General features: G+C 67.3%; 46 protein-coding genes and 1 pseudogene (2 of these 47 cut by a window edge). 27 read left to right on the top strand and 20 right to left on the bottom strand.

Annotation, left to right across the window (positions count from 1 at the left end; genetic code table 11):
* The 3 genes in view from V7787_RS09100 to V7787_RS09090 are tightly spaced (at most 59 nt apart) and all read right to left on the bottom strand, a layout consistent with a single transcriptional unit that may run on beyond the window.
* Positions 1–599, bottom strand: partial view of an NAD-glutamate dehydrogenase gene (locus V7787_RS09100; RefSeq protein WP_336087438.1) — the beginning only. The gene continues 4462 nt to the left of window position 1, outside the view; only the first 599 of its 5061 coding nucleotides appear in the window; its start codon is at positions 597–599; its stop codon lies beyond the left edge, outside the window.
* 59 nt (positions 600–658) lie between these two features.
* Positions 659–856 carry a hypothetical protein gene (locus tag V7787_RS09095; RefSeq protein ID WP_336087436.1) on the bottom strand — a complete coding sequence of 66 codons (198 nt, stop codon included), beginning with the start codon at positions 854–856 and terminating at the stop codon, positions 659–661.
* A gap of 7 nt (positions 857–863) precedes the next feature.
* Positions 864–2024, bottom strand: a complete 1161-nt coding sequence (locus tag V7787_RS09090) for an acyl-CoA dehydrogenase family protein (protein WP_336087434.1) — start codon at positions 2022–2024, stop codon at positions 864–866.
* Between the two features lie 517 nt (positions 2025–2541).
* Between V7787_RS09090 and V7787_RS09085 the strand changes: the two genes are divergently transcribed.
* From V7787_RS09085 to V7787_RS09070, 3 genes and pseudogenes are all read left to right on the top strand, one after another.
* Positions 2542–3504 (top strand): ArsR/SmtB family transcription factor, encoded by a 963-nt coding sequence (locus V7787_RS09085; protein ID WP_336087432.1) that lies wholly within the window; start codon positions 2542–2544, stop codon positions 3502–3504.
* Positions 3505–3514: 10 nt separating this feature from the next.
* Positions 3515–7543, top strand: a pseudogene (gene metH / locus V7787_RS09075) (methionine synthase).
* 70 nt (positions 7544–7613) lie between these two features.
* Entirely contained in the window at positions 7614–8336 is a 723-nt protein-coding gene (locus tag V7787_RS09070) for a hypothetical protein (RefSeq protein ID WP_336087430.1), read from the top strand.
* A gap of 105 nt (positions 8337–8441) precedes the next feature.
* Here the strand turns inward: V7787_RS09070 and V7787_RS09065 are convergent, their stop codons facing one another.
* Positions 8442–9281, bottom strand: a complete 840-nt coding sequence (locus tag V7787_RS09065) for a right-handed parallel beta-helix repeat-containing protein (protein ID WP_336087428.1) — start codon at positions 9279–9281, stop codon at positions 8442–8444.
* Positions 9282–9545: 264 nt separating this feature from the next.
* On the opposite strand from V7787_RS09065, the gene V7787_RS09060 reads away from it, so the two are divergent.
* A complete protein-coding gene (locus V7787_RS09060) occupies positions 9546–10412 on the top strand; it encodes an alpha/beta fold hydrolase (protein WP_336087426.1) in 867 nt (288 codons plus the stop codon).
* Positions 10413–10461: 49 nt separating this feature from the next.
* Here V7787_RS09060 and V7787_RS09055 read toward each other — a convergent pair whose 3' ends face one another.
* The 6 genes from V7787_RS09055 to V7787_RS09030 all read right to left on the bottom strand — a co-directional run bounded on the left by V7787_RS09055 (position 10462) and on the right by V7787_RS09030 (position 15862).
* Positions 10462–11205 (bottom strand): DUF2058 domain-containing protein, encoded by a 744-nt coding sequence (locus V7787_RS09055; RefSeq protein WP_336087423.1) that lies wholly within the window; start codon positions 11203–11205, stop codon positions 10462–10464.
* A 10-nt stretch (positions 11206–11215) separates the two neighbouring features.
* Positions 11216–11449: a SlyX family protein gene (locus V7787_RS09050; protein ID WP_336087420.1), complete on the bottom strand. Its 234-nt coding sequence runs from the start codon at positions 11447–11449 to the stop codon at positions 11216–11218.
* A 57-nt stretch (positions 11450–11506) separates the two neighbouring features.
* Positions 11507–12853 (bottom strand): UDP-glucose dehydrogenase family protein, encoded by a 1347-nt coding sequence (locus V7787_RS09045; protein ID WP_336087418.1) that lies wholly within the window; start codon positions 12851–12853, stop codon positions 11507–11509.
* A gap of 236 nt (positions 12854–13089) precedes the next feature.
* Positions 13090–13938, bottom strand: coding sequence for an FKBP-type peptidyl-prolyl cis-trans isomerase (locus V7787_RS09040; protein WP_336087416.1), 849 nt, complete (start codon positions 13936–13938; stop codon positions 13090–13092).
* Positions 13939–14077: 139 nt separating this feature from the next.
* The gene (locus tag V7787_RS09035) at positions 14078–15022 is read right to left on the bottom strand and encodes an FKBP-type peptidyl-prolyl cis-trans isomerase (RefSeq protein WP_336087414.1); all 945 of its coding nucleotides are present in this window, start codon (positions 15020–15022) and stop codon (positions 14078–14080) included.
* A 216-nt stretch (positions 15023–15238) separates the two neighbouring features.
* The gene (locus V7787_RS09030; RefSeq protein ID WP_336087412.1) at positions 15239–15862 is read right to left on the bottom strand and encodes a glutathione peroxidase; all 624 of its coding nucleotides are present in this window, start codon (positions 15860–15862) and stop codon (positions 15239–15241) included.
* 180 nt (positions 15863–16042) lie between these two features.
* Between V7787_RS09030 and V7787_RS09025 the strand changes: the two genes are divergently transcribed.
* The 6 genes from V7787_RS09025 to V7787_RS09000 all read left to right on the top strand — a co-directional run bounded on the left by V7787_RS09025 (position 16043) and on the right by V7787_RS09000 (position 20352).
* On the top strand, positions 16043–16537 hold the full coding sequence (locus V7787_RS09025; protein ID WP_336087410.1) for a hypothetical protein: 495 nt from the start codon (positions 16043–16045) through the stop codon (positions 16535–16537).
* A 3-nt stretch (positions 16538–16540) separates the two neighbouring features.
* Entirely contained in the window at positions 16541–16939 is a 399-nt protein-coding gene (locus tag V7787_RS09020; protein WP_336087408.1) for a GntR family transcriptional regulator, read from the top strand.
* The gene (locus tag V7787_RS09015; protein ID WP_336087406.1) at positions 16936–17820 is read left to right on the top strand and encodes an ABC transporter ATP-binding protein; all 885 of its coding nucleotides are present in this window, start codon (positions 16936–16938) and stop codon (positions 17818–17820) included. The genes V7787_RS09020 and V7787_RS09015 overlap by 4 nt, the downstream gene beginning before the upstream one ends.
* A complete protein-coding gene (locus V7787_RS09010; RefSeq protein ID WP_336087404.1) occupies positions 17817–18842 on the top strand; it encodes a hypothetical protein in 1026 nt (341 codons plus the stop codon). Before V7787_RS09015 ends, V7787_RS09010 begins: the two co-directional genes overlap by 4 nt.
* Before the next feature lie 111 nt (positions 18843–18953).
* Entirely contained in the window at positions 18954–19721 is a 768-nt protein-coding gene (locus tag V7787_RS09005; protein ID WP_336087402.1) for a GIN domain-containing protein, read from the top strand.
* 82 nt (positions 19722–19803) lie between these two features.
* Positions 19804–20352: a hypothetical protein gene (locus V7787_RS09000; protein WP_336087400.1), complete on the top strand. Its 549-nt coding sequence runs from the start codon at positions 19804–19806 to the stop codon at positions 20350–20352.
* Positions 20353–20443: 91 nt separating this feature from the next.
* On the opposite strand, the gene yiaA is transcribed toward V7787_RS09000, so the two are convergent.
* The 3 genes from yiaA to V7787_RS08985 all read right to left on the bottom strand — a co-directional run bounded on the left by yiaA (position 20444) and on the right by V7787_RS08985 (position 23528).
* Positions 20444–20857, bottom strand: a complete 414-nt coding sequence (gene yiaA, locus V7787_RS08995; RefSeq protein WP_336087398.1) for an inner membrane protein YiaA — start codon at positions 20855–20857, stop codon at positions 20444–20446.
* Positions 20858–21315: 458 nt separating this feature from the next.
* Positions 21316–21501 (bottom strand): hypothetical protein, encoded by a 186-nt coding sequence (locus V7787_RS08990; RefSeq protein WP_336087396.1) that lies wholly within the window; start codon positions 21499–21501, stop codon positions 21316–21318.
* A gap of 554 nt (positions 21502–22055) precedes the next feature.
* Positions 22056–23528 carry a class II fumarate hydratase gene (locus tag V7787_RS08985; RefSeq protein ID WP_336087394.1) on the bottom strand — a complete coding sequence of 491 codons (1473 nt, stop codon included), beginning with the start codon at positions 23526–23528 and terminating at the stop codon, positions 22056–22058.
* Positions 23529–23818: 290 nt separating this feature from the next.
* Here V7787_RS08985 and purB point away from each other — a divergent pair, with 290 nt between their 5' ends.
* The 5 genes from purB to V7787_RS08960 all read left to right on the top strand — a co-directional run bounded on the left by purB (position 23819) and on the right by V7787_RS08960 (position 29436).
* Positions 23819–25195 carry an adenylosuccinate lyase gene (gene purB, locus V7787_RS08980; RefSeq protein ID WP_336087392.1) on the top strand — a complete coding sequence of 459 codons (1377 nt, stop codon included), beginning with the start codon at positions 23819–23821 and terminating at the stop codon, positions 25193–25195.
* Between the two features lie 336 nt (positions 25196–25531).
* Entirely contained in the window at positions 25532–26482 is a 951-nt protein-coding gene (gene bla, locus V7787_RS08975; protein WP_336087390.1) for a subclass B3 metallo-beta-lactamase, read from the top strand.
* 184 nt (positions 26483–26666) lie between these two features.
* Entirely contained in the window at positions 26667–27065 is a 399-nt protein-coding gene (locus V7787_RS08970; RefSeq protein WP_336087388.1) for a VOC family protein, read from the top strand.
* 103 nt (positions 27066–27168) lie between these two features.
* Complete coding sequence (locus tag V7787_RS08965; protein WP_336087386.1) at positions 27169–28443, top strand: cupin domain-containing protein; 1275 nt, start codon at positions 27169–27171, stop codon at positions 28441–28443.
* Positions 28444–28515: 72 nt separating this feature from the next.
* Complete coding sequence (locus V7787_RS08960; RefSeq protein WP_336087384.1) at positions 28516–29436, top strand: GNAT family N-acetyltransferase; 921 nt, start codon at positions 28516–28518, stop codon at positions 29434–29436.
* Between the two features lie 24 nt (positions 29437–29460).
* On the opposite strand, the gene V7787_RS08955 is transcribed toward V7787_RS08960, so the two are convergent.
* A complete protein-coding gene (locus tag V7787_RS08955) occupies positions 29461–29898 on the bottom strand; it encodes a hypothetical protein (RefSeq protein ID WP_336087382.1) in 438 nt (145 codons plus the stop codon).
* 430 nt (positions 29899–30328) lie between these two features.
* Between V7787_RS08955 and V7787_RS08950 the strand changes: the two genes are divergently transcribed.
* The 4 genes from V7787_RS08950 to V7787_RS08935 all read left to right on the top strand — a co-directional run bounded on the left by V7787_RS08950 (position 30329) and on the right by V7787_RS08935 (position 36660).
* Positions 30329–33163, top strand: a complete 2835-nt coding sequence (locus V7787_RS08950) for a 2-oxoglutarate dehydrogenase E1 component (RefSeq protein WP_336087488.1) — start codon at positions 30329–30331, stop codon at positions 33161–33163.
* A 67-nt stretch (positions 33164–33230) separates the two neighbouring features.
* On the top strand, positions 33231–34424 hold the full coding sequence (gene sucB, locus V7787_RS08945; RefSeq protein WP_336087379.1) for a dihydrolipoyllysine-residue succinyltransferase: 1194 nt from the start codon (positions 33231–33233) through the stop codon (positions 34422–34424).
* Between the two features lie 111 nt (positions 34425–34535).
* On the top strand, positions 34536–35960 hold the full coding sequence (gene lpdA / locus V7787_RS08940) for a dihydrolipoyl dehydrogenase (RefSeq protein WP_336087377.1): 1425 nt from the start codon (positions 34536–34538) through the stop codon (positions 35958–35960).
* A 106-nt stretch (positions 35961–36066) separates the two neighbouring features.
* A complete protein-coding gene (locus V7787_RS08935) occupies positions 36067–36660 on the top strand; it encodes a TIGR00730 family Rossman fold protein (protein WP_336087375.1) in 594 nt (197 codons plus the stop codon).
* Between the two features lie 129 nt (positions 36661–36789).
* On the opposite strand, the gene V7787_RS08930 is transcribed toward V7787_RS08935, so the two are convergent.
* A complete protein-coding gene (locus V7787_RS08930; protein WP_336087373.1) occupies positions 36790–39285 on the bottom strand; it encodes an autotransporter outer membrane beta-barrel domain-containing protein in 2496 nt (831 codons plus the stop codon).
* A gap of 261 nt (positions 39286–39546) precedes the next feature.
* Between V7787_RS08930 and V7787_RS08925 the strand changes: the two genes are divergently transcribed.
* Positions 39547–40539: a YhdH/YhfP family quinone oxidoreductase gene (locus V7787_RS08925; protein WP_336087371.1), complete on the top strand. Its 993-nt coding sequence runs from the start codon at positions 39547–39549 to the stop codon at positions 40537–40539.
* A 60-nt stretch (positions 40540–40599) separates the two neighbouring features.
* Positions 40600–40971: a response regulator gene (locus tag V7787_RS08920; RefSeq protein ID WP_336087369.1), complete on the top strand. Its 372-nt coding sequence runs from the start codon at positions 40600–40602 to the stop codon at positions 40969–40971.
* Positions 40972–41166: 195 nt separating this feature from the next.
* Here the strand turns inward: V7787_RS08920 and V7787_RS08915 are convergent, their stop codons facing one another.
* Positions 41167–42066: a DnaJ C-terminal domain-containing protein gene (locus V7787_RS08915; protein WP_336087367.1), complete on the bottom strand. Its 900-nt coding sequence runs from the start codon at positions 42064–42066 to the stop codon at positions 41167–41169.
* Between the two features lie 168 nt (positions 42067–42234).
* Between V7787_RS08915 and V7787_RS08910 the strand changes: the two genes are divergently transcribed.
* The 3 genes from V7787_RS08910 (at position 42235) to V7787_RS08900 (ending at position 44338) form a co-directional block, all read left to right on the top strand.
* On the top strand, positions 42235–42711 hold the full coding sequence (locus tag V7787_RS08910) for a peroxiredoxin (RefSeq protein ID WP_336087364.1): 477 nt from the start codon (positions 42235–42237) through the stop codon (positions 42709–42711).
* Between the two features lie 88 nt (positions 42712–42799).
* Positions 42800–43390, top strand: a complete 591-nt coding sequence (locus V7787_RS08905) for a ferritin-like domain-containing protein (RefSeq protein ID WP_336087362.1) — start codon at positions 42800–42802, stop codon at positions 43388–43390.
* A gap of 165 nt (positions 43391–43555) precedes the next feature.
* Positions 43556–44338, top strand: a complete 783-nt coding sequence (locus V7787_RS08900; RefSeq protein ID WP_336087360.1) for a hypothetical protein — start codon at positions 43556–43558, stop codon at positions 44336–44338.
* Between the two features lie 22 nt (positions 44339–44360).
* On the opposite strand, the gene pbpC is transcribed toward V7787_RS08900, so the two are convergent.
* The 4 genes from pbpC to V7787_RS08880 form a co-directional block, all read right to left on the bottom strand.
* Complete coding sequence (gene pbpC / locus V7787_RS08895) at positions 44361–46652, bottom strand: penicillin-binding protein 1C (protein WP_442965309.1); 2292 nt, start codon at positions 46650–46652, stop codon at positions 44361–44363.
* Positions 46653–46832: 180 nt separating this feature from the next.
* The gene (locus V7787_RS08890) at positions 46833–47837 is read right to left on the bottom strand and encodes an adenosine deaminase (protein WP_336087486.1); all 1005 of its coding nucleotides are present in this window, start codon (positions 47835–47837) and stop codon (positions 46833–46835) included.
* Positions 47838–47937: 100 nt separating this feature from the next.
* The gene (locus V7787_RS08885; protein WP_336087356.1) at positions 47938–49014 is read right to left on the bottom strand and encodes a hypothetical protein; all 1077 of its coding nucleotides are present in this window, start codon (positions 49012–49014) and stop codon (positions 47938–47940) included.
* A gap of 179 nt (positions 49015–49193) precedes the next feature.
* The gene (locus V7787_RS08880; RefSeq protein ID WP_336087353.1) at positions 49194–54155 is read right to left on the bottom strand and encodes an alpha-2-macroglobulin family protein; all 4962 of its coding nucleotides are present in this window, start codon (positions 54153–54155) and stop codon (positions 49194–49196) included.
* A gap of 362 nt (positions 54156–54517) precedes the next feature.
* Here V7787_RS08880 and V7787_RS08875 point away from each other — a divergent pair, with 362 nt between their 5' ends.
* The 3 genes from V7787_RS08875 to V7787_RS08865 all read left to right on the top strand — a co-directional run.
* Complete coding sequence (locus tag V7787_RS08875; protein WP_336087351.1) at positions 54518–54802, top strand: hypothetical protein; 285 nt, start codon at positions 54518–54520, stop codon at positions 54800–54802.
* Positions 54803–55013: 211 nt separating this feature from the next.
* Entirely contained in the window at positions 55014–56564 is a 1551-nt protein-coding gene (locus V7787_RS08870) for a M4 family metallopeptidase (RefSeq protein ID WP_336087349.1), read from the top strand.
* A 756-nt stretch (positions 56565–57320) separates the two neighbouring features.
* Positions 57321–57671, top strand: partial view of a M4 family metallopeptidase gene (locus tag V7787_RS08865; protein WP_336087347.1) — the 5' portion only. The gene runs 1560 nt beyond the window's last position; 351 of the gene's 1911 nt are visible here — the first part of the coding sequence; it begins with the start codon at positions 57321–57323; its stop codon lies beyond the right edge, outside the window.

Raw genomic sequence — 57671 nt, 5'->3', positions numbered from 1 at the left:
TGCATCAGCGATTCGGCCACGCCCTGCCCGACCGCCAGCAGCTTGCCGGCCTTGTCGCGCTGGAAGGTCACCACCGGATGGCCGAGCACGTGCACGCCGATGCCCTGGTCGGCCAGCGCCATGGTCACCGAATCGACCAGGAACGGCATGTCGTCGTTGGCGATCTGCAGCACGGTGTGCGGCGATTCCCAGCCATGCGACTTCAGGGTCGGGTTGAACAAGCGCACCAGCGCGTTGCCCGGCTTGCGGTCGCGCGCGTAGTCGAGGAAGTCCGCCGCCAGCGCGGCCCAGCCTTCGGGCTGGTGCTGCGGCAATTCGTCGATGCTCATGCGCTTGTAGAACGCGTGGGCGAAGGCTTCGGCCTCGGCGTGGCGCGCCTTGGGCAGGCGCTTGCGCATCGCCGCGATGATCGGCTCCAGGTTCACCGCCTGCGCGTCGACCGGCGGCGCCGACTTGGCGCGCTTGGCCGCGGCCGGCGCGGGTTCGGATTTGGCCGTCTTCTTGACCGGGGCTTGCTTGGCCGAAGCCGACTTCACGGCCGGTTTGGCGGCGTTGCGTTTGGTCGGTTCGGACTTGGAAGCTTTGGGTTTAGTGCTCATGGGAACGTTTTGAGATCCGGATGGAATGAGGCCCACGCGTTTGCGTGGGCCAGAAAGGGTTACAGCTTGGGAGCGGAGCCTTGAACGATACGTTTACCGCTGGCGGCAATCAGGGCGGCGCCGTAATCGAGCGATGCGCCGACGCGGCCGCGCGCGCTCTGGCGCGGGCCGTGTACGACAGCAAGCTTCGAACCGCGCGCACCCTGGCCGCCGTCCTCAGGACAGGCGGTGGGCCTGGAAGAACCGAAGCGTTTCATCGCGGGCTTAGCGCAAACCGGTTTCGTTGCGGGCGATGACCAGACGCTGGATCTCGCTGGTGCCTTCGTAGATTTCGGTGATCTTGGCGTCGCGGAAGTAGCGCTCCAGCGGCATTTCCTTGGAGTAGCCCATGCCGCCGTGAATCTGCACGGCCTGGTGGGCGATCCACATCGCCGCTTCGGAAGCGGTGAGCTTGGCGATCGCCGCCTCGTTGCTGAAACGCCCGCCGTGCTTCTCGGTCTGGCCCTTCTGCCAGGCCGCGCGCAAGGTCAGCAGCAGGGCCGCGTCGAGCTTGCACTTCATGTCGGCGATCTTGGCCTGGGTCATCTGGAACGCGCCGATCGGCTGGCCGAAAGCCTTGCGTTCGCGCACGTATTCCAGGGTCTTCTCGTACGCGGCGCGGGCGATGCCGATGGCCTGGCTGGCGATGCCGATGCGGCCGGCGTCGAGCACGCCCATGGCGATCTTGAAGCCGTGGCCCTCATCGCCGAGCACGTCTTCGGCGGCGGCCACGTAGTTCTCGAACTCGATTTCGCAGGTGGCCGAGGCGCGGATGCCGAGCTTGGGCTCGGTCTTGCCGCGGTGGAAACCGGGCTTGGCGGTGTCGATCATGAACGCGGTGATGCCGCGCGCGCCCTTGTCCGGGTCGGTCATCGCGAACAGCACGATGTACTTGGCCACCGGGCCGGAGGTGATCCAGCTCTTCTTGCCGTTGATGACGAAGCTGCCGTCGGCCTGCTTGACCGCCTTGCAGCGCATCGCGGTGGCGTCGGAACCGGACTGCGGCTCGGTCAGCGCGAACGCGCCGATTTCGCGGCCTTCGGCGATCGCGCGCACGTACAGCTGCTTCTGCGCTTCGGTGCCGAACTTGAGAATGCCGTTGCAGAACAGCGAATTGTTCACCGACACGATGGTCGAGTGGGCGGCGTCGCCGGCGGCGATCTCGACCATCGCCAGCACGTAGGAAATCGGGTCCATCCCGGCGCCGCCGTACTCGGCCGGCACTTCGATGCCCATCAGGCCGTTCTCGCCGAGGGTGCGGATGTTCTCCAGCGGGAACTCGCCGGTCTGATCGTGGTGCTCGGCGCTGGGAGCAATCTTCTCCTGGGCGATACGGCGCGCCACGTCCTGGATCATCAACTGCTCTTCGGTAAAGCCAAAATCCACGTCGGCACCTCTTCGTGTGGTGATTGCTGGTGGTGATTGCGTCTTCGGCGGCCCGGGCCGCGCCGTCGCCGCGGGGGCGCCAGAGCGGTACTTCCGGCCCGCGTCAGGGCCCGCGACCCATTCGGCGAGTCGCGAATGCGAATTGTAGCCGTGCGCGCCGAATAACCCCACCCATCGGGCTGCCCGGATCTGGCGTTCGGGCGGGGCGCTTTCAGTCGGGTTTCAGACGGTGTCCGGATCGCGGCGATATTTGCTGCGGCGCATCACGACTTGACCTTGGGGGCTTGGGACACCACACTTATCGCTATATCGCGATACGTTGATGGAAGGCAGTGTCGGCGGGCTGGGTGGCGGTCGGGGCTGGGTGTCAGCCATTGGGTCGCGGTTCGAGCTGTTGGCCCCGCTGCGATGTTGATTCGGCGGCTCGTGTTCGCCGCTTCGATGGCGATTCGTCGTGGTTTTGAATTCCTAGTCCCCTCTCCTGCTTTCGTCTCTTTCAAACGGTTACGTAACTCTCATGGATCTAGAAGGCTGGTCGTCCCGCTTGAAAGTATTCGCCGACGCCACCCGTGTGCGTCTGCTGACCCTGCTCGAACGCGAGGAGCTGACCGTGGCCGAGCTGTCGGCGATCACCCGCCTGGCCCAGCCGCGCGTCTCCACCCACCTGTCCAAGCTCAAGGAAGCCGGGCTGGTGCGCGACCGCCGCGCCGGGGTGTCGGCCTATTACCGTTTCGATGAGGGCGCGCTGGACCAGGCCCAGCATGCGCTGTGGCAGACCCTGAGCACCGGCAGCGACGATCCGCTGCTGCGCCAGGACGCCGAACGGGTGCCGGCGGTGCTGGCGATGCGCGCCTCCGACCAGAACTGGGCCGATTCGGTGGCCGGCGACATGGAGCGCCACTACTCGCCCGGCCGCACCTGGGAAGCGCTGGCGCGCTCGGCCCTGCCCTTGCTGCAACCCGGCGACGTGCTCGACATCGCCTCCGGCGACGGCGTGCTGGCCGAGCTGCTGGCCCCGCATTCGCACCGCTATATCTGCCTGGACGCCAGCACCAAGGTCGTCGCCGCCGCCTCCGAGCGTCTGCGCAAGCTCAAGAACGTGGAAGTGCGCGAGGGCGACATGCACGCGCTGCCGTTCGACAGCGAGACCTTCGATCTGGTGGTGCTGATGCACGCGCTCACCTACGCCGAGCACCCGGGCCAGGCCGTGGCCGAGGCCGCGCGGGTGCTGCGTCCGGGCGGGCGGGTGTTGCTGACCAGCCTGGCCAAGCACGAACACCGCGGCGCGGTCGAAGCCTTCGGCCACGTCAATCTGGGCTTCGCCGAGAAAGACCTGCAGAAGTTCGCGACCAAGGCCGGCTTCGACATCGTCAGCTGCCAGACCGTCACCCGCGAACGCCGGCCGCCGCATTTCGAAGTGATCGCGCTGATGGCGCGCAAGCCTGGCGGCGAACCTGCGCGCAAGCCGGCCAAGAAGTAAGGAGCCGCCGATGAAACCGTTACCGTGGATCAATCCCGAACGCGCCCAGGCCCTGCTGGACGGGCTGGCGCGGCGCATCCTGATCATGGACGGCGCGATGGGCACGATGATCCAGCAGTATTCGCTGGAAGAAGCCGACTACCGCGGCGAGCGCTTCGCCGAAGGCTACGACCGCCTGTACGCGCCGCGCGACGAGCACGGCGGCGAGCACGCCCACGGCGAGGGCTGCGGCTGCGCGCACGACCAGCGCGGCAACAACGACCTGCTGACCCTGACCCGGCCCGACATCATCGGCGGCATCCACGCCGAGTACCTCGCCGCCGGCGCGGATCTGATCGAAACCAATACCTTCAACTCGACCACCATCTCGCTGGCCGACTACGGGCTGGAACATCTGGCGCGCGAGCTCAACGAGCAAGGCGCGCGCCTGGCCCGCAAGGCCTGCGACGAGGCCGAGGCGCGCGACGCCGCCGCCGGCATCGCCAAGCCGCGCTACGTGATCGGCGTGCTCGGCCCGACCAGCCGCACCGCTTCGCTGAGCCCGGACGTCAACCGTCCCGGCTATCGCGCGATCACCTTCGACGAATTGCGCATCGCCTATCGCGAAGCCACCGACGGTCTGATCGACGGCGGCGCCGACGTAATCATGGTCGAGACCATCTTCGACACGCTCAACGCCAAGGCCGCGTTGTTCGCGATCGAGGAAGCCTTCGACGCGCGCGGCGCGCGCTTGCCGGTGATGATCTCCGGCACCATCACCGACGCGTCGGGCCGCACCTTGTCGGGCCAGACCGCGGAAGCGTTCTGGTATTCGGTGCGCCACACCCAGCCGGTCGCGATCGGCCTGAACTGCGCGCTCGGCGCCAAGGACCTGCGCGTGCACATCGACGTGCTGGCGCAGATCGCCGACGCCAACATCAGCACCCACCCCAATGCCGGTCTGCCCAACGCGTTCGGCGGTTACGACGAAACCCCGGAGGACATGGCCGCGGTGCTGGGCGAATTCGCCCGCGCCGGGTTGTTGAACCTGGTCGGCGGTTGCTGCGGGACGACGCCGGCGCATATCGCGGCGATCGCGGCGGTGGTCGAGGGGGTGGAGCCGCGCAAGCCGTTGCAGTTGGTCGATGTGGCGGCGTGAGTTAATCCGATCCGCCGCGCACCTTGCCTACCGTCATTCCCGCCTGCGCGGGAATGACGAGCAAAAACAGCGAAGAACCACGAAGAACGCCAAGCAATGACCTCAGCCCTTCCCCGCCAAACCCGCCTCAGCGGCCTGGAGCCGTTGCAGATCACCCCGGAAAGCAACTTCGTCAACGTCGGCGAACGCACCAACGTCACCGGCAGCGCGCAGTTCAAGAAGCTGATCCTGGAAGGCCGCTTCGATGAGGCCATCGTGGTCGCGCGCCAGCAGGTCGAGAACGGCGCGCAGGTGCTCGACGTCAATATGGACGAGGGCCTGCTCGATTCGGAAGCGGCGATGGTCGCCTACCTCAACCTGATCGCCGCCGAGCCCGACATCGCCCGCATTCCGGTGATGGTCGACAGCTCCAAGTGGACGGTGATCGAAGCCGGGTTGAAGTGCCTTCAGGGCAAAGGCATCGTCAACTCGATCTCGATGAAGGAAGGCGAAGCCGAATTCCTGCGTCAGGCGCGGCTGGTGCGGCGTTACGGCGCGGCGGTGGTGGTGATGGCCTTCGATGAGGTCGGCCAGGCCGACAGCATCGACCGCAAGGTCGAGATCTGCTCGCGCGCCTACAAGCTGCTGACCGAACAGATCGGTTTTCCGCCCGAAGACATCATCTTCGACCCGAACGTGTTCGCCATCGCCACCGGCATCGAAGAACACAACAACTACGCGGTCGACTTCATCGAGGCCACCCGCGAGCTAAAGCGGCGCTTTCCCTTCAGCCATATCTCCGGCGGCGTCTCCAACGTTTCGTTCTCCTTCCGCGGCAACGAAGTGGTGCGTCAGGCGATCCACGTGGTGTTTCTGTACCACGCGATCAAGGCCGGCATGGACATGGGCATCGTCAACGCCGGCGGCCTGCCGCTGTACGACGATCTGGACGCGGAGCTGCGCGAGCGGGTCGAGGACGTGGTGCTCAATCGCCGCGCCGACGGCACCGAGCGGCTGCTGGAGATCGCCGACCGCTTCAAGGGCAAGAAGGGCGAGAAAAAGGTCGAAGACCTGCGCTGGCGCGACAAGCCGGTGCGCGATCGCCTGAGCCACGCGCTGGTCCACGGCATCGACCAATGGATCGAAGAAGACACCGAGGCGGCGCGGATCGAATCCGCGCGCCCGCTGGACGTGATCGAAGGCCCGCTGATGTCGGGCATGAACGTGGTCGGCGACTTGTTCGGCGCGGGCAAGATGTTCCTGCCGCAGGTGGTCAAGTCCGCGCGGGTGATGAAGAAAGCGGTCGCCTACCTGCTGCCGTATATCGAGGCCGAGAAGCTGCGCACCGGCGATGTCGGCAAGTCCAACGGCAAGATCGTCATGGCCACGGTCAAGGGCGACGTGCACGACATCGGCAAGAACATCGTCGGCGTGGTGCTGGCCTGCAACAACTTCGAGGTGGTCGACCTGGGCGTGATGGTGCCGGCGCAGACCATCCTGGATCGGGCCAAGGCCGAGAACGCCGACCTGATCGGCCTGTCGGGCCTGATCACGCCTTCGCTGGAAGAGATGAGCCACGTCGCCCGCGAAATGCAGCGCCAGGGCTTCACCATGCCGTTGCTGATCGGCGGCGCGACCACCTCGCGCGCGCACACCGCGCTGAAGATCGACCCGCATTACAAGTCGCCGACGATCTGGGTCAAGGACGCGTCGCGCGCGGTCGGCGTGGCCCAGTCGCTGATCTCGATCGAACTGCGCGAACCCTTCGTCGCCGCCAACGCCTCGGACTACGCGGAAATCCGCGAGCGCCACAAGAACCGCGGCGACGGCAAGCGGCTGGTGTCGCTGGAGAAGGCGCGCGGCCAGCGTTTCGACGGCGGCTGGAACGAGTACGTCCCGCCCGCGCCCAAGCGCTTGGGCGTGCACGTGTTCGACGACTATCCGCTGGAGGAACTGGTCGAGTACATCGACTGGACGCCGTTCTTCAACACCTGGGAACTGGCCGGGCGTTACCCCGCCATCCTGACCGACGAGATCGTCGGCACCCAGGCCAGCGAGCTGTACCGCGACGCGCGCAAGATGCTCAAGCAACTGGTTGCGGAGAAGTGGATCAAGGCCAAGGCCGTGTTCGGCATCTGGCCGGCGAACTCCGTCGGCGACGATGTCGACGTGGACCTATCCGTCGCCAACGCTGAGCTACCGCTCGCGGGCGAGGGCTCGCACGACGCAACCAATGGCACGCCCCCATCCCAACCTTCTCCCGCAAGCGGAAGGAGCCAAGGCAGCCAGGAACTGGGCGCAACCACTCGCCTCCACTTCCTGCGCCAACAAGCCGACAAACCCGTCGACCGCCCCGATTTCTGCCTGGCCGACTTCATCGCCCCCAAGGACAGCGGCCGCCAGGACTGGATCGGCGCCTTCGCCGTCACCGCCGGCATCGGCATCGAGCCGCATGTGGCGCGCTTCGAGGCCGATCACGACGACTACAACGCGATCATGGTCAAGGCCCTGGCCGACCGTTTCGCCGAGGCGCTGGCCGAGCGGCTGCACCAGCGCGTGCGCAAGGAATTCTGGGGTTACGTCAGCGACGAAACCCTCGACAACGAAGCGCTGATCGACGAAGGCTACCGCGGCATCCGCCCCGCCCCGGGCTATCCGGCCTGCCCGGAGCACAGCGAGAAGGCGCGCCTGTTCCAGATGCTCGACGCCACCGCCCACACCACTCTGGAACTGACCGAAAGCTTCGCCATGTACCCGGCCGCGGCGGTCTCGGGCTATTACTTCAGCCATCCGGGCAGCCAGTACTTCGTGGTCGGCCGGGTCAACAAGGAACAGGTCGAGGACTACGCCCGCCGCAAGGGCGTGAGCCTGGCCCAGGCCGAGCGCTGGTTGGCCTCGAATCTGGATTACGATCCGGAATGACGGCCGCCGCCCGCGCCCGACCGGGCGCGGCGCCGCCCGATTCCACCGGACCGATACGAGAGCTGCACGGATGAGCGAAATCCTCCTGCCTGAAGACGTCGCCGACGACGAATCTTCCGATCCGCGCGGCAACGCCGCCTTCATCGAGAAACACGCCGGCCCCGGCCGCATCGGCCTGTGCGGCGGACGCGACTTCATCAACAAGCTGATCCGCAAGGCGCAGTCGCCGCTGACCGAGGACGGCCACCGCAGCCTGTGGTCGCACGCCTTCATGTTCAGCGAGCGGCGCATCGACGGCCACTGGTGGGTGATCGAGTCCGACCTGGACCTGCGCTACAAGCAGATCCGCCTGGGCGTGCAGGAGAACCGGGTCGAGCGCTACTACGACGCCGAAGCGTTCCCGAACATCGCGATCCTGGATTTCGGCCTGAGCGATGAGCAACTGCGCAAGGTGCAGATCGCCGGGCTGGACCTGCTGGCCGGTCTGTCGAGTTATTCGATCAGCGAGTTGGTCGGCACCTTGATGGCAATGCACAGCCGCCGCCTGCGCAAGCGCAGCAACCTGCTGGCCAAGGAAGGCGCGTTGTACTGCTCGGCCCTGGTCCAGCACTGCTATCACGCCGCCGGCATCGAGTTTTTGCCGGGCGTTCCGGGCAAGAACATCGCCCCGCACGACATCGACGAATCGCCGCTGCCGCATCGCACCCAGCGCATCATCCGCGACTTGGGCGTGTCGACGGTGCGCGAGCTGGGCCATCGCTCGCGGCAACTGCTGAGCGAAACCTTCGACTGAGCGCGCCGTCGCGCGGCAAGCCCCAGCCCTACACCGCCGACAACGCCGCGGCATGCGCCGCGACGTTGCCGATGCGCCAGCGGCCAACCGCGCCGCCGGACGCGATTACGGCCCGGTCGGCGGCTGCGGCCGCTCGATGTTGTAGCGGGTGACCGCGCAGTCGGAGAAGCCCGAACGCACCGTGTTGACGAACACGTTCTCCACGCAGGTGGCATCCACCGCGCCGCTGAGACCGTGGATCACCCCGCCCTGGCGCGACATGATGGTGTTGTGCACCACCCGCACCCGCGGCGATTGATTCAAGCGGATCATGTGGCTGGAATCGAAGTCCAGGAACTGATTGCCGATCAGTTGCGCATCGGCCGAATCCCACAACTCCAGGCCGACGTTGCCGTTGTAACCGGCGACCACGTTGTTGCTGATGACCGCGCGCGGCAGCCCCAGCAGACGCAGCGCCGGCCCCGGCGGCGAAGGCTGCATGCCGTCGCTGGGGAAGCCGATCACGCGATTGCCGACCACCCGGTTGGGCTCGGCGCTGGGGTCATGATTGTCGCCGCGGACCACGATCGGCGTGTCCTGGGCGCGCAGCACGGTGTTGTTCAACAGTTGGCCGCCGGCCTGCGTGTTCATGTCGATGCCGATCGGGAAACCGTCGACACGGCAGTTGCGCACCGTGACCTTGGTGCCCGGGCTGACCCGGATGCCGAATACCGCGCCTGCGGGGCCGCCGTTGGCCGGCCGGTTGGTGAGGGTGCGGCCGCGGCAATCGAGTTCGACGTCCGAGCCGGAGATGTCGATGGGCACGCTGCGGTTAGCGCTGAGGCAGAACTTGCCCGGGCCGAAAATCGTCACTCGCTGCGGATCGAGGATGGTGTCGCAGGCCAACGCGTTGGCGCTCAGCAGCAGACCGGTCAGTGCCAGGCCCGCCATCGGGATCAGTCGCATGAAATTCCTTTTCGTTGATGAAGTCGAGCGGCTTGCACGCCGTCCATGGCCGCGGTCCGAGCCGGCCGCGACTGCCGGCGGCGTGCAGTGAATGCTAGGCGGCGCGGGTCTCCCAGGCCGCGACGGGGCGCGCCGGCGACCGCCGGCGGCGCGGATCGCCGGATCTGCGCGCGGCGCGCTATCGCCAAACAGTACGCAATGGTATGTTTCGCCCGTCCCCGTGCGGCGGGCCGATCCGGCCGCCCTTCCCCAGACCCGGCGCGCATGTCCGATCTCCTGCTGTTTTCCCACGCCAACGGCTTCCCCGCCCCGGTTTACGGGGTGATGCTCGACGCCCTGGCCGCGCGCTTCCGGATCGAACGGCCGGAGCGGATCGGCCACGACCCGCGCTATCCGGTGACCCTGGACTGGCCGCACCTGGTCGAGGAACTGGCCGCGCGGGTGCAGGCCGCGGCCGGCAACGCGCGGCGGATCTGGCTGGTCGGCCATTCGCTGGGCGGGTATCTGAGCCTGCTCGCCGCCCATCGCCTGGCCGAGAGCGCGATCGCGCCGCGGCTGGCGGGCGTGGTGATGCTCGACTCGCCGCTGATCGCCGGCTGGCGCGCGCACCTGGTTTCGCTCGGTCGCCGCACCGGCCTGGACAATCTGGTGATGCCGACCCGCGCGACCTTGCAGCGGCGCAAGCATTGGCCCGACCGCGCCGCGGTGCGCGAGCATTTTCTGGCCAAGCCGACCTTCGCGCGCTGGGACACGCGGGTGCTCAACGACTATGTCGAACACGGCACCCGCGCGGCCGCCGACGGCGCGCGCGAGTTGGCGTTCGACCGCGACATCGAATATCGGATCTACCGCAGCCTGCCGACTACCTCACTGAGCGGGCTGACGCCGAAGCTGCGGTTCCCGGTGGGTTTTCTCGCCGGCACCCGTTCGCGCGAACTGCGCAACGCCGGCTCGGCGGCGACCCGGCGGCTGGTCGGCCCGCGTTGGGCCTGGGTCGAGGGCGGGCATTTGTTCCCGATGGAACGCCCGCTGGACACCGCCCAGGCGATCGCGGCGATGATCGATACGATCGCGCCGGAGCAGCGCGAGGGCGACGCGCCGTCGACGTTGGCGCGCGCGGTCGGCGCCTGAAACGACAGCCCAGCGCCGCCGCGCACGAGCGCGGCGACGGCCGCGGCGTTTACCAGACCAGATCGTCGGGCACGCGGTACTGCGGATCGGCGTAAGGATCTTCCTCGGCCGTGGCGTTGGGATCGACCTTCAGCGCCACCGCCGGCGCGAACACCGCTTCGGCCTGCTCCAGCATCGCCGCGGTCACCAGCACGTAGCGGCCTTCCAGCTGCAGCACGCCGAGCTCGCCCGCGTTGAGCTGCTTGAGTTGTTCGGCGGTGACGTAGACGCGCTTGATCTTGCCGCCGTAAGGGAAATGCCGGGCGATGTCGGCATCGGCCACGTTCAGGCCCTGATCCTTCACCAGTTCGGCCAGCTTGGCGCGCGCCTCGCGGCGCAGCCGCGCTTCTTCCTGCTTGGCCTGTTCGGCGGCGATGCGCTCGTCTTTCTCGCGCTGGGCGCGGATCGCATAGGCCTTGGCCAGATCGATGTCTTCGCGGCTGCCGGGCTTGCCCGAATGGCCCGAACGGCCCTGCCCCGGCTTGCCGGGGCGGCGGGCGTCCGCGGGTTTTTGCCCCGGGCGGCCGCCCGGACGCTGTTCGCCCGGCTTGCGCGCATCCTCGCGGCGCGCGCCGTCGGCGCGCTGCTGCGGCTTGCCGGCGCCGCGATTGTCGCCGCGACGGCCTTCGCCGGGCTTGTTTTCGCCGGGTTTGTTGCCGCCGCGGCGATCGTCGGCGCGGCGTTCGGTACGTTCGGGCTTGGGCGCGGGCTTGAAGCCCAGACCCAGCAATTGGTCGCGGAGAGTGTCGCTCATTGCTCGGTAATCAGTAATGCGGCGGGGGTGGTTCGCTGGCGGCGTCGCCGGTCAGCGGGCTGGCCGCCATGGCGGCGCGCAGGTGCTTGATCTCATCGAGCGCGCGAAACAGCAGCAACGAGTTGCGCGCCTCTTCGCTGCGCGCGGCGGCCAGGGCATCGCTGAGTTCGGTCAGCGCATGCTCCTGGAACGCGACGCGCGTTTCCAGATCGATCAGGCGCTGCTGGAGTTCGGTATCGGACAAAACGATGGATCCGTGATCGGCGTGAAATGAACTGACGGGCGGAACTGAAAGGAAGGCTCAATCGCCGTCGATCAGGATCGAACGGCCGCGACCGATGCCGTAATAGGCCAGATCGGCCGCTTCGACCTCATCGGGATGGTACAGGTTGCGTCCGTCGAAGATCACGCCGTCGGCCAGGGCCTGGCGCACGCGGACGAAATCGGGGCTGCGGAACTGCTTCCATTCGGTCACCACCACCAGCGCGTCGGCGTCGGCCAGCGCGGCGCGGGCCGAGTCGCACAGGACCAGATCCTCGCGCTCGCCGAAGATCCGCTCGGCCTCTTCGCTGGCCTCCGGGTCGTAGGCGCGCACGCGCGCGCCGGCCGCCCACAGTTGCGCCAGCAGTTTGCGGCTGGACGCCTCGCGCATGTCGTCGGTGTTGGGCTTGAACGCCAGGCCCCACACGGCGAAGGTCTTGCCGCTGATGTCGCCGCCGTAATGACGCTGGATCAGCTCGAACAGATGGCCCTTCTGGCTGTCGTTGACCGCCTCGACCGCATCGAGCAGGCGCGCCTGATAGCCGTGCTGCTGAGCGGTGCGCGCCAGCGCCTGCACGTCCTTGGGAAAGCACGAGCCGCCGTAACCGGCGCCGGGGTAGATGAAGTGCCAGCCGATGCGCGGGTCCGAACCGATGCCCTGGCGGACCATCTCGACGTCGGCGCCGACTTTCTCGGCGATGTTGGCGATCTCGTTCATGAAACTGATCTTGGTCGCGAGCATGGCGTTGGCTGCGTACTTGGTCAGCTCGGCCGAGCGCAGATCCATGATCACGATGCGCTCGTGATTGCGGTTGAACGGCGCGTACAAGCGCTTGAGCTTTTCCACCGCGACCAGATTGGACGCGCCGATGACGATGCGGTCCGGGCGCATGCAATCGTTGACCGCATCGCCTTCCTTGAGGAATTCGGGATTGGAGGCGACGTCGAAAGTCACCTGCACGCCACGGGTTTCCAGCTCGCGCGCGATGGTCGCCTGGACCTTGTCGGCGGTGCCGACCGGCACGGTGGACTTGTTGACCACCACCACCGGGCGATCGATGTGCCGGCCGATGGTCGAGGCCACCGCCAGCACGTAACGCAGGTCCGCGCTGCCGTCTTCGTCGGGCGGCGTGCCGACCGCGATGAAGATCAGATCGCCGTGGGCGATCGCGCCGGCGGCGTCGGTGGTGAAGTGCAGACGGCCGGCGGCGTGATTGGCCTTGACCATCGCCTCCAGCCCCGGCTCGTAAATCGGGATCACGCCTTGGTTCAAGCCCTCGACCTTGGCCTGGTCGATATCGACGCAGACCACGTCGTGCCCGACATCGGCCAGGCAAGTGCCGGTAACCAGGCCCACATAACCGGTGCCGAAGATGGTGACGCGCATTCGTTGACTCTCTGTGCGGGTGGAAGCGGGCTTGCTAGCGAGGATGCAACCGGGAACTCATTACCTGGAGCGGAACCGTTCGAAAACCAAGCGCCGGAAACCAAAACGGGAGTGGCCCGCGGACCGGATCCGGGCCGGGGCACTGTAGCTGCGCCGCGTGTAGAACGCGACGCACGCCACGGCCCCTGCCCTTCGGTCCCGCGATGCCACTCCCGCCTTACCGATGCCTCAACCCATTAATGCGTCTTGGGACCGGTGCCCATCGCCGCCGATTCCGGGCCGCCGGCCGGGGCGTCGGCCTTGACGATATCGAGCAGCTCCACGTCGAACACCAGGGTCGCGTTCGGACCGATCGGGCCGCCCGGGGTGCCCTGCTCGCCGTAGCCGAGCTTGCTGGGGATCCACAGCTTGAACTTGCTGCCGACCGGCATCAGCGCGATGCCTTCCTGCCAGCCCGGGACCACCGCGCCGAGCGGGAACGTCGCCGGCTCGTTGCGATCGTAGGAGCTGTCGAAGGTCTTGCCGTCGAGCAGAGCGCCCTTGTAGTGCACGCGCACGGTGTCGCTGGCCTTGGGCTTGGCGCCCTTGCCTTCGGTCACCATCTGGTACTGCAGGCCCGAAGCGGTGGTCACCACGCCCGGCTTCTTGCCGTTGGCGGCGAGGAATTTCTCGCCCTCTTCCTGGTTCTTCTTGGCCATCGCGACCATCTTCTCGACCTGCTTGTTGCGCACTTTCTCCTGCAGGCGCTGACGGATCTGCTGGGCTTCCTCATCGCTCAACAGCGGCTTGTCGCCCTTCATGTTGGCCTGCATCGACTTCTGCAGCACGGCCATATCCAGATCGTCCTTGAGCAGTTCCAGCGAGCGGCCCATGTCCATGCCGATCAGGTAGCTGTCTTGTTCCTTCTCGGTCTTCATGCCGCCCAGCGCCTTGACTTCGGCGGCCTTGGGGTCGGCCTTGTCGCCGCTCTTGGCGTCGGCGGCCTTGTCGGCGGCCGGCTTGTCGGCCTGGTTGCAACCGGCGGCGAACAGCGCCATCGAGGCCACGGCGATCGCGAGGGCGGTGTTGCGCATGAAAGGCTTCATCAAACTGCACTCCTGAGAGACTGGATAACTGGAAGGTGGGAATCGCAAGGCCATCAGCCGGGGCCGGTCGGACAAACTGCCGCAAACCGGCTGAACGCCACGCTAGGACGGCCCGCGTCGGCGACGCGGGCCGCGCGGATCACAGAATGTCGAGCAGTTCGACTTCGAAGGTCAGAGTCGAGTTGGGACCGATGCTCGGCGGCGCGCCGTTGGGGCCGTAGGCCAGTTCCGAGGGGATCCAGAACTTGAACTTGCTGCCCACCGGCATCATCGCCAGGCCTTCCTGCCAGCCCTGGATCACGCCGTTGACCGGGAATTCGGCCGGCTGGCCGCGATCGTAGGAGCTGTCGAAGGTCTTGCCGTCGAGCAGCGTGCCCTTGTAGTTCACGCTGACCTTGTCGGTCGGCTTGGGACGCTCGCCCGAACCCTGGCGCAGGATCATGTACTGCAGGCCCGAGCCGGTGGTGAACACGCCCTTGACCTTCTTGTTGTTCTCCAGGAACGCCTTGCCGTCGGTGAGGTTCTTCTCCCCCGCCGCGGCCGCTTCGGCCTTGAGCTTGGTCTGCATCTTCTCGCTGAAGTTGGTCAGCACCGTGCGCGCGTCGCCTTCGGCCAGCAGCGCCTTGCCGCCGCTGAGCGAGGTGCGCACGGCCTGCACCAGCACCGGCAACTCGATCTCGTTTTTGATCTGCTTCAGCGCCGGTCCGACCATGTAGGTGCCGATCAGCAGGCCGACCTTGTCCTTGGCCACCGCCGGCGGCGCCGCGCCCGGGGCGGCGCCCGGAACCGGCTTGCCTTCGCGCGAGGCGATGCGCGCGCGCAGGGCGGTGTCGACGGTGCGCGCCTCATCCTGGGTGATCAGCGGCTTGCCGTCGTCGAAGACGTTCTTGAGCGCGCGTTCGAACGCGGCCGAATCCAGGTCCGGGCCGACCGGCTTGAGCGAGGACGCCACGTCCAGGCCGATGGCGTAACTGATTTTTTCGCGTTCGTTGGCGAGCACGGTTTTGTCCTGAGCAGAAGCGGCGCCGCCGTACAGCGCTGCAGTGGTGATCAACACGGCTGCGCCGCGCACGAAAGCCTTCATCGGGGTCCAGCTCCTGGTTGCTTGTCCTGATAGCCAATGGTCCGCCGCGGCGCGGCGCCAGCCCACCATTGTCGCGGGCATGGGCGCAAGCGGCAATGTTCCAGTGTGACGGCGGACAAGCGCCGAAGTTCCGTCGGTCGGCGCGACCGGCGGCGGCGAAACCCGACCGCGCGCGCAAATCGGCGCGCGGCGGGCGCCGCGGGGGCCGCCGCGGGCTTATTTTCCGACCGCGCCGGACTTGGCCGCCGGTTTGGCCGAGGGCACCGCCAGGGCGCGCTCGATCGCAGCGACCACGCTGGGATCGTCGGGCGTGACCTTGCTGCCGTAACTGGCGATCAGCTTGCCGTCGCGGCCGATCAGATACTTGTGGAAGTTCCATTTCGGCGCTTCGCCGGCGGCCTTGCTCAGATCCTTGTACAGCGGCGTGGCCTGATCGCCGATCACATGCACCTTCTCGAACATCGGGAACTTGACCCCGTAGGTCAGCGTGCAGAACTGCTGGATCTGCTTTTCGTCCTCGTATTCCTGGGCCTTGAAGTCGCCCGAGGGGAAGCCGAGCACGGCGAAGCCCTTGGCCTTGTACTTGGCGTGCAGCCCTTCCAGGGCCTCGAATTGCGGGGTGAAGCCGCATTTGCTGGCGGTGTTGACCACCAATACGACATCGCCGCCGTAGGTGCGGGCCAGATCGACCGGCTGCTTGCCCGCCAGCGGGCGGTAGCTGCGGTCGAGCAGGCCGGAACCGGCCGCGAACGCGACCCCGGCGGTCGCGGCCAGGGCCAACAGCAGGACGGAAGCGGCGGCGCGGCGGGCGCGCGGGCGCGGGAGCAGGGTCGAGGTCATGGGGGGCGGGCTCGGTTGGGCGGTGAAAGGCGGCCGCGGCGCGGCCGGACACCGTTAGCAATGGGGATTCGGCGGAACCGGGCCAAGTATGACTTCAGTTGGGTACGCGGCGGTTGACTCGGCGTGTTTAGGTGTTATAGTTGCATACAACACCGGCCCACTAACGAGCAGGATGACCCCATGAACCGCAAGCTTCACAACTCGATATCGGGCCTGATGGCCGCCGGTGGCGCCTTGGTTCTTGGCCTGGTCATCATGCTTCCGTTGCCGGCGCCGGTCGCGGCTCCGGCCCAGGGCCTGGTCCAGTTCGCCGGCGACGCCCCGGCGACCCGCCCGATCGAACTCGACCTCGGCGCGGTCAAGGCCCGGATCAGCTTCAACCGCGACTACCTGGAACGCGCCCGCAGCCGTTCCGGCGACCTCAGCGGCGCCGCGCGCCGGATCGAATCCAGCGCCAGTCAACTCGAACGCGCCACCAGCGCCAGCGAACTGGCGGATTTCGCCGGCCTGCTGGCCCGCGACGTGGCCGATCTCAGCGCGATGGCCAGCGCCATCGAACCCCAAGCCGCCGCGGAGCCGGCGCGCACCGAAATCAAGCGCAAGGCCGGGAACGCCTCGCGCCGCAACCGAAGCAATCTCGTTATGCCCTATTTCTCCTTCCTGTCGCGGGGCTGAGCCATGACCGCAATCCAATGGAGCGACGGCGCTCCGATCTATCGCCAGCTCAAGGAGCGCGTCGTCGCGATGATGCTCGACGGCGTGCTCAAGCCCGGCGATGCCCTGCCCTCCGTGCGGCAGGTCGCAGCCGAATACCAACTCAACCCCATCACCGTCTCGCGCGCCTACCAGGAATTGGCCGACGAGGCGCTGGTCGAAAAACGCCGAGGCCTGGGCATGTACGTGACCGAAGAAGCCGCAAGGAAACTGCTCCTCAACGAGCGCGACCGCTTCCTGCGCGAGGAATGGCCGCTGGTGCTCGAACGCATCGCCCGGCTGGGCCTGAACACCCAGGAATTGCTCGGCGGCGGCGCTGCCGGCAACCACAGCGGCAACGACGACAAGGCAGGCGCGCCATGACCAACGCCGTCCACATCGATCCGGGCCACATCGTCACCGCGCGCGGCCTGCGCAAGGCCTACAAGAACAAGCTCGCGCTCAACGACACCAGCTTCGACATCCCCGCCGGCCGCATCGTCGGCCTGATCGGCCCCAACGGCGCCGGCAAGACCACCGCGCTCAAGGCGATCCTGGGCCTGACCGCGTTCGAAGGCCAGCTCTCGGTGCTCGGCCGCGATCCGCGCAGCCAGCGCGATGAGCTGATGCGCGATGTGTGCTTCATCGCCGACGTCGCGGTGCTGCCGCGCTGGCTGAAGGTGCGCGAGGCGATCGAGTTCGTCGCCGGCACCCACCCGCGCTTCGACCGCGCCAAGTGCGAGCGTTTCCTGCACGGCACCCAGCTCAAGCCGGAAATGCGGGTCCGCGAAATGTCCAAGGGCATGATCGTGCAACTGCACCTGGCCCTGGTGATGGCCATCGACGCGCGCCTGCTGGTGCTGGACGAGCCGACCCTGGGCCTGGACATCCTCTACCGCAAGCAGTTCTACCAGCGCCTGCTGGAGGACTACTTCGACGAGAACAAGACCATCGTCATCACCACCCATCAGGTCGAGGAGATCGAACACATCCTCACCGATGTGATGTTCATCCGCGACGGCAAGATCGTGCTGGATTGTCCGATGGAAAACCTCGGCGAGCGTTTCACCGAAGTGCTGGTCGACCGCGAAAAGGCCGAACACGCCCGCACCCTGGGCCCGCTGGACGAACGCGCGCTGCCGTTCGGCAAGACCGTGATGTTGTTCGACGGCGTCAGCGCCACGCAACTGGAAGACCTCGGCGAAATCCGCACTCCCGGACTGGCCGATCTGTTCGTCGCAACCATGAAGGGGACCTACGCATGAATGCCGGCGCAGACGAAATGACCGATCGCACCGCTCCGCGCGCGGTGGCCGCTTTCCCGCCCCAGCAGATCTTCAAGATGCTGCTCAAGCGCGAGTTCTGGGAGCATCGCGGCGGCTTCCTGTGGGGCCCGCTGATCGCCGGCGCGATCGCGATCTGTTTCGCCGTGGTCGGCGTGATCGCGGGTTCGGTGTTGTTCCACAAGGTCGCCGCCGACAGTACCGACGGCGTCAACGTCGACATGTCCGGCAGCGGCGAGAAGATCGGCGGAATCGGCGACATGGCCCTGGCCGGCGGCCTGGGCCTGGTGTTCACGGTGTTCGTGTTCGTGGTGTTCTTCTACGCCCTGGGCTCGATCTACGACGAACGCAAGGACCGCAGCATCCTGTTCTGGAAGTCGCTGCCGGTCTCCGACACCCAGGCGGTGCTGTCCAAGCTGCTGTGGGCGCTGGTGCTGGCGCCGGTGCTGGCGGCGGTGATCGGCTTGGCGGTCGGTCTGGTGATGTGGGTGCTGGCGTGGCTGGCCGCGTTGCTCAACGGCGTGGACGGCGCATCGGCGATCTTCACCCAGGCCCATCCGCTGCAACTGATCGCCGAGATCGTCCTGGCCATCCCGGTGTACGCGCTGTGGGCGCTGCCGACGGTGGGCTGGCTGATGCTGTGCTCGGCCTGGGCGCGCAGCGTGCCCTTCGTCTGGGCGGTGGTGATCCCGCTGCTGGCCTGCGTGTTCGTGAGCTTTCTGGACATCATGCCGGGCATCGAGATCCCGCACGGCGCGATCTGGTACACGGTCGGTCTGCGCGGCCTGCTCAGCGTAGTCCCGGGCACCTGGTTCCTCAACGAACACGTCGCCGCCAGCGCCAAGGACGCGGCGATGAGCGGCCCCGGCGCGCTGACCCAGTCCATCGACGTCACCAGCAGCCTGCACGCTCTGACCACGGTCGACTTGTGGATCGGCGCGGCGATCGGCGCGGCGATGGTGTACGGCGCGATCCGCCTGCGCCGCTGGCGCGACGAAGGCTGAGTCCGCGTCCTCGCGCCGGCCGATGCCGGCGCGAGGATTCATCGCACCAGCGCTTCAACCGTTTGCGTCCTGCCTGCATCCATCCAGCACCTTCCCGATTCGGAGCGCCCGATGCGCCTGTCCCTCGCCCTCCTCTCCGCCGCCCTGCTGCTGCCGCTGGCCGCTCAAGCCCAAGACCGCTGCGACAACGCCCAGCCGCGCAATCTGCAACTCGATCTGGCCGGGGTGAAAGCCGTGGTGTTCCAGATCGGTTCCGACGATCTGGACATCAAGGGCGCGGCCGGCGCCCGCGGCGAGGTCAAAGGCCGGGCCTGCGCCAGCAACCCCGCCGATCTGGCCGGCCTGACCCTGAGCCAGCGCCGGGTCGGCGACAAACTCTTCGTCACCGCCGAACACCGCGACAAGATCGGCTTCAACTTCAACGGCCAGCGCCACATGCAGTTGCACGCGACGGTGCCGGAAAATCTGCTGGTCCAGCTCGAAGTCGGCTCCGGCGACGCGTCGGTGGAGAACGTCGCCGCGCTCAGCGCCGACGTCAATTCCGGCGACATCAAGATCGGCCGCGTGCGCGGCCTGGTGACCGCCTCGGTGGGTTCGGGCGACATCGACATGGATCAGGTCGGCGCGCTGCAGCTGATCAAGCTCGGTTCGGGCGATCTGAAGGCGCGCGGCATCGCCCGCGACGCCAAGATCGGCTCGGTCGGTTCGGGCGATGTCGAACTGCGCGGCGTCGGCGGTTCGGTCGAACTCGAACGCCTCGGCTCGGGCGATCTGGACGTCAGCGACGTGCGCGGCAACCTGCGCGTGGCCCGGGTCGGCAGCGGCTCGGTGCATCACCGCGGCGTCGCCGGCCGGGTCGACGTGCCGCAGGACGATTGATCGCAAGCGCCGCCGCCCGGCGGCGCTGTTCCACCTACCTTCTTTGCATCGCTACAGGCGCGTCGCGCCGAGGATCCAGATCATGAAGCTTTCGCTTTCCGCGCTGACTCCGGTCGCGGTCGCGGCCACCCTGTTGCTGGCGTCCACCACCGGCTGCGCCAAGACCGCCGACAGCGGCCTGCGCGTGGCGGTGCTCGACCACATGCGCATCGACGGCGACCGCGTGGTGTTGCGCGGCGACGGCGGCGGCGAGGCGGAAATCCGCGCCGACGGCGCGTTGCGGATCGACGGCCAGCCGGTCGCGCTGACTTCGGCCCAGCAAGCGGTCAGCAAGCGCTACTACCTGGAAGCCACCGGCATCGGCCGCGACGGCGCGGAAATGGGCAAGGCCGGCAGCGCGATCGCCGGCCACGCGGTCAGCGCGGCCCTGGAAGGCATGCGCACCGGCAACACCGACGACATCGGCAAGAAAGTCGAGGCCGAAGCCTCCAAGCTGGAAGCTCAGGCCAAGCAGATGTGCGGACGCGTGGCGAATCTGCGCAGCGCGCAGGAACAGCTCAGCGCTTCGCTGCCGGCATTCAAGCCGTTCGCCGGCATCGACGCGGACGCGGCGACCGACTGCAAGAGCTGACCGACCGCGGCCGCGGCGCGACGATCAGCCCCGTAGTCCGCTTGCCCGCTCCGTCACGGGCGCCCGCCAGCGAGCGCCCGCGGCCGACGGCTTACTCGTAGTCGGTTTCGCTACCGAGGCTGTCGCGGGTGTTCTTCTGCACCGCGATCGCGGCGAACAGACTCAACGCGTAGGCCATGCCGTAGAAGCCTTTCTCGCTGAAATTCATCTCCGCGTTCCACAAGCCGATGAACAACAGCAGCAGCGCGCTGGCCAGCGAAAACCAGGCCAGGCCGTAGTAGATATTGGTCACCGCGATCCCTTCCAGGCGGTCGCGCACCGACTTTTGCACCGACACGGCCGCGAACAGGCCGTACAGCAGCAAGGTCAGGTAATAGCCCTTTTCGTTGAGCTGCATCTGCGCGTTCCACAGGCCGATCAGATAGGCCAGCGCGCCCAACATCAGCGCCGTCCACGAAGCGCCGACGAAAGCCGCTGAGGGCTTACGGGAAATGGCAGGGTTCATCATCGATTCCTTGATCGTTGGTAGCGGCTGGGCAATCGCCGAGTCTGCGCCGCCCTGGCCGGGCGGCTTGCCGTGCGGGCGCTCCTAGCCCGCGTCGGCACTATGCCTGCAAGCGCGGCGGCTGTCATCGGCGCAGGCCTCGCCGGGCCGCGGGAATCGCACGCGGCCGACCCGAGGGTGGCTGGATCTCAAGAATCGATCGGATCGGCCGGAAGGAAATGGCCTAAGCAATCGCGGCGCCAGGATCGCGCCCTAACCGGCGGCGCTCAATCCGCGCCCGGCGCATCGCCGCGACGCTGGCCGATTCCGGCGCCTCGGCGGAATCGGCGGCCGGGCCATTGCGGCCCGTGCATCGCAGGCGCGAACGCGCCCGCGTGTGGCGATGCGCGCACGGCCATCGCCGCAACCTGCCGGCGCTGGCCGCGCACCGACGATGCGTCGGCGCGCGGCGAACAGGTTCACAGCCCCGCGGTCATCGCCTGCTTCGGCACCGAGGCGCGCAGCGCCGCATCGGCCGCCGCCACCGCTTGCTTCGCGGCCTTTGCGCGGACGAGCTGGTCCACAGGCGCGATGGTCGGATCGCAACCGGCGCACAGCGTGGCAGCGAGGGCGATGGCGAGAACGAAGTACCGGTTGGATTTCATGGCTGGGCTCCAAAAACTTTCTGATTGTGGCTGCCGGAGCCGAAGGCCCGGCGGGGCGAAAAACGTTACGACGCGCCAAGTCCTGAGGCCGCCGTACCGGTGCAGCAAGAATCTTTCGTTATCGCGGGCATTACCGGGTAAAAACATCGCGAACCGCGGACTGTAACCAGTTCGTCGCGACTTTGCGCCCACGCCAGGTCATCGAACCGGACGACGACTTTACCCAATCAGGGCTTTCGCCCACCTGTCGTCGCGTTCCGAGCCAGCGCGCCGCGCGCGGGTCGCTCCCCCAAAAAAACATCAATCGAAGGCTTCGGCGCGAAAACTCCACATGCCGCGTTCCCCGCGCGGCCGGCGCTGTGTTTGCGTCCGCGATTACCGCCCCAATACCGCCGATTATCGTTTCGTTGCGCCGGCAGGATATCCAATCGTCCCGCCGCCAGAATCCAACCGCGTTCGCAAATCAAATTCCCGGAACATTTACTTCACACCTCGTATACACAAACCTTACGCACCGGCGGCATTTAGTACGCAGCCGGTGCGTAAAACGCCGATCAACCTCCGCCGCTGCCGCCGCCGGCCTGGATACCGCCGCGGGTAAGCGCGGCCGGGTCGAGCAGGCGGCGCAGTTGTTTCTCGCTCAAACCACTGGTTTCCAACGCCACTTCCAGCACCGGCCGGCCTTCTTTATAGGCCTGCTTGGCGATCGCCGCGGCTTTCTCGTAACCGATGATCGGATTGAGCGCGGTCACCAGGATCGGATTGCGGTCGAGCGCTTCGCGCACATGCGCCTGGCGCACCTTGAGCCCGGCGATGGCGCTGTCGGCCAGCAACGGCATGGCCCGGGCCAGCAGCCGGATCGAATCGAGCAGATCGAACGCGATCAGCGGCAGCATCACGTTGAGCTGGAAATTGCCGCTCTGCCCGGCCACGGTGATCGCCGCGTGGTGGCCGATCACTTGCGCGCAGACCATCGCCAAGGCTTCGGGAATCACCGGGTTGACCTTGCCCGGCATGATCGAGCTGCCCGGCTGCAGTGCCGGCAATTCGATCTCGCCCAGGCCGGCCAGCGGGCCGGAATTCATCCAGCGCAGGTCGTTGGCGATTTTCATCAACGCCACCGCCAGGGCATTGAGCTGCCCGGACAGCTCGACCGCGTCGTCCTGCGCGGCCAGGCCCTCGAACTTGTCCGCGGCCGATTCGAAGCGCGCGCCGGTGGCGGCCGACAAGGCCTTGGCCACGGCCTTGCCGAAGCGCGGATCGGCGTTGATGCCGGTGCCGATGGCGGTGCCGCCGATCGGCAGGCGGCGCAGCCGCTTGAGGCTGTCCCCGATGCGCTGTTCGGCCGAATCCAGCTGCGCGGCCCAGGCGCCGAATTCCTGGCCGAAGGTCAGCGGCATCGCGTCCATCAGATGGGTGCGGCCGGTCTTGGTGACCTTGGCCAGTTCGGCGGCGCGCTTGCCGATGGTCTTGCGCAGGTGCTTGAGCGCCGGCAGCAACGATTCGACCACCGCCAGTTGCGCCGACACCCGGATCGCGGTCGGGATCACGTCGTTGGAGCTTTGGCCCAGGTTGACGTGATCGTTCGGGTGGATCTTGTGCTTGCCGCTGCGCGAGGCCAGCGTGGCGATGACCTCGTTGGCGTTCATGTTGCTGGAGGTGCCCGAACCGGTCTGGTACACATCGATCGGGAAATGCGCATCGTGGCGGCCGTCGGCCACCTCGGCCGCGGCAGCGCGAATCGCCTTGGCCGCGGCGGCGTCGAGCAGGCCGAAGCCGCCGTTGACCTCGGCCGCGGCGGCCTTGACCAAGGCCAGGGCGCGGATGAATTCGCGCGGCATCGGCTGGCCGGAAATCGGGAAGTTCTGCACCGCGCGCTGGGTCTGCGCGCCCCACAGCGCATCGGCGGGAACGCTGAGTTCGCCCATGCTGTCGTGTTCGAGACGGAAACCCGCGGCGGCGGTCTTGCCCGCCGATGCTGCGGGCTGGCCGGAGGTCCGGGCCGGGGTCTTGCGTTTGCTCGCCATTGCCAACTCCATTGAGTCGAGGGGGAGACGCGCGGCGCGGATCGAGGCCGCCGGTCGCGTCCATTTAGTCTGGCCGGCATCCGCGGATCGCAAATGCGCGCCGTGCTGGCACCGTCTTCGCTGGCGGGCGCCATCATGGCCGCAGGCGTCAAATGCGTCGAGTGCAGGGCGGGTTTTCGCCCGATCCCGCAGGGTCGCGGGCCGGGGCGCCCGGCGCGGCCATAACCGCAGGCCCGGCACGCAGCGGGGGCTGGGGTAGAATGACGGACTGTTTCCTGCCCTTGCGTGCCATGTCCGCCGACTCCCAGACCACCCTGCTCGCCCTGTCCCCGCTCGATGGCCGCTACGCCGGCAAGGTCGATGCGCTGCGACCGATCTTCTCCGAATTCGGCCTGATCAAGGCCCGGGTCAAGGTCGAGGTGGAGTGGCTGCTGGCGCTGGCCGCCGAGCCGGGCATCGTCGAACTCAAGCCGTTCTCCGCCGCCGCCGCCGAACGCCTGCGCAAGCTCGCCGATGAGTTGTCGGTGGACGACGCCGCCCGGGTCAAGGAAATCGAGCGCACCACCAATCACGACGTCAAGGCGGTCGAGTACCTGATCAAGGAGCGCCTGAAAGACGACGCCGAACTCGGCCCGGCCCTGGAATTCGTCCACTTCGCCTGCACCAGCGAAGACATCAACAACCTCAGCTACGCGCTGATGCTCAATCAGGCCCGCCAGCAAGTGCTGCTGCCGCGGCTGGACGATCTGATCCAGAAGCTGCGCGCGATGGCCCACGAACACGCCGCGCTGCCGATGCTCTCGCGCACCCACGGCCAGACCGCCTCGCCGACCACGGTCGGCAAGGAAATCGCCAACGTGGTCGCGCGCCTGCAACGCCAGGGCGAAACCCTGGCCGGCGCGCAGATGCCGGGCAAGATCAACGGCGCGGTCGGCAACTACAACGCCCACCTGGCCTCGTATCCGGATATCGACTGGGCCGCGTTCTCGCAGCGCTTCGTCGCCTCGCTCGGCCTGGACTGGCAGCCCTACACCACCCAGATCGAACCGCACGACGGCATCGCCGAAATGTGCGACGCGCAGCGCCGCATCGACACCATCTGCATCGACCTGTGCCGCGACGTGTGGGGCTATATCTCGCTGGGGTATTTCAAGCAGGCGGTCAAGGCCGGCGAAGTCGGCAGCTCGACCATGCCGCACAAGGTCAACCCGATCGACTTCGAAAACGCCGAAGGCAACTTCGGCATCGCCAACGCGCTGTTCGAACATTTCGCCGCCAAGCTGCCGATCAGCCGCTGGCAGCGCGACCTGACCGACTCGACCGTGCTGCGCGCGCTCGGCACCGCTTTCGGCCATGCGCTGATCGGCATCGACGCGTTGCTGCGCGGCTTGAACAAGCTCAGCGTCAATCCCGAGCGCCTGGCCGCCGACCTGGACGCGTCCTGGGAAGTGCTGGCCGAAGCGGTGCAGACGGTGATGCGCCGCCATGGCTTGCCGAACCCGTACGAACAACTCAAGGCGCTGACCCGCGGCCACGGCATCGACGAAACCTCGATGCGCGAGTTCATCGCTTCGCTGGAGCTGCCGGCCGAGGCCAAGCAGCGCCTGCTGGCGATGACGCCGGGCAGCTACACCGGTCTGGCCGAGCGCCTGGCGCGCGAGATCTGATCGGGTTGGCGCAAGCGCGGATCGATGCGATCGGCATCGATCCGCTCGACTCGTAAATTGCGTCGGGGTTTTGTTGTCGCGGTCGCAGCTTGCGCAGCTCCTACAGGTAGGTGCTGCCAGATCGCCGCGCAGGCCCGTATCGAACTGTAGGAGCTGCGCGAGCTGCGACCGCGAATCGGCAACTGCGGCGAAACTCCCGCCGGGCGCGCAACACTACGCGATCGCCGCGCAGCGACAGAAACAAAAATCCAGCTTTCTGTTGCCACGATTTCTTTTTGATCCGCAGCGCATCCCGATACGAGATAGTGGCCACCACTTCCCGCAAGGACTTCGCGCATGCGTCTGCTCACCGGCTGGTCGGCCGTCTGTATCGCTTCATCGCTGCTCATCGCTTGCACCAACACCCCGCAAGCCGACAAACCCGTCGATAAAACGATCGTCGGCAACGCCGCCCCCGCCGCGATCGCGCCGTGCCCGAAGAAACCGAACTGGGACGACCCCACCGCGCCGCGCCATATCCAGGGCAACACCTGGTACGTCGGCACCTGCTCGATCAGCGCGATCCTGATCACCTCCGACGCCGGCCATATCCTGATCGACGGCGTCACCGACACCGCTGCGTCCAACATCCTGGCCAATATCCGCGCGCTCGGCTTCGATCCCAAACAGGTGCGCTATATCCTCAATTCGCACGAACACATCGACCACGCCGGCGGCATCGCCCGGCTGGCGCGCGACACCGGCGCGCGCGTGGTCGCGCGCGAACCGGCGGCGACCGCGCTGGAACGCGGCAAGGGCGACCGCGGCGATCCGCAATTCCTCAGCGTGCCCGGTTTCCCGCCGGTGGCGAACGTGCAGCGCATCGGCGACGGCGAAACGCTCAGCCTCGGCGGCTTGCAACTGACCGCGCACGCGACCCCGGGCCACACCCCCGGCGGCACCAGTTGGAGCTGGCGTTCCTGCGACGCCGCCGGCGAATGCCGCGCGGTGGTCTACGCCGACAGCCTCACGCCCTTCAGCGACAAGGTCTATCGCTACAGCGACGATGCCGCCCATCCCGGCGCGCTGGCGGCGTTCCGGCGCAGCATCGACACCGTCGCCGCGCTGCCGTGCGAGATCCTGCTGACCCCGCATCCGGGCGCCAGCGCGATGTTCGAGCGGATCGGGCCGCAGGCGAGCAAGGCCCTGGTCGATACCGGCGGGTGCCGCGCCTACGCCGCAGAGGGCGCGACCAAACTGGACACGCGATTGAAAGAAGAACAGGCCCAACCCTCGCAGGCCCACTGACCCGGCCGCGGCAAGTTCGGTCGTATCGCCGGCAGCGCAATCTGCGCTCGTTTCAGTCCCCTTCCCTCTGGCCGCGCCAGAGGGAACTGAGCGAGCCAAGCGCTTGCCGCGTTTGCGCCCGACAACCACGCGACCTTAGCGTCCGCCCCCGCACACTGCCGGCAACCCTCCGCGGAGCGCCGCGATGCACTTGCTGATCAATATCGATGTCTACGATCTCGACGCCGCGCTGACCTTCTATACCCGCGCCTTCGGCCTGCATCTGGGCCGCCGCCTCGGCGGCGACGCGGTCGAGCTGCTCGGCGGGCCGGCGCCGCTGTATCTGCTGCACAAGCCCGAAGGCTCGATCGGCGCCGGCGATCAGGCCCGCGCCTATGCCCGGCACTGGACGCCGCTGCATCTGGACGTGGTGGTCGAAGACCTCGACGCCGCCCTGGCCAGCGCGCTGGCCGCCGGCGCGCGCCAGGAGGGCGAGCCGCGGCGGGCCAGTTGGGGACGGATCGTGCAATTGTCCGATCCGTTCGGCCACGGCTGGTGCCTGTTGCAGTTCCTGGGCCGCGGTTACGACGAAATCGCCGACTGACCGGCCTCGACTGAACCGCGATGCGCGCGCCGACGGGCGCCGGCCCGCCCGCATAAGCGACAATGCCCGCATCGGCGCGACGCGCCCGCCACTGTGCCCGGACATGCCCAACAAGCCCGCCAAAGCAGCCTCCCCCAAGAAAACCGCGAAGGCCCCGGCCATCGTGGTCGACGCCAGCGCGCACCCGCCGCTGGGCATGCCCGCGGAGACGTTCTTGCGGCAGTACTGGCAGAAGCATCCGGTGCTGATCCGCAACGCCTTTCCGGGCTTGCAGTCGCCGCTGCAGCCCGAAGACCTGGCCGGCCTGGCCTGCGAGGAAGGCGCGTTGTCGCGGCTGATCCAGCACGACCGCGTCAACGACCGTTATTCGGTCCGCCACGGGCCGTTCGAAGAGTCCGAATTTCCGGGCATGCCGCGCCAGGACTGGACCTTGCTCGTCCAGGACGTGGACAAATGGGACGCCGACGTCGCCGCGCTGCTGCCCGCGTTCGATTTCCTGCCGCGCTGGCGCATCGACGACATCATGGTGTCCTTCGCCGCGCCCGGCGGTTCGGTCGGCGCGCACGTCGACCAATACGACGTGTTCCTGTTGCAGGCGCAGGGCCACCGGCGCTGGCAGATCGATGCGCGCAGCGATGCGCCGCAAGACTTCCGCCCGGATGCCGAACTCAAACTGCTGCGCGAGTTCGACCCCAGCCACGACTGGATCCTCGGCCCCGGCGACATGCTGTACCTGCCGCCGGGCGTGCCCCACCACGGCGTCGCCGAAGACGCCTGCCTGACCTTCTCGGTCGGCATGCGCGCACCGTCGGCCGCCGAGCTGATGGGCGATTACATCGACACCCTGGCCGGCGAGGCCGACGAAAGCCTGCGCTACCGCGATCCCGACCTGACCCCGCCGCGCGATCCCAACGAGATCGACGCCGACGCGATGACCCGCGCGGTCGAGGCCTTGAACGCCTTGCGCATGAACGACCCCGACCGGCTCGGCGACTGGTTCGGCCGCTTCATCACCGTCTACCGCGCCGCCGGCGAGGTCTCGGCGGGCGGCGAAGCGGCGCGTTCGCGGATCGAGATCGAATGGGATCTGCAACAAGGCGCCAACCTGTGGCGGCACCCGTGGTCGCGGATGGCCTGGCGCCGCGCCCACGCCAAGGGCGGCGCGGCGCGTCTGTACGTCAGCGGCCAGGAGTTCGCCCTGCCCGCGCGCGACGCGCAAGCCATCGCCGCCGCGGCCGAGCTGGACCTGGCCGGGTATTCGGCGCTGTCCGAACGCGGCCGCGACTGCGTGATCGAACTGATCGCCAGCGGCCACTATCGCCTGGGCGTGGACGACGCCGAAGACGACGACGGCTTGGACCCCGAATCCGAGAACTGAGCCCGCCCGGGCCGCTGCGCGCGGCCCGCACTCGCCCACCGCGACGACCCGATCACCATGAACTCGCTCTCGATGGATAGCGCCCCCAGCGCCAACGGCTTTCGTATCGCGGTGGTCGAGGACTACGCCGCCGCGCAACCGGCCCTGCGCGCGGTTCGCGAGATCGTGTTCGTGCGCGAACAGAACGTCCCGCTCGAACTGGAACTGGACGCCGAGCGCGACCCGCTGTGCCGGCACGTCCTGGCGTTCGACCGGGACGGCACGCCGATCGGCACCGGCCGGCTCACCCCGGACCATCGCATCGGCCGCATGGCCGTGCTCGCCGAGTGGCGCGGCCGCGGGGTCGGCGAGGCGCTGCTGGCCGCGCTGATCGAGCTGGCCGCGCAGTTGGGCTGGCGCCAAGTCAGCCTGCACGCGCAGGCCGCGGCGATCGGTTTCTACGCCCGCAACGGCTTTCTGCCCGAGGGCGAGCGCTTCCTGGAAGCCGATATCGAACACCTGAGCATGCGCCGCCTGCTCGGCGCGCCCAATCCGGTGGAGACCCGCGAAGCCGGACTGGCGGCCTTGCTCGGCATCGTCGCCGGCGCCCGCCGCGGCCTGGCGATCTACAGCCGCGAACTCGATCCCGGCCTGCTCGACCGCCCCGACGCGGTCGCCGCGCTGCGCCGTTTCGCCACCGCCGGCGGTATCGCCCGGGTGCTGCTGCAGGACCCGGCCGCGCCGCAACGGGCGCTGGCGCCGCTGATCGCGCTGGCCCAACGCCTGCCCAGCGCCTTCGAATTCCGCGCGATCGAAGAACCGGTCGACCGCAACCATCCGCCCGCGTACCTGGTCAACGACCGCGACGGCTGGTACTACCGCCCGCTCGGCCACCGCTTCGACGGCGAAACCCGGCTCGACGGCGGCGCCCGCGCGCGCCAGCTGCGCGCGCATTTCGAACCGGTCTGGGAACGCGCGCGGCCGTGCACCGAGTACCGCGCGCTGGGAATCTAAGTCCCGCCCGCCAGGCGCGCCGGCTCAGGGCGCGTACGAGGCCGGGTCGTTGAGCACCATCTCGAAGGCGTACGCGCCATCGGGCTTGCGCTCGACCGAGAGCAGATCGGCGCCGGCCAGGCGCGAAGGCAGCCGCTGGGCGCGATCGATCGCGCGCATCGCCTCGGCGATGGCCGCGCTGCTCTCGGCATTGCCTCTAAGCAGGGCGCCGCGCTCGGAGAACGCCACCGAAACCACCCGGCACGAGGCCGGGAACAACGCGTTGTACCGCTCGCGCACCGCCTCGGCCGAAGCCCGGGCCGGCGCAGCGGCCTGGCCGGCGGCGCCCGCCCCCGCGGCCGGAGCCGCACTCTGCGCCCCCGCCGCCTCGCCGGCTTGCGCCGGGCCCGCCCCTGGCGCCAAACCGCAACCGCTGAGCGCGATCACCACCGCGCCCGTCCACGCCCATCTCGCTGTCCGCATCCGTCCTCTCCCCGGGTCCGAGCCCGATCATAGGCCGCAACCGCGCCCGATCGTCCAGGGCCAGCCCCGAACCCGGACCGTTGCCGCGAATCGGACGCCGCACTGCCGGTCCCGGCGCCGCGGCCTGAGCGCGGGCTAAACCGCGCTCGCCCGCGCGAGCGACCGGCGCGGGCGGCCCCGGCCCGGGGACCGGGCTTGAATCGCAAACGCCAGGCCCAAGACTTTAACGGCGTTGCCGGAACGGTCCTGTCGGGGTGCAGCGCGCGTCCACCCGCCCCGATCGGCCCGAAATCGAACGAAATCGGTCGCTTAGACGTAAGTAGTTATGCCGCTGGGCTTAACACTACCGCTATAATTCCGAGCCTTGTCCGCGCCATGCGCCCTGTGCTCGCGCGACACCACTTCCGCCCTCAAGAGTTTCCCGATAGCCATCGTGGACAGTCTCCTCAAGCAGTTCTCGCAATCCTCGCAACTCGGCGCCAACGCCGCCTTCATCGAAGACCTGTACGAGCAGTACCTGGTCGACCCCGACAGCGTCGGGGCCAAATGGAAAGCCTATTTCGACGGCTTCAAAGGCCGCGAAGCCGGGGATATCCCGCATTCGGCCGCGATCGAAAGCATCGCCCAGGCCGGTAAAGCCGCCGCGCGCGGCGCGGTCGCCGCCAGCGGCGTCTCCTCCGGCAGCGACGAGCGCGAGCGCACCGTCGGCAAGGTCATCACCGCCTACCGTTCGCGCGGCCACCTGGCCGCCGACATCGATCCGCTGGGCCTGCTGCAGAAACCCGACGCGCCGGATCTGACCCTGGGCTTCCATCGCCTGTCCGAGAGCGACCAGTCGGTCGAGTTCTCGACCGGCGGCGTGGCCGGCAAGGACCGGATGAAGCTCGGCGACCTGCTCGCCCTGCTCAAGGCCACCTACACCGGCCCGATCGGCGCGGAGTTCATGCACATCGCCGACGCCGAACAGCGTCGCTGGATGTACGAGCGCCTGGAAGCGGCCGGCGGCAAGTTCGGCCGCAGCGCCGAGGACAAAAAGCGCATCCTCGAGCGGCTCACCGCCGCCGACGGCCTGGAGCGCTACCTGGGCACCAAGTACGTCGGCCAGAAGCGCTTCTCGCTGGAAGGCGGCGACGCGCTGATCCCGATGATGGACGTGACCATCCGCCGCGCCGGCGAGCAAGGCGTGCAGGACGTGGTCATCGGCATGGCCCACCGCGGCCGCCTCAACGTCCTGGTCAACACCCTGGGCAAGTCGCCGCGCAAGCTGTTCGACGAATTCGAAGGCAAGTTCGACCACGACGAGCACGCCCACACCGGCGATGTGAAGTACCACATGGGCTTCAGCGCCGACGTCGCCACCCCGGGCGGCCCGGTCCATCTGGCCCTGGCGTTCAATCCCTCGCACCTGGAAATCGTCAACCCGGTGGTCGCCGGCAGCGTGCGTTCGCGCCAGACCCGCCGCGGCGACAACGGTCGCGCCCAGGTGCTGCCGGTGCTGCTGCACGGCGACGCCGCGTTCGCCGGCCAAGGCGTGGGCATGGAGCTGTTCCAGATGTCGCAGGCGCGCGGTTTCGCGGTCGGCGGCACGGTCCACATCGTCATCAACAACCAGGTCGGCTTCACCACCAGCGAGCGTCAGGACGCGCGTTCCACGCTGTACTGCACCGACGTGGCCAAGATGGTCGGCGCGCCGATCCTGCACGTGAACTCCGACCACCCCGAAGCGGTGGTGTTCTGCGCCGAGCTGGCGCTGGACTTCCGTCAGCGCTTCGGCCGCGACGTGGTCATCGACCTGGTCTGCTACCGCCGCCACGGCCATAACGAGGCCGACGAGCCGGCGGCGACCCAGCCGCTGATGTACCAGGTGATCCGCAAGCACAAGACCCCGCGCGAGCTGTACGCCGAGCGCCTGGTCGCCGAAGGCACGCTCAAGGCCGAGGACGCGCAGGCGCTGGTCGACCAGTACCGCGACAAACTCGACGCCGGCGCGGTCACCACCGAACTGGTCGAGGTCAAGCCCGACGAGTTCACCATCGACTGGTCCAAGTACCTCTCGGGCAAGCTCAGCGATCCGGTCGACACCACCTTCGAGCGCTCCAAGCTCGATGCGCTGGCGGTCGAGATCAACGCCGTCCCCGACAGCGTCAAGCTGCACCCGCGCGTGGCCAAGATCTATGAAGACCGCCGCAAGATGTCGACCGGCGAACTGCCGGGCGACTGGGGCTTCGCCGAGAACCTGGCCTACGCCACCCTGATCAGCGAAGGCTACAAGCTGCGCCTGGTCGGCCAGGACAGCGGCCGCGGCACCTTCTTCCACCGCCATGCGATCCTGCACGAGCAGAGCACCGACGAATACGTCATGCCGCTGCGCCGTCTGGTCAGCAACCCGGTGGACGTCACCATCATCGACTCGCTGCTCAGCGAAGAAGCGGTGATGGCGTTCGAATACGGCTACTCCACCGCCGACCCGATGACGCTCGACATCTGGGAAGCGCAGTTCGGCGACTTCGCCAACGGCGCGCAGGTGGTGATCGATCAGTTCCTGTCCTCCGGCGAAGCCAAGTGGGGCCGCCTGTGCGGTCTGGCGCTGTTCCTGCCGCACGGCTACGAAGGCCAGGGCCCGGAGCACAGCTCCGCGCGGCTTGAGCGCTTCCTGCAGCTGTGCGCGCTGGAGAACATGCTGGTGTGCGTGCCGACCACTCCGGCCCAGGCGTATCACATGATCCGCCGGCAGATGCGCATGAGCACGCGCAAGCCGCTGGTGGTGATGACGCCCAAGTCGCTGCTGCGCCACAAGCTGGCGGTGTCGAGCCTGGACGAACTGGCCGGCGGCGAGTTCCAGCACCTGATTCCGGATGCCGCGGCCAACCCGAAGAAGGTCAAGCGGGTGGTGCTGTGCTCGGGCAAGGTCTATTACGACCTGTTCGAACAAGCGCAGAAGGACGGCATCGAAGACGTCGCCATCCTCCGCGTCGAGCAGCTGTATCCGTTCCCGCGCGAAGCCCTGGCCGCCGAACTCAAGCGTTTGGGCGCAGCCAAGGACGTGGTCTGGTGTCAGGAAGAGCCGCAGAACCAAGGCGCGTGGTACCAGATCCGCCACCACCTGAGCGCCTGCCTGGCAAGCAAGCAGGCCCTGCACTACACCGGCCGCGCGCGTTCGCCGTCGCCGGCGGCGGGCCACTTGGCCGACCACGTCGCCGAGCAGACCAAGTTGGTCGCCGACGCGCTGGTCAACTCGCTGCACGGGGAGTCCAGCGCCGAATAAGGCGCTGTTCCCTGCAAACACACTACTTACGCATACCCACTTACAAGCAATCCAGGATGCCTGCCCCATGAGCACCGAGATCAAAGTCCCCGTCCTTCCCGAGTCGGTCTCCGACGCCACGATCGCCACGTGGCACAAGAAGCCGGGCGACGCGGTCAAGCGCGACGAGAATCTGGTCGACCTGGAAACCGACAAGGTCGTGCTGGAAGTGCCCTCGCCGGTCGACGGCGTGCTCAAGGAAATCAAGTTCGAAGAAGGCGCGACCGTGACCAGCCAGCAGCTGATCGCGATCGTCGAAGCCGGCGCCGCCGCGGCCGCTCCGGCCGCCGCTCCGGCCAAGACCGAAGCCGCTCCGGCTCCGGCCGCTGCCGCCGCTCCGGCCGCCGCCAAGCCGGCCGCGCCGAGCGCCAACGACCAGCTGCCGCCGGGCGCGCGCTTCACCGCCAACACCCAGGGCATCGACGCGGCGCAGGTCGAAGGCACCGGCCGCAAGGGCGCGGTGACCAAGGAAGACATCCTCAACTACGCCAAGAACGGCGGCGTCGGCAATGCCGCCGGCGCGCGTCCGGAAGAGCGCGTGCCGATGACCCGCATGCGCGCGCGCATCGCCGAGCGCCTGATGCAGTCGAAGAACTCGATCGCCATGCTGACCTCGTTCAACGAAGTCAACCTGGGCAAGGTCATGGCCATGCGCAAGGAGCTCGGCGAGAGCTTCGAGAAGGCCAACGGCGTCAAGCTCGGCTTCATGAGCTTCTTCGCCAAGGCCGCCGCCAACGCGCTGCAGCGCCACCCGATCGTCAACGCCTCGGTCGACGGCAACGACGTGATCTATCACGGCTACTCCGACATCTCCATCGCCGTGTCCACCGACAAGGGCCTGGTGACGCCGGTGCTGCGCAGCGTCGAGCGCATGGGCTTCGCCGACATCGAAAAGGCCATCGGCGATTACGCCAAGAAGGCCCGCGACGGCAAGCTGGCGCTGGAAGACCTGCAGGGAGGCACCTTCACCATCACCAACGGCGGCACCTTCGGCTCGCTGATGTCGACCCCGATCGTCAACCCGCCGCAGTCGGCCATCCTGGGCATGCACGCGATCAAGGAACGCGCCATCGTCGAAAACGGCGCCGTGGTCGCCGCGCCGATGATGTACATCGCGCTGTCCTACGATCACCGCATCATCGACGGCAAGGACGCGGTGCTGTTCCTGGTCGATATCAAGAACCAGCTGGAAAATCCGCATCGCATGCTGCTTGGCATGTAAGAGCGAGTGGATAGCGGAGAGGAGTGAGGAGCGAGCGAGAGCTCTTCTCACTCCTCGCTTCTCTGCGCTCACTTCTACTCCCCTACTCCGAGCTAGATAAGGATCACCTCAATGTCTGAGCAATTCGACGTAGTCGTCATCGGCGCCGGCCCCGCCGGCTACCACGCCGCCATCCGCGCCGCCCAACTCGGTCTGAAGACCGCCTGCATCGACGCGGCGCTCGGCAAAGACGGCAAGCCCGCCCTCGGCGGCACCTGCCTGCGCGTGGGCTGCATCCCGTCCAAGGCGCTGCTGGACAGCTCGCGCCAGTTCTGGAACCTGCAGCACCTGTTCGGCGAACACGGCATCACCACCGACAACGCCAAGATCGACGTGGCCACGATGGTCGGCCGCAAAGACAAGATCGTGAAGCAGTTCACCGGCGGCATCGCGATGCTGTTCAAGGCCAACAAGATCGCCCCGTACTACGGCTTCGGCACCCTGCACCCGGGCAACATCGTCAAGGTCAAGCAGCACGACGGTTCCGAGGTCGAACTCAAGGGCACCAACGTCATCATCGCCGCCGGTTCGGATTCGATCGAACTGCCGTTCGCCAAGTTCGACGGCGACAAGATCGTCGACAACGTCGGCGCGCTCGATTTCACCGAAGTGCCCAAGCGCCTGGGCGTGATCGGCGCCGGCGTGATCGGCCTGGAACTGGGCAGCGTGTGGAAGCGCCTGGGCGCGGAAGTCACCATCCTGGAAGCGCTGCCGGAGTTCCTCGCCGCCGCCGATGCCGAAGTCGCCAAGACCGCGGCCAAGGAATTCAAGAAGCAGGGCCTGGACATCAAGCTCGGCGCGAAGGTCAGCAAGGCCGAGATCAAGAAGGACGGCGTGCATCTGACCTACAACGACGGCAAGTCCGACCAGGAACTGGTCGTCGACAAGCTGCTGGTTGCGGTCGGCCGTCGCGCAGCATCGAAGGGGCTGCTGGCCGAAGGCACTGGCGTCAAGCTCAACGAGCGCGGCCAGATCGAAGTCGACGAACATTGCCACACCGGCGTCGACGGCGTGTGGGCGGTCGGCGACTGCGTGCGCGGGCCGATGCTGGCGCACAAGGGCTTCGAGGAAGGCATCGCGGTCGCCGAACTCATCGCCGGGCTGCCGGGCCACGTCAACCTCGACACCGTGCCGTGGGTGATCTACACCGAGCCGGAAATCGCCTGGGTCGGCAAGACCGAGCAGCAGCTCAAGGCCGAGAACATCCCGTACAAGACCGGCAGCTTCCCGTTCGCGGCGATCGGCCGCGCGGTGGCCATGGGCGAGCCGGCCGGCTTCGTCAAGGTCATCGCCCATGCCGAGACCGACCGCGTGCTCGGCCTGCACCTGGTCGGCGTCGGCGTGTCCGAGCTGGTCCACGAAGGCGTGCTGACCATGGAGTTCAACGGCTCCGCCGACGACCTCGCCCGCATCTGCCACGCTCACCCGACCTTGTCGGAAGCGATCCACGACGCGGCGATGGCGGTCGACAAGCGCGCGATCCACAAGGCCAACTGATCGGCTCGCAGCACACGAACGGCGCACCCAGGTGCGCCGTTCTGCGTTTCAGCCCCCCGCAACTTCGGTTTTGGCGAAGTTGCCGTTATCGGATTCGATGCCTCTCATGAAAGCGATCTGCGTCTACTGCGGCTCCAACTCCGGCTCCAAGCCGGTCTACACCGAACGCGCGATCGCGCTCGGCACGCGCATGGCCAAGGACGGCATCGCCCTGGTGTACGGCGGCGGCAACGTCGGCCTGATGGGCACCGTCGCCGACGCGATCCTGGAAGCCGGCGGCGAAGCCATCGGCGTGATTCCCGAACAGTTGGTCAACTGGGAAGTCGCCCATCGCGGCCTGACCAAGCTGGAGATCGTCGGCTCCATGCACGAACGCAAGGCGCGCATGTTCGACCTGGCCGACGGCTTCGTCGCCCTGCCCGGCGGCTTCGGCACGCTGGACGAAATGTTCGAGATGCTGACCTGGCGTCAGCTCGGCATCGGCAATAAGCCGTGCGCGTTTCTCGATATCGACGGTTTCTATTCGCCGCTGATGGCGATGCTCGACCGGATGGTGGATGAGCGTTTCCTGCATGCCGATCAGCGCACCGATCTGTGGCATGGCGACGATATCGGGGCGATGCTGGAGTGGATGCGTGGATATACGCCGGCGGCGGCGTCTAAGTGGATGGATGAGAAGCGGCGTAAGGCCTTGCGCTAATTTCTCGCGCAATCTTTCCAGGCGCATCGCCGTCGCCGGAAAGAACCATCCACGCGAGGCCGCCGAGCTCGACCGGCGGCCGCTGAAACAGAAAGGCCTCGGAACGAATCGTCCCGAGGCCTTTTTCGATCAGAACGTCACGGTCAATTTTGCCGACGCGCCGTGATCGCTCACATCCGAGGCGAACTGCCCGGCGTAGCCCAGACTGAGCGAAGTCCGCTCGCTCAATTGCGCTCCCACACTGGCTTCGACCACAGCCGAGTTGCGCGCGATCGGCAGGCCCGCCACGACGAACGGCGTCCCCGCCGCGAACGCCAAGTGCGAGACCGGTTCGATATCCCCGCTGGCCCGGCGCCAGCCCAGCAGCCCATCGAAACGCCAGCGGCTGTCGCCGCCGGACGACGTCGCTGCGCGCAAACCCAACGTCGAATAGCGCACGGTCGGATCTTCCGACTCGCCACGAACCGCGGCTGCGTTCCCCGATTCGGCAAACGCGTCGACGCTCAATTTCACCTGCGCCACGCCCAGGAACGGTTCCAGCTCGAACCCGCCGACACCGAAGGCATAACCGAACTCGCCGAACAGTTGCGTGCTGTCCGCATCGTACTTCGACGTCAACTGACCCGGGTAATCCGCTGTATCCAGTCCACGGCGGGTTTCGACCTCATACTGCGAACGGATCGCTCCCAAACGCACGCGCGCACGCTCCCAGCGAGCGTCGGCATACAAGCCGTAATGGCGATCGTCGGATTCGCTGCGCGAACGGCGGGAGTCGACATCGTTGTGGGAACGGCCGGCGCCGAGCATCCCGCCCAACCGCCAATGATCGCCCAGCGACGTATCGCCGCCGATCAATAGACCGCTGCCATTGCGATCGAGCTTGGCCGCATTGCCGTCGCCATCGATCCGGCCGCGCTGTCCCGTCGCTTGCGCCCAAACCGAGGAACCGCCGTCCTTGTCGTTCCCGCGCAGATGGCTCAGCACGCCATCGCGCACTTCCGAGGCTCCATCGATCAGTGCGGCTTGGGTCGATGCGTGAATCTCGCCCGACAACAGATCGAAGGTCTGACGCGCACGCGCCGCATCCAATTGCACGATCGTGTTCCATAGCGGACTGCCGGCACCGCCCGATTCGGCCGCGGCTGCGGCCGCGCGCTGATTGGCGGTCTCGCCGCGCTCGGAAAAACCCACATCGTTGCGGATCAATTTCAGGGTGACCGATTGCGGGTTGTAACCCAACTTCACGTCCAGAAAAGGATAGTTATCGCCAATGATTTCAGCGAACTGTCCGCTGACCCCACCTTGCGCACTGATCAATACATACTCGGTAAAAGGCTTGAACGCCGCGCTGTTGCTGCTCCATGCCACCGCGCCTCCGTTGAGAATCAGCTTGCCGCCCACTGAGACTTGGTCGCTGTCTGCCTGCGGCGTCAGTTCTACACGAAACGTTGAAGCGGGATTGAAGGTCAAATCGCCGCCGACGCTGAGACGGCCAATCGAATTGCCTGGCGACAACGTGCCGCCAGCATCGATCGTTGCATTTCCTCCGACGACGCCGTTGCCGCCAAGCAACCCGCCGCCGCTCACTGCGACGTTACCGCCCAACTTGCCGTCGACCCAGAGAGAACCTCGATAGGAGACTTTTGTAGAACCGAAGGTAAAGCCGCTGCTGTCACCGGTAAGACGCGTGCCTCCATGCATTACGGCGAGCGTTCCCCAGCCGCTCATCCGCCCGGAAAAGACATAATTGCTATCGGTGTGATTGAAGGTGATCTCTCCGCCGGCGAAGACGACATCGGCGTCGACCCTCCCGGAAGCCCGCGGCGGGTCCACCAAATAGCGAGTATTCGTCGAATAAGGAACGTATACCTCGCCCACCCAACCACCGATATTTAGCCTCCCGGAGAGATCGATGCGCGGAGCGGACAATGCAGCGCCATCGGCGACCGTTACGATGGACCCCCGCTCGACGAACATAGACTCGCCCGCGCTGAGTCGGGTGCCTTGACCGCTCAAGTGGATGTCAACTGGAAAATACGTGGGCGGCCGCCCGGACCTAGTACCGAAGCGCGCACTTTTACCCACCTCCACGACGGCGCCGTCGCTAACCTCCAGCTTCCCCATCAACATGGTGAGACCGTCTTTCACGCTCAAGCGCGAGCCAGCGCCGGCCACCACCACCCCGCCTGCCCCGGTGGGGGGCGTGAAAAGAGCCAGGCCAGCTCCCGCTTCCAGAGCGCCTCCATTTTCGATCGTCAGCGCTGGGCCGCCGCGGTCCCTCAAATACAGGCTCATCTCACCTTGCTGGCTCCAAACCGTGCCCACCCCGCCGATGATGATGCGTCCCGGGCCCGAGCCCTCGGCTACTCCTTTGTTGGTCAATCGCGCGCCATCGCGCAGAATCAATACGCCACTTCGTACGGTTACCCCATCCACCGTGTAAGAGGATGGATAGTCGCCTGGAATGGCGACCGTCTGATCCGGCGCGACGTCCAGAACATTCTGGGCGCGAACCGATGCGGGCATTGCCGCGACAGACGCCAAAGCTACCGCCAAGGCCTGCACCAACGTCGGCCGCGTCACGGCACGGTTCGAAATCCTTATCAAATTTACCGAGTTACGCATAAATCTCCTGTACTACATATCCTTAAGAAAACCGATTCACGGGAGCATTCCCGCATCGCACGCAAGCGCCGCAGAACCGCGAACAGGGTTAGGGCCGACAAAGTCTAAGGAGTTCTCCAGGCCAAGTCAGCGAATTCCAGAACACCGCCCGGAAAGCTTGGGCGTGGACGGTCGCATCTCATTGGACGGTGGCTGGTCGGAAGATCGCCGACAACCGCATCCGCTATGATTTGCCCTGTCTTCTGCTTGGCCGCCAGCAAAATGCCTGCCCTCCAGACCTTCAACGCCTTCCGCATTCACAACGACGACCGCGGTTACCGCAGCGGGCTTGAGCAAGTCTCGATCGACGATCTGTCGCCCGGCGAGTTGGTGATCAAAACCGCCTACTCCTCGATCAACTTCAAGGACGCGCTGGCCGGCACCGGCGAAGGCAAGATCCTGCGCAAGTTCCCGCTGGTCGGCGGCATCGATGTGGCGGGCCATGTGGTCGCCTCCAGCGACGCCAAGTTCAAGGAAGGCGACGCGGTCCTGGTCACCGGCTGCGGGCTCAGCGAAACCCGCGACGGCGGCTACAGCGAGTACGCCCGGATAGAGGCGCAGTGGGCGATCCCGCTGCCGGCCGGGTTGAGCCTGCGCGAAAGCATGGTGCTCGGCACCGCCGGCTTCACCGCCGCGCTGGCGCTGCACCGGATGCTCGACAACCGGCAGACGCCCGAGCACGGGCCGCTGGCGGTGACCGGCGCGACCGGCGGGGTCGGTTCCTTGGCGCTGGACATTTTCACTCGCGCAGGTTTCCAAGCGCACGCCATCAGCGGCAAGCCGGAGCAGACCGATTATCTGAAATCCATCGGCGCTCGTCAGGTGCTCGGACGCGATGTTTTGAGTGCCGGAAGGCCGATGGAATCGGCGCGTTTCGGCGGCGGATTGGACAATGTCGGCGGCCCGATGCTGGCCAGTCTGCTGGCGCAAACCGCGCCCTACGGCAACGTCGCCACGGCCGGTCTGGCCGCCAGCCATGCGTTGGACACCACGGTGATGCCCTTCATTATTCGCGGCGTTTCCCTGCTCGGCGTGGCTTCGGCCGGCACCGCGCGGGCGATCCGCGAGGACATCTGGCAACGTCTGGGCAGCGACTGGAAGCCCGCTCATCTGGACCGCATCTGCACCCGCGAAGTCGGGCTGAGCGAACTGCCGCAAGCCTTTGCGGGCATGCTGGCCGGCGGCTCGCTGGGCCGGACGCTGGTCGTGATCTAGTTGGCATTGCAGCCACGCGCGGCGTCGCTACAATCGGCCGCAGATCCTTGGGGGTAACACATGGCGCGTATTTTGATTGTCGACGATTCGCCGTCCCAGCTGATGGGCATCCGGCGCATCGTCGAAAAACTGGGGCATGAGGCTTTGACCGCGGAAGACGGCGCCGCCGGCGTCGAGGCGGCCAAACGCGAGTTGCCCGACATGATCCTCATGGACGTGGTCATGCCGAATCTCAACGGATTCCAGGCCACCCGCTCGATTTGCCGCGAGTCGACCACCGCGCATATTCCGATCGTGCTGGTCACCACCAAGGACCAGGACACCGACCGGGTCTGGGGCATGCGTCAGGGCGCCAAGGCTTACATCACCAAGCCGTTCAGCGAAACCGACCTGTCGGAGATCATCGGTCAGTTGCTGCCGTCGGCGGGTTGAGCCGCGCGGGCGGCGTTGCCGCCGGCAAGATGAATGCGGATCCCGGCGAAAGCCGGGATTTTGCTTTGTGGGGTGGTGAAAAATAGATCGAGGGCGTCTGGGGCTGCGTCGGCGGCCGTTGCCCTCATCCCAGCCCTCTCCCGCGCCCCGAAGGAAGTCACCTTGGGTGGCGCGCGGGAGAGCAGATGGAGCGAGTCAGGCGCGCCGCCAGTCCTCGCCGAACGCTTCGCGCATGGCTTCGTACGCCTCGCGCTGGGCGTCGTTGTCCGGACGCGGCGCCAGCACCTCCAGCTCGACGATCTGATCGCCCGCCGGCGTGCCCGGCAGGCCGCGGCCGCGCAGGCGCAGCTTGCGTCCGGCTTCCGAGCCGCTGGGAATCTTCAGCTCGACCGGCCCGCCCAGGGTCGGCACGCTGATGCTGGCGCCCAACGCGGCCTCCCACGGCGCCAACGGCAGCACGTGGACGACGTTGCGGCCGTCGACCTCGAACTGCGGATGCGCGGCGTATTCGATCTCCAGCAGCAGATCGCCGTGAGCGCCCTGCCCGGCCAGCCGGATCAGCTGGCCCGGCCGCACGCCCTTGGGTACGCGCACGTCCAGGGTCTTGTTGTTGACCGAAATCCGCACGCTGCCGCCTTCGAACACCGTCTCCAGCGACACCGCCAGGCGCGCGCGGGTGTCGCCGCGCGGCGGCTGCGCGCCGCGTGCGCTGCCGCCGTAGCCGCCGGCCGAACGGCCGCGGCCGAACAGGTTCTCGAAAAAGTCGCTGAACCCGCCGCCCGCGCCGCCGCCGGCGAAGATCTCCTCGAAATCCACGCCGCCGCCGTGACCGCCGCCGAAGCCGCCCGGAGGCGGCTGGACTTCATCGCCGGGGCGATAGCCGCGCGCGCGCAGCTGATCGTAGGCCGCGCGCTTCTGCGGGTCGCGCAGCGCCTCGTAGGCCTCGTTGACCGCCTTGAACTTGTCTTCCGCGCCGGCCTCCTTGCTGACGTCGGGGTGGTATTTGCGCGCCAGACGGCGATACGCCGTCTTGATCTCGGCCTCGCCCGCACTGGGCTCAAGCCCCAGGATTTCGTAATAGTCCTTGAACTGCATCGATCGATCGCTCCAACGGCGCAAGCGCCAAGCGCGGCGCTGTCCGCTCACGCCGCCTTGACGCATCATTAAGCCAACAGCATGGCGACTGCGACCGCGATTTCAAGTCGCCTTGACGCGGTATTTAGAAGCCGCTGCCTAGACTGCCCCCCACATCAGGAGAATCCCATGAGTATCCAGGTCGGCGACCGCCTGCCCGAAATCGCGCTCAAGCGCATCAACAACGGCATCGAAACCGTCGACACCCGCGCCTTGTTCGACGGCCGCAAGGCGGTGCTGTTCGCGGTGCCCGGCGCCTTCACCCCGACCTGTTCGGAAAAACACCTGCCCGGCTTCGTCGAGCATTTCCAGCAGTTCCGCGACAAGGGCATCGAAGTCGTCTGCCTCGCCGTCAACGACCCCTTCGTGATGCAGGCCTGGGCCCAGACCCAGCACGTGCCCGACGGGATGATCATGCTGTCCGACGGCAACGGCGATCTGACCCGCGCGCTCGGCCTGGAACTGGACGCCAGCGCCTACGGCATGGGCACCCGCGCCAAGCGCTTCGCCCTGTACGTCGACGACGGCGTGGTCAAGCAACTGCACGTCGAGGCGCCGGGCGAGTACCGGGTGTCCTCGGCCGAATACATGCTCGAACAAGTCTGATCCGACCCGGGCCCGGCACCGCGCCGGGCCCGTTTTCCTTCAACCCCAGCAAGACGAGGTACGCGCCACCCATTCGCCAGGAGACGTCATGTCCGCCAAGCCCATCAGCAAGATCGAACCGCGCAAATCCACCGCTAGCAAGTCCTCGCCGTTCGTCACCGATATCCAGACCATCCGCGCCCGTGCCCGCAAGCACATCGAAGACGGCGCGATCACCAGCAGCTACGCCGCCGATCGCGAGGCGGTGGTCAGATTGCTCAACGAAGCGCTGGCGACCGAGATCGTCTGCGTGCTGCGCTACAAGCGCCACTATTTCATGGCCAGCGGCCTGATGGCCGACGCGGTCAAATCCGAATTCCTCGAACACGCCAACGAAGAACAGGCGCATGCCGACCGCATCGCCGAGCGCATCGTGCAACTCGGCGGCGAACCCGACCTCAACCCGGACGTGTTGTCCAAGCGCGCGCACGCCGAGTACGTGGAAGGCAGCGATCTGCGCGACATGGTCAAGGAGGATCTGGTCGCCGAACGCATCGCCATCGACAGCTACCGCGCGATCATCGATTTCATCGGCGACAAGGACACCACCACCAAGCGCCTGATGGAAGACATCCTGGCGCAGGAAGAAGAGCACGCCGACGAACTGGCCGACATGCTCGACGGGTGGACCGGCAAATAACCGTCCGCGTCCGCCGCATTCGCCAGCGACGACCCCGCGCCCGCGCGGGGTCGTCGGTTTCGGGCTCCCATCGCGCCCCCGACGCCGGCCAGGCCGCCTAAGCGACACATGAACGCCGCGCTGTCCGGCCCCGGCAGCCGTGCCCGCCGCGGCTAGACTCGGCGCATGAACCGACACACGGAAGTCTCGCGTTTACGCGCGTATCTGGAGCGCGCCCACTGGCCGCGCGTGCAGATGAGCCTGATCGTGCTGTTGACCGGCGCGGTCGGATTCCTCGCCTCGTTTTCCTTGCTCGAACTCGCCGGGCTCGGGCACATGGCGCTGCGTTATCCGCTCGCCACTGTGTGCGCCTACTTGGCGTTTCTCGGTTTGCTCTGGACCTGGGCGCGCACGCGTTGCCACGACGCCTGGCAAGAACTGGACGCACCGGATTTCAGCTCCGGGCCGCACCCGTCCGCACCGAACTGCGGCGGCTCCTGGCAAGGCGGCGGCGGCCAATCCGGCGGCGGCGGTTCCAGCAGCGGTTTCGAATCGCAGGCCTCGCCGATGCCGTTGCAGACGCATTCTTCGCACTCGCAGTTGTCGAGCAAAGACAGCGACTCGGGGTTTTCGCTGCTCGACGGCGCCGACGACTTCGGCTGGGTGCTGATCGCGATCGCGGCCGCGCTCGGCGCGGCGATCGCGGCGTCCTGGGTGGTGTGGATCGCGCCCGGGCTGATGGCCGAATTGGTGCTCGACGTGGCCTTGGCCGGCGGCTTGTACCGGCGCCTTCGCAAGATCGATTCGCAGCACTGGCTGCACACCGCCTTGCGCGCCACCGCGATCCCGTTTCTGGTGGTCGCGTTGATGGCCGGATTGGCCGGTTACGCCGGCGCGCGTTACGCGCCGGGCGCGGATTCCTTCGGCGATGTCGTCGCCGCGTACCAGACGCGCAAGTCCGAGAGCTGAGGCGCGGCGCCGCGCGTCACGATCAACGCAACACCTTGAACCGCACCCGCGACCACGCGCCGGTATCGGCCAGCGCGGTCAGCGTGTGTTCGCCGACTTCGCCGAAATCGTGGTCCAGCCGCGCCCTGCCCTGCGATTCGCCGATCAAACGGCCGTCGAGCAGCCAACGCACCCGCGCGTCGCTGCCGAGCGCGCGCACCGACAAGCGCAGCGGCGTCGCGCTGCCGGGCGCGCGCGCCAGCGTGGCCAGATCGTCGATGCCTTCGATGCGCAGTTCTTCGACCGCATCGCGGCCGTCTTCGCTGCAGTCCGGCGACAACGGCGGCAAGCGCGAGGCCTTGCGCGCGTCGGCGGCCAACCACGGCGACGCCAGCGCCGGCCAGCGCGCCAACTCCAAGGTTTTGCGCGGGTGCGGTTGCGAGCACTCGGCCGACACGCGCAAGCCCGTGCGCGCGTCGACTTCGAAACGCTCTATGCCAGCATTCCAAAGCCGCGCATCGCGTTCGGCCAAGGTCGGCGGCACCGAGCCGTCCAGGGTCCAGGCCTGCATGCGGCGCTGACACAGCTGCGGCGCCGCCGGATCCGGCGGCAGCCCCAGCGGCCAGCACACCTCGAGCTGGCGCACGTTGGCCGGCGGCGACAACGGCACCGCATCGCCACCCGCCCGCGGCAGGCTGTCGACGACTTCGAACAACAGCGGCAACGCGGTGACCGCGCCGTATTGGCCCGGCAGCGGCGTGCCGTCGGGACGGCCGACCCAGACGCCGACCGTGTAGCGGCGGGTGCTGCCCAACGCCCAGGCGTCGCGGAATCCGTAACTGGTGCCGGTCTTCCAGGCCACTCGCGGCCGGCCGCTCGCATCGAGCGTCTGTTCGACGCTGCCCGGACGCGGGTTGGCTTCGAGGATCTCGCGCACGATCCAGGCCGCGCCCGGCGACAACAAACGCCGTTCCAGCAACGGCGCGCCTTGCTGATAACGCACCCGCCCGGCGACGCCGGCGCGGTTGAACGCCGCATACGCGCCGACCAGATCTTCCAGCCGCGCGCCGGTGCCGCCGAGAATCATCGACAGATTCGGCTGCGCCCCGCGCGGCCATTGCAGGTCGATGCCGGCGTGAGCCAGACGCGCGGAGAACCGTGCCGGGCCGACCCGGTCGAGCAGATCCACCGCCGGCACGTTGAGCGACAAGCGCAAGGCGGTGGCCGCGCCGACCGGCCCGTTGAACGCCGCATCGAAATTGCCCGGGCGATAACCGCCGAAGGCTTGCGGCGCATCGACGAACAGGCTTTCGGAATGGATCAATCCATCGTCCATCGCCAATCCGTACAGAAACGGCTTCAAGGTCGATCCGGGCGAGCGCCAGGCCTGGACCATGTCGACATGGCCCAGCCGCGCGGCGTCGCCGAAGGTCACCGAGCCGACGTAAGCGCGCGCTTCCAGGCTGGCGTTGTCGACCACCAGCAGCGCCGCAGAGGTGCGTTCGGGCAGCGTGGAGAAATACGCGGCGACGCGGTCTTCCAAGGTGCGCTGCAATTGCGGATCGATGGTCGAGGCCACCCGCGCGGCGCGCGGGTTGGCGAAGCGCAGGCGCTGCGCCAGCAACGGCGCGAACCGCGGCGGCTGCAGCGAACGCGCCACCACCGGTTCGACCCGCGCGTCGGCGACCTGCGCGGGCGACCACACGCCCAGGGCGGCCATCCGCGTCAGCACTTTGTCGCGGGCGATGCGGGCGCGTTCGGGTTCGCGGTCCGGACGCAGGCGGCTCGGCGATTGCGGCAACACCGTGAGCAACGCGGCCTCGGCATGCGACAGCCGCGAGGACGGCTTGCCCAGGTAAGCCCAACTGGCCGCTTCCACGCCCTCGACGGTGCCGCCGAACGGCGCGCGGTTGAGGTACAGCGCCAGAATCTGCGCCTTGGACAAATGTATTTCCAGTTGCAGCGCGCGCAGCATCTGCCGGCTCTTGGCCCAGACGCTGCGGCGGCGTTCGCCGGGTTCGGCGTCGAGAATGCGCGCCACCTGCATGGTCAGGGTCGAGCCGCCCGAGACCACCCGGCCGCTGCGCAACCACTGCCCGGCCGCGCGCAGCATCGCCATCGGGTTGATGCCCGGATGCTTCCAGAACCAGCGGTCTTCGTAGTTCAGCAACGCCTGCAAATACAGCGGCGACACCTGCGTGGCGTTGACCGGATAGCGCCAGACGCCGTCGCGGTCGGCGAACGCACGCAGCGGCGTACCGTCGCGCGCGACCACCACCGCGCCGGCATCGCGCGCCTTCGGCAGCGGCAACGGAAACGCCAGATCCAGCAGCATCGCCGCGATCGCCAACGACAGCAGCGCCAGCAAGCCTTTCAGCGCGAGCCGGCGGCGACGCGACGGCGCAGCAGAGGCAGTGGGTTCGACGGTGGCGGGCGTTGTGGGCAAGGACGGCGGGCAATGGAGGAAACGAAGCCGGCCCTGCGCGCCCGCGGGACGCGCGATGGGCCGATACGGTCAGAACGTGGCGAACACGTGGTCGAGCCGGTCGCGATACGCGCGCTTGGCGGCCGCGTCGATGAAGCTGCCTTCGAAACTGTTCGCCGCCAACTGCCAGGCGTGCTGCGCCTGCAAGCCGGTGGCGGCGAAGGTCTCGGTGAAGTTCTGGTTGACGTAACCGCCGAAGTAGGCCGGATCGTCCGAGTTGACCGTGGCGACCAGGCCGGCGTCGAGCAACGCGCCCAGGTTGTGCCGGCCCAGATCGGGGAACACGCACAACTTCAGATTCGACAGCGGGCAAACGGTCAGCGGGATGCGGTCGCGGGCCAGCCGCTTCATCAACTCCGCGTCGTGCACGCTCTGCACGCCGTGATCGATCCGCTCGACCTTGAGCACGTCCAGCGCGCTCCACACGTACTCCGGCGGCCCTTCTTCGCCGGCATGCGCGACCAGCCGCAGTCCCAGCTCGCGGCAACGCGCGAACACCCGCGCGAATTTTTCCGGCGGATGCCCCAGTTCGCTCGAATCCAGGCCCACGCCGATGAACTTGTCGCGCAGCGGCAGCGCCTGCTCCAGGGTCTCGAACGCCTCGCGTTCGCTCAGATGGCGCAGGAAGCACAGGATCAGCGAAGCGCTCACGCCCAGCTGCGCGCGCGCATCGACGCAGGCGCGGTGCAGGCCCTCGATCACCGTCTCCATCGCCACCCCGCGCGCGGTGTGGGTCTGCGGATCGAAGAACATCTCGGTGTGGACCACGTTGTCGGCGGCGGCGCGGCGCAGGTAGGCCCAGGCCATGTCGTAGAAATCCTGCTCGCGCAGCAGCACGCTGGCGCCGGCGTAGTAGATGTCGAGAAAACTCTGCAGGTCGGTGAAGGCGTAAGCCTGGCGCAGCGCCTCGACATCGGCGTACGGCACCGACACGCCGTTGCGCCGGGCCAGTTCGAAGATCAGCTCCGGTTCCAGCGAACCTTCGATGTGCATGTGCAACTCGGCCTTGGGCATGGCGCGCAGCAGGTCGGGCAGACGCTGCGGGTCGATGCGGGCGAAGTCGGGGCGGTGGTTGTGGTGTTCGGCCATGTGGCTTGGCTCCTAGGTAAATCTGGCTTGGGCCCGAAGGCCGTGGCTAGCCGGCGGCGTTGGGAATCACCAGACGCATTTCGCCGTCGATCAGGAACAGCCTCATGCTCTGGTACATCTGGCTGGCTTGCTCGCGGTCGAGCACCTCGCCCAGGGTTTGCCCGGTCACTTCGATGTTTTTGCCGGTGCCGCCTTCCAGATCGATCCGCGCATCGATGATCTCCTGATTGTCCTCGAAGCGGTCTTCTTCCGGGTCCAGGTCGATGCTGAGGGTGAACCATTCGTCCAGATCGCCCTTCTTGCGCTTGGCCCCGGCGTTGAGCGTACCGCTGTCGCCCGCGACCGGCTTGAGGTCTTGCACCTGCGACAGGATCAGGCCGAATTCGGCGACGCGTTCGGGCGGGAGCAGATCGGCGAAGTGGCGCTCGGCCATCGCCCGGTCGATCTTGCCGCCGTTGGCTTCGGCGGCCTTGCCCAGGGCGGTGTCGTAGACCGGGACGGAGCCTGCGTCCATCGGGAATTTCAGCGCGGCCAGCATGCCGGCCTTGTCGTTGCCGGCGAAGGCTTTGGCCAGGGTGCGCAGGCCGCTCATGATCCGCTGCTCGCGGGTTTCGTGCGCGGCTTCGACCAGGGCTTTGCCGTCCCAGCGGTAGGTGTAGTAGTCGGCGATCTTGGGCCGCGCCGCGGTGCAGATGTCGGGGCTGTCGATGTACAGCTTGCCCGACTCGATCTTGCGCAGGAACACGCAGAAGTCCGGCATCTGCGCCGACGGCAGCAGTTGCGGGCCTTGCTCGCGGGTCAACAGCACAGCCAGGCGCATGTTCGCGGCCATGGTCGCGTCCTCGGTGCCTTCGCCATAGGCGATGGCGACGTCGTCGCGGCCGTCGCCGTCGATGTCGCCGACCAGATGCGAGTAGCCCAGGCGTTCGAACTTGGGCTCGGTCTTGCGCAGTTCGGCGAAGGCGCGCTCGGCGGTTTGCTTGGGATCGGCCGGTGCCGCGGGCGCGGCGGGCGCGGCGGTGGCGCCCGCGGCGGCTTGCGGCTCGGCGGATTCGTCTCCGGATTGGCAGGCGCTCAAGGCCAGGGCCAACAGCAACGGGGACAGCATCGGGGATGGGCGCATGTTCGCTCCTTGCGAAAATTCCGGATCCGGCGTGGCGCCGGATCGGCTGGGTCGAATAGTGGATTCGGCGGGCAACGGCGCGCGCGTTCGCGCGCCGTTGCGATGAGGCGAAAGCGGCGAGCGCCGCCGCGCCGCGCGAGCGGCGGGAAGCATCGAGCTTCCCGCCGCGAACGCCTGGCTTAAGGCTGGCGCACCGACAGACTCGCCGGGCTGGCCTTGCCCACCCCGCGCATCTCGGGCCGGTACATATCTTCCACCAGCGACGGCGGCACCGTGTACGTACCCGGCGTCACCGCGCGGACCAGATAGAACACCCGCGCGCTGCGGTTGGCGTCGAGCTTGAGCGCGGCGATGTAGCGGTCGTCGCGGAACTCCTCGTGCTTGACGTCGGCGGCGCTGGCGCGTTCGGCGATCTCGATCCCGTCCACCACCACGCCGGCCCACTGCTTGGCGTCGCCGAGGTTGAAGTTCTCGATTTCCAGACCCGCCGGCAGCAGATCGGTGAGCAGCGCATCGGGCATCGCGCTGTGGGCCTTGATCGTCACCTGCACGATCAAGGCCTCGCCTTCGACCAGGGTGCCGCCGGACCAATCCTTGCCCTCGGTGGTGTAGTACTTGCGCCCGACTTCGATCTGCGAAGCGTCGGCGGCCGGCGGCGTGCGCGGCACGCCGGCCACTTCCAGGCTGGCGTACAGCGGCGGCGTGCCGCTGGGAGCGAAGCTCACCCCCGAGGCCAACGCCGCGTAGTCGAACACGCGCCCGATCAGCTTGGCCGGATCGGCGTCGGTGGACGCGCCGGCGATGGTCCAGCGGCCGGAAATCTGCTTGCCCTGCTCGGCCATCAAGGCCTTGCCCAGACGCGCCAGCGCCACTTGTTCCTGGGTGCTCAGATACAGCCAGCCGCTGTTGCGGCGCGCATCCAGATCGCGGCCCATCGACACCGTGCGCGCGTCGTATTCTGGCTGAGCGAGCTTGTGCTCGTGCACCAGCGCGATCATCAGCGCATCGTCGCGCAGACGGCTGCCGTAATCGCCCAGGTACGGCGGACGCTGGGCCGGATCGCGGGCGAAGCCTTCCTTGATCGCCTTGCCGCCGCGCGCCTTGTCGCCTTGCAGCGACAACGCCAGCCCCAGGTGCACCAACGGCAGACCGGTCAGGCTCTGCTTGCGATCGTTGTCGTACAACGCGCGCAGGGTGCCCAGCGGTGCGCGGTTGACCCGCGCCAGCACATAGCCGGCATGGGCCTGATAGGCGAACTTGAGATGCTCGCGGCGGTCGTAGCCATAGAACGAGGCGTTGCCCGAAAGCAGGTCCTCGCCCAGCACCTTCAACGCCTTCTGCAACAGTGCCTCGGGCACGGCGAAACCGCCGTCGCGCGCGTCGAGCAGAAACTCGACGATGTACGGCGTCAGCGCCGGATTGACGGTATCGCCGTCGCCCCACATCGAGAAGTGGCCGGACGCGATCTGCATCGCCGCCAGTCGCCCGAACGCGCCTTCCATGCGCGCGCGCCGCTGCTTGGCGTCGATGCCCTTGACCCCGAGCATCTTGGCGGTGGCTTCGTCCAGTTCCAGCGCGGCATAACCCTTGCTGGTGGTCTGCTCGGCGCAGCCGTAGGGATATTCCAGCGCGCCTTGCAAGGCGCTGGCGAACGGAATCGGCGGCAGCGCACTGACCACCATCCGCGCGTTGACCGAATCGGGCATCAGGCCATCGGCGAAATCGGCGCCGAGCTGGATCGCGCCGATCTCGTCGAGCACGCGGGTGCGCGAACGCAACACCGACGGCCAGGCCGGGCGCACCGGCAAGTCGTAGCGGCGATCGACCTTGTAGCCGTTGCCGTCGACCCGCACCCGCACTTGCGCGGTGGTGTAGCCCTCGCGCGCGACCACCGGGAAGGTGAGCGTCTTCTTGGCTTCGACGCCGAGCGAGAGCTTGTGCTCGCCGTCGCTCAGCGACAGCGGGCCGACGCCCTCGACCTTGACCGCGAACTCGCCCGGCTTGCCGGTGAAGTTCTGCACGTCCAGGGTCACGTTGCTGCGGTCGCCCGGCGCCAACACCCGCGGCGTGCTCGCCTCGGCCAACACCGGCGCGCGGACGATGGTTTCGGCGTCCTTGTTGCCGTAGCTGCCGCCGGAATACACCAGCGCGGACACCCGCAAGGTGCCGTTGAAGTCCGGCACCGCCAGTTTGATCCGGGCGATGCCCTGCGGATCGAGCTTCACCGGTCCTGCGAACAGATCCACCGTCTGCACCCGCGCGGTCGGACGCCGCGCCTGCGGCAGCGCCTGCAAGGCCATGTCGCCGCCGAAACGGATCTTGGCCGACTCGCCCTCGTAGCTTTCGATCACCCGGCCGTAGACGTCGTAAGCGTCCACGCCCAGGCGGCGCTGAGCGAAGAAATGCGCGGCCGCATCGGGCACCGGGAAACGGGTGATGTTGAGGATGCCGACGTCGACCGCCGACACGGTGACGTAGGCGTCCTTGCCGGCCAACTGCGGCGCGCTGACGATCACCGGCAGATCCTGCTCGGGCTTCATCAGCTTGGGCACGTTGATGCCGACCGCGACCTTGCGCTCGCGCCGGTCCATCGGCACATGCGCCACGCCGACCGCGCGCGCCGGAGTGATCTTGCTCGGCGCGCTGCCGCCGCGGAACACCAGCGCGGTCACGTAGACGTCGTGGCGTTCCCAGGCCTCGGTGACCGGGATCTTGAACTTGCTGCCCGACTTGGCGGTGATCGCCTGGACGTAAATCATCTTGTCGCTTTCGACCATCAGCAAACCCGGCCCTTCGTGCGGCGGGGTGACGGTCACTTCCAGGGTGTCTCCGGTCTTGTACGCGGTCTTGTCCAAGGCCAGCTTGACCTTGTCGGGGCGCGCATCCAGGCCGCGGTTCTGATCGTCCCAGCTCCAGCCGGCGCGGAACGGATAGCGGGTGGTGAGCTTGGTCGCCGGGTCGTAGACGTCCAGGCGGTACTCGCCCCACTCCACCGGGAAGCTGAGCTTGGACGCGCTCGCGCCCAGATCGACGTTGCGCACTTCCACGTCTTCGAAGCGGCGGGTGAAGTCGTAATCCCAGCCGCCGTCGTCGCCGTAGTTCCAGTGGTAATCGCGATGCTCGCGCACCAGCGTCACCCGCACCCCGTTGGCCGGACGCGGCTTGCCGTCGGCGCCGACGCGGGTGAGTTCGAAACCGGCATTGGTGTTGCTGTCGGCGCCGTCCTTGTCGTCGAACAACGGCCGCACGCCGACCAGCGCGTCGGCCGGCCACAGCACCCGCTTGACGCTGCGGTTGACGCTGCGCCCGCCGGTCTCGAACACGCTGCCGGTGACCACCGCGGCGATGGTGCTGGTCGGCTTGGCCTCATCGGGCAGGGCGATGTCTTGAGTGAGTTTGCCGTTGTCGTTGAGCGTGGTGTCGACCACGTCCTTGGCTTCCTTGGGCAGGCTCAAGGTCGGGTCGCCGAAGAAATAACCCGGCAGTTGCTCCAGCGGATGCTGCTCCACCGCGACCGTCATCTTGGCGGTGAAGCGGTTGCCCGCGGCCGGCGCGCCGTACAGGTACGCCGCATCGACGGCCAGCTTGAACGGCTCGCCGGGCTTGAGCACGGGCTGCGCGCTCAGGTCCAGCTTGAGCCGCTCGGGCAGGAATTCCTCGATCCGCAGGGTCATGCCCTGCACCGCTTCCTTGCTGGCCGGATCGGTGCGGAACTCGACCCGCCAGCGGCCGGTGGCGGCGTCGGCCGGAATCAGCTGGGCGTGGCGCACATAGCCCTGCGCATCGGGTTGCAGACGCGTTTCCAGGAAGGTCTTGCCGTCGGGCTGCACGTAACGCAGGAACACCGGCTGCAGCGCCTTGCCCTTGACCTCGACCGGCTTGCCGTCCTGATCGCGCAGCAGCGCCGACAAACGCACGGTCTCGCCGGGACGGTACAGATCGCGGCCGGACCAGGCGAACACGTCGAACCAAGCCTGCTCGCGGCCGGCCACGGCGAACTCGGACAGATCCAGCGCCGGCTGATTGAACGGCAGCATCGACACGTCGCTGCCCTTGCTGGCGATCAGCACCTGGCCGGCATCGAGCTTGTAGCCGAGCATGGCGTTGCCGTTGCCGTCGGTCTCGCCCTTGAGCACCGGCTCGCCCTTGGCGTCGAGCACCTTCAGCGTCACCCCGCCGACCGCCTCGCCCTTCTCCAGCGAGGCCACGTGCACGAACAGCTTGTCCTTGTAGGCGCGCGCGTGCAGGCCCAGGTCGCTGACGGTGAAGAACGCGGTTTCCAACTCGTCCTTGAACTGGCCCGAGCGCTTCATCACCGCGAAGTACAGGCCCGGTTCCTGCAGTTCCTTGATCTCCTGCAGCGGCAGGTAGGTCAGCACACGCTCGTTGGGCTTGCCGCCGAGCACGAAACGATTGACGTAGACCGGCTCGGCCAGTTTGGACAGCGGCTTGTTGTCGTCCCAGTCGCGTTCCAGATCCCAGCTGCCCTTGCGTCCGCCGCGCTGGTACTCGGAGAAGAACTTCGGCAGTTCCTTTTCCTTGACCCGCAGGAACTCGACGTCGACCTCGGCCACGTTGATCGACACCACCGGCAGGCCGCGGCTGTCGCGCGCCGGCAGCACGCTGCCTTGCGAGGCGAAGCCGACCACCGGATCCAGCGGGCCGGTGTAGACCTGCTTGGTGATGGCCTGGGCGATGCGGTCGCCGGCCGCCGCGGTCAGCCCGGGCTTGATCGTGACGGTGTAGTCCTTGCTCGCCTCCACGTGCGGGAAGCGCAGGATCTTGCCGTTGTCGTCGAGCACCCAACTGCCCTGCACCGCCGCGCCGTTCTTGTCGGCGACGGCGAGCAGTTCGTCGAAACTCTGGGTGCCCACCAGCGGTTGGCTGAACTCCAGCGCGATCGACAGCTCATCGCCGCGCTTCTGGTCCGGATAGGCCGCGACCAGGGCGAAGCCCTTGACCGCTTCGCGCTTGGCCTCGATCGCCTCGCCGCTGACCGCCGGCAACTGCCCGGTGGTGTCGCGTTTGCAGCCGGCGACCAGCGCCGTCGCCGCGATCAGCAGCGCCGCCGCGATCCGCATCGGCGCGCGCAAGCGGGCCGCGACGCGCCGCGGCGCGTGGTTCGTGAGAGCGGTAGCCACCGCGGGTCCGTCCAAGCTCTGTGCGCGCATCATGCGTATCTCTCAGGAATCTGCGACTGAGTATAGAACGAGCGCATGCAAGCGGTAATCGCATCGGGCGCGGCGTCGTTGCGTGTGTGCTCATGTGTGATCGCGCGTGTGCCGGCGGCGGCGCTCGGGCCGCATCGGAAGGCGACGCCCTGTTGCGATCGCCTGGGCCGCGACGGTCGGTGGCGCGACTGGCTGGCGCCTGCACCGATTGTGCGTTCGCGCAGATTTTCGCCATATACCCAAAACATGCCGAAAAGTTATTGGGTGTCGCCACTGACGAATAGTGCCGGCCGGCGTCGCGGATTATCGGCAATCTTCGTCACACCGGCGTATTGACTAATCCAGTCGATGCAGAAAAACACCCGGCCAATTACCCGGGCAAACGCGCGATTTCGCGCTGCGGCGCCATTTCGCTCGCATTATCGGGCGACAACGCCGGGGTCCGAAACATATTTCCAGCAGAAATCATGCTGCACCGCAGCATTTTAATTGAAACACTATTACCCGACATTATTTTCGCCGCGAAAACCGGGAAAAACCCGAAAGCCAGGCGCGCCAAGGCTTTCGCCTCAAACCCCGGGCCGCGCCGGGTAATCGCGGTCTCATCGCAGATGTGATCTCGGTAATCGCGCTTGCCCGCCGCGGCGGCCGATCCCTAGCGTCGATTCCGTCGCCCGGCCCTCCGTGCGGCATCCGCATCAATCCTTCCCCAACCGCCGGCGGCGCCGATAACCAGGCCCGTCGCGGACGTCGGACGCGGACGCGAAACCTCAACCCACTCATCGGCACCAACGCCGTCATTCGATTTCTCACTTCGGGGTATCCGCAATGAACCGCAACGTATCGACGCTGACCTTCGCCGTTTCCCTCGCCTTGCTCGCCGGCACCGCCGGCGCCGCCCAACGCGTGGACCTGCACGCCACCGACGTGGCCAAGCTCAACCAGCAGTACAAGGCCGCGGTCGCCAAGTCCGGCACCGCCGCCAAGGCCAACGTGCGCCATGCCGAACTGATCTCGCTGGACGCCGACTCGGCGCTGACCCAGCTCAAGAGCAGCCAGGACGCCGACGGCTCGCGCAACCACCGCTATCAACAAAGCTTCCGCGGCGTTCCGGTGTTCGGCGAACACGTGGTCGTGCGCGAGGACGCGCAAGGCAACGTCAGCGCCCTGTTCGGCCGCTCGGTCGCCGGACTGGCCGCGGACCTGCCCAAGCTCGACGCCAAGCTGAGCGCCGCGCAGGCGCTGAGCCTGGCCAAGGACGCCGCGCTCGGCAAGCGCGCGGCGACCGCGCGGGTCAGCAACGAGAACAGCCGCAAGGTGATCTACCTCGACGACAGCGATCGCGCCCATCTGGCCTATGCGGTCGACTACTTCGCCGACGCCCCCGGCGGCGGCGAACCCAGCCGCCCGTTCGTGATCCTCGATGCGGTCACCGGCAAGGTGCTCAAGCAGTGGGAAGGCCTGAACCATGCCGAGATCGGCACCGGCCCCGGCGGCAACCAGAAGATCGGCCAATACGAATACGGCAGCGGCGGCCGCCCCTTCCTGGATGTAACTCGCAGCGGCAACACCTACACCTTCAACACCGCCAACGTGAAGACGGTCAACCTCAACCACGGCACCAGCGGCTCGACCGCGTACTCCTATACCGGCCCGCGCAATACGGTGAAGACCATCAACGGCGCGTACTCGCCGCTCAACGACGCGCATTACTTCGGCAAGGTGGTGTTCGACACCTATCAGTCCTACCTCGGCCTGTCGCCGCTGACCTTCCAGCTGAGTCTGCGCGTGCACTACAGCCGCAACTACGAGAACGCGTTCTGGGACGGCCGCACCCTGACCTTCGGCGACGGCGCCAGCACCTTCTATCCGCTGGTTTCGCTCGACGTGGTCGCGCACGAGGCCTCGCACGGCTATACCGAACAGCAGTCGGGCCTGATCTACTCCGGCCAGTCCGGCGGCATCAACGAGTCCTACTCCGACATCGCCGGCGAAGCGGCCGAGTTCTATTCGCGCGGCAGCAACGACTTCCTGGTCGGCGCCGACATCTTCAAGGCCTCCGGCCGCGCCCTGCGCTACTTCGACGACCCGACCCGCGACGGCCGCTCGATCGGCCATGCCCGCGATTACCGCAACGGGCTGGACGTTCACTACTCCTCGGGCGTGTTCAACAAGGCCTTCTTCTTGCTGGCCAAGAAGCCGAACTGGGGCACGGTCAAAGCCTTCAAGGCCTTCGCCAAGGCCAACAAGGACTACTGGACCCCGAGCACCAACTTCAACCAGGGCGGCTCGGGCGTGCGCCAGGCCGCGGTGGATCTGGGCTACTCCAGCGCGGACGTGGTCGATGCCTTCAACCAGGTCGGCGTGACCGCGCAGTAAGCCTCGGCCCGGCGGCGTCCGCCGCCGACAAACCGCAGCGGGCCGGCGCGGACAAGCCGCGCCGGTCCCGTCACCCTACCCACCCCGGCGATCGCCGGGGTTTTCTTTTATGCGGTCCGTCGCGTTTTGGATAATTCGCGAAATTCATGCGAAAACATAATGAATCCGCAACTGCGATGGCACGGGCAAAAGCGGGCGTGCGGCGGTCACAGCGGCCTCTGGCAATTATCGACCGGATTAAAAAACGAGACGTCCGTCGTTTGCACCTGGCCCGGCCCGATCTGAACCGTCGCTGCGAGTTCCCGCAAAAAGCGCTGTAGCGCACATTGCGCCTGTGTATTAAACGCAATATGTGACGATTTACCCTACCTCCGCTCCGCAGCGCGGTGCTGCGCCGCAGCAATAATCCTGAAACATTATTACGCGCACGGCCGAAGCCCCGCTCACACCGAAAAATCGCTGAACCCGCGCCGCAGAACGCTTTCAGCAGAAATCATTTTGTCGGCCCCAGCGCCGAGGTCGCATTCGCACTGTGACCTCCGTAACCCCGTTTGACGTCATTTTTGGCGCACCCCTAGCGTCCGTCCGCCGCGTTACGCGTCGACGCGGTATCCGCCACGAAGTCCGACCACGCGCATCGCCGCAGGCACGGAACGCCTGCGACGCAGTCCGCGGACTACGGGGGAGCGGATGCACGAGCACTGAGAGCCGGCCGCGAACGCGGCCACCATCCACACTCGTTTGGGGGTAATACCAGTGAATCGCAATGTATCGCCGACCGCCCTGTCCTTCGCCTTGTCGCTCGCTCTGATCTCCGGCGCCGCCGGCGCCGCTCAGCGCGTGGACCTGCACAGCCAGGACGTCGCCAAGCTCAACCAGCAGTACCAGGCCGCCGTCGCCAAGTCCGGCGCTGCCGCCAAGGCCAATGTGCGTCACGCCGAACTGATCTCGCTCGACGCCGACTCGGCGCTGACCCAGATCAAGAGCAGCCAGGACGCCAACGGCACCCGCAACTACCGTTATCAGCAGACCTTCCGCGGCGTGCCGGTGTTCGGCGAGCACGTGGTGGTCAGCGAAGACGCCAAGGGCAACGTGCAGACGCTGTTC

Source organism: Pseudomonas sp. CGJS7 (genome assembly GCF_036961695.1).
Note: the sequence above shows the minus strand (reverse complement) of the source record. Positions and strands in the feature narration are given on the sequence as shown.

What these genes read in the sequence shown, in the direction of transcription:
- V7787_RS08935 (WP_336087375.1), top strand. Translation starts at nt 36,067, where the DNA reads ATGAAAGCGATCTGCGTCTACTGCGGCTCCAACTCCGGCTCCAAGCCG.
- V7787_RS08910 (WP_336087364.1), top strand. Translation starts at nt 42,235, where the DNA reads ATGAGTATCCAGGTCGGCGACCGCCTGCCCGAAATCGCGCTCAAGCGC.
- V7787_RS08925 (WP_336087371.1), top strand. Translation starts at nt 39,547, where the DNA reads ATGCCTGCCCTCCAGACCTTCAACGCCTTCCGCATTCACAACGACGAC.
- V7787_RS08905 (WP_336087362.1), top strand. Translation starts at nt 42,800, where the DNA reads ATGTCCGCCAAGCCCATCAGCAAGATCGAACCGCGCAAATCCACCGCT.
- V7787_RS09005 (WP_336087402.1), top strand. Translation starts at nt 18,954, where the DNA reads ATGCGCCTGTCCCTCGCCCTCCTCTCCGCCGCCCTGCTGCTGCCGCTG.
- V7787_RS09025 (WP_336087410.1), top strand. Translation starts at nt 16,043, where the DNA reads ATGAACCGCAAGCTTCACAACTCGATATCGGGCCTGATGGCCGCCGGT.
- V7787_RS08960 (WP_336087384.1), top strand. Translation starts at nt 28,516, where the DNA reads ATGGATAGCGCCCCCAGCGCCAACGGCTTTCGTATCGCGGTGGTCGAG.
- V7787_RS08930 (WP_336087373.1), bottom strand. Translation starts at nt 39,285, where the DNA reads ATGCGTAACTCGGTAAATTTGATAAGGATTTCGAACCGTGCCGTGACG.
- V7787_RS09035 (WP_336087414.1), bottom strand. Translation starts at nt 15,022, where the DNA reads ATGAAGGCTTTCGTGCGCGGCGCAGCCGTGTTGATCACCACTGCAGCG.
- V7787_RS08915 (WP_336087367.1), bottom strand. Translation starts at nt 42,066, where the DNA reads ATGCAGTTCAAGGACTATTACGAAATCCTGGGGCTTGAGCCCAGTGCG.
- V7787_RS09020 (WP_336087408.1), top strand. Translation starts at nt 16,541, where the DNA reads ATGACCGCAATCCAATGGAGCGACGGCGCTCCGATCTATCGCCAGCTC.
- V7787_RS08920 (WP_336087369.1), top strand. Translation starts at nt 40,600, where the DNA reads ATGGCGCGTATTTTGATTGTCGACGATTCGCCGTCCCAGCTGATGGGC.
- V7787_RS09070 (WP_336087430.1), top strand. Translation starts at nt 7,614, where the DNA reads ATGAGCGAAATCCTCCTGCCTGAAGACGTCGCCGACGACGAATCTTCC.
- lpdA (WP_336087377.1), top strand. Translation starts at nt 34,536, where the DNA reads ATGTCTGAGCAATTCGACGTAGTCGTCATCGGCGCCGGCCCCGCCGGC.
- bla (WP_336087390.1), top strand. Translation starts at nt 25,532, where the DNA reads ATGCGTCTGCTCACCGGCTGGTCGGCCGTCTGTATCGCTTCATCGCTG.
- V7787_RS09000 (WP_336087400.1), top strand. Translation starts at nt 19,804, where the DNA reads ATGAAGCTTTCGCTTTCCGCGCTGACTCCGGTCGCGGTCGCGGCCACC.
- V7787_RS09085 (WP_336087432.1), top strand. Translation starts at nt 2,542, where the DNA reads ATGGATCTAGAAGGCTGGTCGTCCCGCTTGAAAGTATTCGCCGACGCC.
- pbpC (WP_442965309.1), bottom strand. Translation starts at nt 46,652, where the DNA reads ATGCTGCTGGATCTGGCGTTTCCGTTGCCGCTGCCGAAGGCGCGCGAT.
- V7787_RS08900 (WP_336087360.1), top strand. Translation starts at nt 43,556, where the DNA reads ATGAACCGACACACGGAAGTCTCGCGTTTACGCGCGTATCTGGAGCGC.
- purB (WP_336087392.1), top strand. Translation starts at nt 23,819, where the DNA reads ATGTCCGCCGACTCCCAGACCACCCTGCTCGCCCTGTCCCCGCTCGAT.
- V7787_RS09010 (WP_336087404.1), top strand. Translation starts at nt 17,817, where the DNA reads ATGAATGCCGGCGCAGACGAAATGACCGATCGCACCGCTCCGCGCGCG.
- V7787_RS08870 (WP_336087349.1), top strand. Translation starts at nt 55,014, where the DNA reads ATGAACCGCAACGTATCGACGCTGACCTTCGCCGTTTCCCTCGCCTTG.
- yiaA (WP_336087398.1), bottom strand. Translation starts at nt 20,857, where the DNA reads ATGAACCCTGCCATTTCCCGTAAGCCCTCAGCGGCTTTCGTCGGCGCT.
- sucB (WP_336087379.1), top strand. Translation starts at nt 33,231, where the DNA reads ATGAGCACCGAGATCAAAGTCCCCGTCCTTCCCGAGTCGGTCTCCGAC.
- V7787_RS09060 (WP_336087426.1), top strand. Translation starts at nt 9,546, where the DNA reads ATGTCCGATCTCCTGCTGTTTTCCCACGCCAACGGCTTCCCCGCCCCG.
- V7787_RS08990 (WP_336087396.1), bottom strand. Translation starts at nt 21,501, where the DNA reads ATGAAATCCAACCGGTACTTCGTTCTCGCCATCGCCCTCGCTGCCACG.
- V7787_RS08885 (WP_336087356.1), bottom strand. Translation starts at nt 49,014, where the DNA reads ATGCGCCCATCCCCGATGCTGTCCCCGTTGCTGTTGGCCCTGGCCTTG.
- V7787_RS09045 (WP_336087418.1), bottom strand. Translation starts at nt 12,853, where the DNA reads ATGCGCGTCACCATCTTCGGCACCGGTTATGTGGGCCTGGTTACCGGC.
- V7787_RS08970 (WP_336087388.1), top strand. Translation starts at nt 26,667, where the DNA reads ATGCACTTGCTGATCAATATCGATGTCTACGATCTCGACGCCGCGCTG.
- V7787_RS09055 (WP_336087423.1), bottom strand. Translation starts at nt 11,205, where the DNA reads ATGAGCGACACTCTCCGCGACCAATTGCTGGGTCTGGGCTTCAAGCCC.
- V7787_RS09040 (WP_336087416.1), bottom strand. Translation starts at nt 13,938, where the DNA reads ATGAAGCCTTTCATGCGCAACACCGCCCTCGCGATCGCCGTGGCCTCG.
- V7787_RS08955 (WP_336087382.1), bottom strand. Translation starts at nt 29,898, where the DNA reads ATGCGGACAGCGAGATGGGCGTGGACGGGCGCGGTGGTGATCGCGCTC.
- V7787_RS08985 (WP_336087394.1), bottom strand. Translation starts at nt 23,528, where the DNA reads ATGGCGAGCAAACGCAAGACCCCGGCCCGGACCTCCGGCCAGCCCGCA.
- V7787_RS08965 (WP_336087386.1), top strand. Translation starts at nt 27,169, where the DNA reads ATGCCCAACAAGCCCGCCAAAGCAGCCTCCCCCAAGAAAACCGCGAAG.
- V7787_RS09065 (WP_336087428.1), bottom strand. Translation starts at nt 9,281, where the DNA reads ATGCGACTGATCCCGATGGCGGGCCTGGCACTGACCGGTCTGCTGCTG.
- V7787_RS09015 (WP_336087406.1), top strand. Translation starts at nt 16,936, where the DNA reads ATGACCAACGCCGTCCACATCGATCCGGGCCACATCGTCACCGCGCGC.
- V7787_RS09030 (WP_336087412.1), bottom strand. Translation starts at nt 15,862, where the DNA reads ATGACCTCGACCCTGCTCCCGCGCCCGCGCGCCCGCCGCGCCGCCGCT.
- V7787_RS09095 (WP_336087436.1), bottom strand. Translation starts at nt 856, where the DNA reads ATGAAACGCTTCGGTTCTTCCAGGCCCACCGCCTGTCCTGAGGACGGC.